Below are 55,795 nucleotides of genomic sequence, written 5' to 3'. Positions count from 1 at the left end.
GCGTTATCAATCCGATCCCCAGGTTCACCAGCATGATCATGCCGAACTGTACGGGATCGACGCCGATGCCAAGAATCACCGGCATCAGGATCGGCGTGAGGATCAGGATCAGCGGCGCCATGTCCATCACCGTGCCGAGCAACAGCAGCATGACGTTGATGCACATCAGGATCACGTAGCGGTTGTCCGACAGGGTCAGGAACAGCGTGGTGATCTTCGCCGGGATCTGCATCAGGGTCATGATGTAGCCGAAGCTCGCGGCGAAACCGATCAGGATCATCACGATCGAAATCGTCCGCACGGTGCGGTGCATCAGTTTCGGCAGTTCACGCCACTTGTAGTCGCGGTAGATGAACATGGTGACGAAGAACGCCCAGAGCACGGCGATCGCTGCCGACTCGGTCGCGGTGAAAATCCCCGAGAGGATGCCGCCGAGGATGATCACCATCGCCATCATGCCCCAGAGGGCTTCGCCGACGATTTTCAACGCCTGGCGCATCGGGATTACTTCACCCTTTGGGTAGTTGCGCTTTTTCGCGAAGATCAGGCACAGCACCATCAGGCAGGCGCTCATCATCAGGCCCGGGACGATGCCGGCCATGAACAGCGAGGCAATCGATACCGTGCCGCCGGCGGCCAGCGAGTAAAGCACCGAGTTGTGGCTTGGCGGGGTCAGCAGGGCTTGCACCGAACCGCTGACGGTCACGGCGGTGGAAAATTCCCGTGGATAGCCTTTGCGCTCCATTTCCGGAATCAGCACCGAACCCACCGACGCGGTGTCGGCCACCGACGAACCGGAGATCGCGCCGAAGAAGGTCGAGGCGACAATGTTGACCAGTGACAGGCCACCGCGCACAAACCCCACCAGCACCCCGGCACACGCCACCAAGCGGCGCGACATGCCACCCTCGGCCATGATCGCACCGGCCAGCACGAAGAACGGAATGGCCAGCAGCGAGAATTTGTTCACGCCCGAAGCGACCTGAATCATCACCGCCTGGAACGGAATGTCGATCCACCATGCCCCGATCAGGGCAGCAGCACCCAGCGCGTAGGCGACCGGCATGCCGACCAGGATCAATACGATAAAACTGCCCAGCAGAATCAGAGCGTCCATTAAGCGGTACCTTCACTTTCTTCAACCAGGTCGAACTGCACGACTCGACGTTTGCTCTGGTCACCGAGCAAGAGTTTTTCCACAACGAAAATCAGCGTGAGCAAGCCGCCCAGTGGAATCGGCAAATAGGTCACGCCAACCCGCAGATCGGGCAGGGCGGCCATGAACTGGTTCCAGGTGGACATGCACAGCTTGAAGCCCCAGATGGTCATGAACAGGCAGATCAGGCCCATGAGCAGTTGGGAAAAAATCGACGCCGCGGTTCTCAGTTGCGGCGGCATGCGGTCGGTGAGCATCGCCACGGCCATGTGCGCGCCAGCGCGATAACTGGCGGCAGCGCCGATAAAAGTGAACACCATCATCAGCAGAATCGCTGTGGGCTCGGGCCAGCTTGAGCCGGTGCCCAGCACGTAGCGGGCAAACACGCCCCAAGGAATCATCAGGGAAATCGCCAGGACGGAAAGACCGGCGACCCAGATGCACGTCATGTAAATCTTGTCGTTGATACGCAGCAGCAAATTCTTCATCGGGTTCCACCGTAACCGGACGCGCCTCGAACATCGGGCGCGTCGGGCCTTTTCATGAGTATGGAGCGGGAGGCGTTACTGAACGGCTTCGATCTTTTTGATCAGATCGGCATACGGCGCGCCGTATTTCTCCCGAACCGAGGCGGTGGCGTCGTAGAAGGGTTTCTTGTCAACGGTGATGAACTCGACGCCGGCAGCCTTGAGTTTTTCTTCGCTGGCAGCGGACTTCTTGTCCCACAGCACGCGTTCTTCAGCCTGGGCAGCCTTGGCGGCTGTTTTCACCAGCGCCTGTTGATCCGGGGTGAGTTTTTCCCAGGTGATTTTCGACATCACGATCGGCTCGGGCAGGATCAAGTGACCGGTCAGGCTGTAGAACTTGGCGTTCTGGAAGTGGTTGTGTTCGAGCAGGGTCGGCGGATTGTTTTCCGCGCCGTCGATCACGCCGGTCTGCAGGGCGCTGAAAATCTCGCCGGTGTCCATGGCGATGCCGTTACCGCCCATGGCGTTCATCATGTCGATGAACATCGGGTTGCCCTGGACACGGATTTTCATGCCCTTGAGGTCTTCGAGCTTGCGCACCGGTTTTTTGGTGTAGATATTGCGCGTGCCGCCGTCCATCCAGGCCAGGGCCACCAGGCCGAATTCGGAGTTGGTGATTTTGCCGAGGATTTCGTCGCCAACCGGGCCGTCGATGACGTCACGCATGTGTTGCTGGTCGCGGAAGATGAACGGCATGTTGAACACGTTCACGTCCGGCACCACTGGGCCGACGATACCCAGGCTGACGCGCGACAGCTGCACCGCGCCGACCTGCATCTGCTCGATGACTTCCTTTTCCGAACCGAGCACACCGCCCGGGAAGTACTTGAAGGTCAACTCACCGTTGGTTTCCTTGGTCAGGGTCTTGCCCATGCTTTCTTCGGCTACGACAGTCGGGTAACCGGCGGGGTGAATGTCAGCGAATTTGAGTTCCAGCGCCTGAGCGGCACCGGCAAAGGTGAACATCAGTGGAAGTGCAGCGGCGAGCAAGGTGCGTTTGAAGTCCATGGGGGTGTCTCCAGTCTTGTTATTGTTGTGTTCAAGGCGCAGCGGTGCAGCAGAGGGTTTAAAGCAAATCGTTGAACAAGGGTTCCGGAAGGCCTTTGACGCCTGGCTTCAAGGCGAACACGCCGCCGGCCAGAGATTGCGCATCGTGGTCGTCGCCCGGACGAATCGAGGCGACGAACAAGGTGTCCATCTGGCTGCCACCGAAGGCGCACATGGTCGGTTTCTTCACTGGCACTTCGAGCGAGAAATCAAGGCGCCCGTCCGGGGCAAAGCGGTGAATCAGGCCGGCGTCGTTGGCGCAGATCCAGTAGCAACCTTCGGCGTCCACGGCGGCGCCATCGGGGCGACCGGGGAAATGGTTCATGTCGACGAAAACGCGACGATTCGACGGCGTACCGGTGTCCGTGTCGTAATCGAACGCCCAGATCAGTTGCACGTCGGGATGCGAGTCGGACAGGTACATGGTCTTGCCGTCGGGGCTGAAACCGAGGCCGTTGGGAACGATGAAACCGTCGAGTTGCGCTTCGACCACCCCAGACTGTCCGGCGCCGTAGCGATAGAGCCGGCCTTCGGGCGCACTCAGGCCCATGTTCAGCACCATGCTGCCGGCCCAGAACCGACCCTGACGATCACAACGACCATCGTTGAGGCGCATGTCGTCACGCGGGTGCTCAACGCTGGCCAATCGTTCGCTGTCGAGACTGCCGTCGCTGTGCGGCTGCAGATGAAAAAAGCCGCTCTCCATGCCGGCGACCCAGCCGCCACCGCTGTGACGGGCGATGCAGGCGAGCATTTCCGGGGTTTTCCAGGCATGCACATGCCCAGTGTCGGCGCTCCAGCGTTGCAGGCCGCCGTTGGGAATATCCACCCAGTACAGCGCATTTTCCTCTGCCACCCAGACCGGGCTTTCGCCCACGGCGTTGCGGGCATCGACGATCAATTCGGCTTGCATACTCATTCCTTTGCGTCGTTGTCAGCGTGATCAGTCGCCGAATGGTCCGGCGGCGACAAACGCGCCGCCCTGATAGATCCGCGCCGGGTCATCGGCGGCCGGCATCGGTTGCGCTTCGACTTTTTCGCGGAACACTTCCGAGCTGTCCTTGGCCTCGAAGCCGAGGTGGCTGGCGAAGCGGTTGTCCCACCAGACATCCTTGTTGTCGGACATGCCGTAGACAATGGTGTGGCCGACGTTGGGCGTGTACAGCGAGTGTTCGAGCAATTGCGTGAGGTCGTCGAAGCTCAGCCAGGTGTGCATCATTCGGCGGTTTTGCGGCTCGGGGAACGAGGAGCCGATGCGGATGCTGACGGTCTCGATGCCGTAGCGATCAAAATAGAAACTGGCCATGTCTTCGCCGTAGGACTTCGACAATCCGTAGTAGCCATCGGGGCGTCGCGCGGAACTGGCGTCGAGCGGTTCGTCCTGTTTGTAGAAGCCGATGACGTGGTTGGAACTGGCGAAGATCACCCGCTTCACGCCATGCCGACGCGCCGCTTCGTAGATGTGGAAAACACCGCAGATGTTGGCGCCGAGAATCTCTTCGAATGGGCGCTCAACGGAGACGCCGCCGAAGTGCAGGATCGCATCCACGCCTTCGACCAATTGGTGCACGGCGTGTTTATCGGCAAGGTCGCAGACGACGATTTCTTCGCGATCATCGACCGCCGGGGCGAGGGCGGCGATGTCCGACAGGCGCAGGACATTGGCGTAAGGGCGCAGGCGTTCGCGCAGGACTTTGCCCAAGCCGCCGGCAGCGCCGGTCAGCAGCAGGCGATTGAATGGAGCACGGGGTGTGGAGGTAGACGTCATGGCAATCCCTGAACACATTGTTATTAGGTTTGTTGTAGGTTGTCGTATGACTGCGCTGAAGTATCGGTAGGGTTTCCGGAACTTGTCAACGCGACTTTTGGTGTAGATGACGGAAGGGGCTGATTCACTTTTCGATCACCACGATTCCTTGGCTGCAATGCAATCCCCTTGTGGGAGCGAGCTTGCTCGCGAAAGCGGTGCGTCATTGAAAGATGAATTGACTGACCCGACGCATTCGCGAGCAAGCTCGCTCCCACAGGGAATTCGGTGTGGCGACTGGCTTTACAGCAACGAAATCGGATAACTGATAAAGATCCGGTTTTCGTCAAACTCGTTGGTGCTGAAGTCCCGGCGAATCGTCGCGTTACGCCATTTCACGTTGAGATTTTTCAGTGGCCCGCTCTGCACCGTGTAAGCCAGTTCCGACTCGCGCCCCCATTCCTTGCCATCGGTGATGGTCCCGGTGTGCACGTTATCGCCACTGATGTAGCGGTTCATCAGGGTCAGGCCGGGAATGCCGAGGGCGACGAAGTTGTAGTCGTGGCGCAACTGCCAGGAGCGCTCTTTGGCGTTGTCATAACTCGCGTTGTAGCTGTCGTTGGCGAGGGTGCCGCCGCTGGTACCGTTGACCCGCATCCACGGGTCGTCGCCGTTGAGTTTTTGCAGGCCGACGTAGAAGGTGTTACCGCCGTATTTGGCCGAGAGCATGGCGAACGCGGTCTTGTTGTCGAGGTCGCCGGCCTGGGCGCTGCCGTCTTCCTTGCCGGTGAAGAAGCCGACGTTGGCGCCCAGCGTCCAGTCGCCCAACGGCTGGCTGTGGCTGAGGTTGAAATACTGCTGTTGGTAGATATCGCTGAGTTCGGCGTACCACACGCCGACCAGGGTGCGCTTGTCGTTGAAGGTGTATTCACCGCCGCCGAAGTTGAAGCGGTCCGAGGTGAACGCGCCGCGGCCGTTCATCGACATGTCTTCCATGCTTGCGTCGTTGCGCGGGCTGTTACCGCGGAACTGGCCGCCGTAGACGGTCAGGCCGTTGATCTCGGTGGAGGTGATCTGGCCGCCGCGGAAGGTTTGCGGCAGCGAGCGGCCATCGTCGGAACGCAGAATGGGCAGCACTGGCATCCATTCGCCGACCTTCAATTCGGTCTTCGACACCTTGGCCTTCAGCGCCACGCCGAGGCGGCCGAAGTTGTCGGCCGGGCGCCCGTCATCGTGGATCGGCAACAGCTGCGTGCCGCCGGTGCCTTTGCCGCCATCGAGCTTCTGCGAATACATCCCCAGCACATCGAGGCCGAAACCGACGGTGCCCTGAGTGAAGCCGGATTTGGCATCGAGAATGAAGTTCTGTGTCCACTCTTCAGCCTTGCCTTGCGGGTTGGCCGGGTTGACGAAGTTGCGGTTGAAGTAGGCGTTACGCAGGTTCAGCGTGGCTTTGCTGTCTTCGAGAAAGCCTTCGGCATCGGCGCTCATCGGTATGGCAAGGGCCAGGCTGCTGCAGCCGATCAGGCTCAGGGTGCAACGGTTGGAAAGGCGGGTTGGGCGGACGGAATTGCGGACACGTGTGCTCACTGTGACGCTCCCTGTTTCGATTGTTGTTTTTATTATTTGTCATACGTCGTCGTACAACATGGTTGCGGATATTTCCTAGGTTTCCCGGGAATGTCAACACTAAGTTATACGATGACCTTGTCGTGCCTGAATTCTCGATTTGCCGCTAAAACCTGTGGGAGCTGGCTTGCCAGCGATTGCGCAGTGTCATTCAACAAAGATGCTGGATATGCCGGCCTCATCGCTGGCAAGCCAGCTCCCACAGGGTTTGGTGGATGACAGGGGATGAGTGTGTTGCCGGTGAATTTGCGGCAAACTTCACCCACCTTCCGCCCAAGGCCTTTCCATGGATCAATACGCACCGCGCAACTGGCAGCCCCACGAAAAGCCCAGTCTGCCCGGTTCCCCCTCGACGCCGTTGCACTCCACCCCCAAGCGCCTGGCCTATGCGCTGGTCGGCGTGCTGGTGGCGGTGACCGGTGGCTTGGGCAACTCGCTGGTGGTCGCCAACCTGCCTTATCTGCAAGGCGCACTCGGCGCGACCACCGCGGAAATGGCCTGGCTGCCGGCGGCGTTTGTGATGACCAACGTGTCGATGAACCTGCTGCTGGTGAAGTTTCGTCAGCAGTTCGGTTTGCGCGCATTCACCGAAGTGTTTCTGGTGCTGTATGCGCTGGTGACCTTCGGCCATTTGTTCGTCAACGATCTGAATTCGGCGGTGGCGGTGCGGGCGGCCCACGGCATGGTCGGCGCGGCGCTGAGTTCGCTGGGCCTGTATTACATGGTTCAGGCATTCCCCGCGAAATGGCGGATGAAGGCGCTGGTGCTCGGCCTCGGCACCTCGCAACTGGCGCTGCCATTGGCGCGATTATTTTCTGAAGATTTACTGCAGATCGCCGAATGGCGCGGCTTGTACTTGTTCGAACTCGGCATGGCACTGCTCTCGCTCGGCTGCGTATTGCTGCTCAAGTTGCCGCCAGGCGACCGCTTCAAAACCTTCGAAAAACTCGACTTTCTGACCTTCGCCATTCTCGCGACGGGTGTGGCGTTGTTGTGCGCCGTATTATCGCTGGGGCGGATAGATTGGTGGCTGGAGGCGGACTGGATTGGCGTTGCTCTGGCATCGTCCATCGCGCTGATTATTGCCGGCCTGGCGATCGAACATAATCGCAGCAACCCGCTGCTGATGACCCGTTGGCTGGGCAGCGGAACGATGATCCGCCTGGCGCTGGCGGTGACCCTGATTCGCATGGTCACCTCGGAGCAGTCCACCGGTGCGGTGGGTTTCATGCAGAACCTGAACATGGGTTACGAGCAGTTGCACAGCCTCTACGTAGTCATGCTGATCGGCAGTGTCGCGGGGTTGTTGACCAGCGCACTGACGATTGATCCCAAGCACTTGCTGATGCCGCTGATCATCTCGCTGGGTCTGATGGCCACCGGGTCGGTGATGGACAGCTTTTCGAATAACCTGACGCGCCCGGAAAACCTGTATTTCAGTCAGTTCCTGCTGGCCTTCGGCAGCACGTTTTTCCTCGGCCCGACCATGGTCTTCGGCACCCGTAACGTGCTGACCAATCCGCGCAATCTGGTGAGCTTTTCGGTGTTGTTCGGGATCTGCAATAACCTCGGTGGCCTGCTGGGTGCGGCGCTTCTGGGCACCTTCCAGATCGTCCGGGAAAAATTTCACTCCAGTCACATCGTTGAGCACCTGACGCTGTCTGACCCTTTGGTGGCTGCGCGCGTGCAGAGCGGCGGCTCGGCGTACGGCTCGTTGCTGGCCGACCCGAGTCTGCGCAACCTTGCCGGTATTCGCAGCCTGGCCAACGCCGCGACCCGCGAGGCCAATGTGCTGGCCTACAACGATGTGTTCATGCTGATCGCCGTGATTGCGGTGTTGACCATGATCTGGCTGTCCATTCGTGCGCTGTGGCTGATGAGCACCACCAAAGCCGTCGCCCCTGCGCCTTCCGTACCTTCTAGCGGTGCTTCTACTTCATGACCGAACCGACCACCACAACCACCAATGCCATTGCCGCAACGCCTGAAGGTGTGGCGCCGCCATCATCACCGAACACCGAGCCGCGCTCGCTGCGGGTGCGGATCATCTCTTCAATGGGCTTCGCGGCGATTGCCATCGTCGGTGTGTTGATCGTGCTGTATGCCTGGCAATTGCCGCCATTCAGCAGTGCCGTCGAGACCACCGAAAATGCGCTGATTCGCGGGCAAGTGACGATCATCGGCCCGCAACTCGCCGGTTATGTCTATGAAGTGCCGGTGCAGGATTTCCAGTACGTGAAGGCCGGGGATTTGCTGGTGCGTCTGGACGACCGCATCTATCAGCAACGCCTGGACCAGGCGCTGGCGCAACTAGCAGTGCAGAAAGCGTCATTGGCCAATGTCGTGCAGCAACGCAACAGCGCCGAGGCGACGATTAAATTGCGTCAGGCCGTGCAGGCCGACAGCGAAGCGCAGTTGCGCAAAAGCGAGGCCGATCTGCGCCGCAACAAGGAATTGGTTAGCGACGGTTCGGTCTCCAAGCGGGAGATGGACGTGGCGCTGGCGGCCAATGCGCAGGGCGTTGCGGCGGTGGCGCAAGCCAAGGCCAATCTGGAAATTGCGCGTCAGGATCTGCAAACAGTGATCGTCAATCGTGGCTCGCTGGAGGCGGCCGTGGCCAGCGCCGAAGCGGCGGTGCAACTGGCGCGGATCGACCTGTCGAACACCCGCATCGTCGCTCCGCGCGACGGCCAGCTCGGGCAGATCGGCGTGCGCCTCGGCGCCTACGTCAACTCCGGTGCGCAGTTGATGGCGTTGGTGCCGAACCAGAAATGGGTGATCGCCAACATGAAGGAAACCCAGATGGACAATGTGCGCGTCGGGCAACCGGTGCGCTTCACTGTCGATGCGTTGAACCACCGCAAATTTACCGGACATGTGCAGCATATTTCGCCGGGGACCGGTTCTGAATTTGCCCTGTTGCAAGCAGATAACGCCACCGGCAACTTCGTGAAGATTGCCCAGCGGGTGCCGGTGCGGATCACCATTGATGCGGATCAGCAGGAAGATGAACGGTTGCGGCCGGGGATGTCGGTGGTGGTCAGCATCGATACCGCAGCGGGCGATACACAACCCCATTAAGATCCAAAGATCGCAGCCTTCGGCAGCTCCTACAGATTACCCATGTAGGAGCTGCCGAAGGCTGCGATCTTTTGATTTTCAGGTTGTGATCATCGGCGGCAGGGTACCGAGCAGCGAGACGGCCGCCACCGCACCAATGCCGAGCAACCACTCCAGCATCACACTGCGCCTGATTGCGCCCATCCGCTGTTCGCAATCTTCCATTCGCAAGCGATTGAACAGCGCCAGCCCAAGCATCCCCAGCACGATCAACGCCTTGATCAGCAGAATCAACGCAAACCCGCTGAGCAACGGTGTCGGCCACCATTGGCCGGTGAGCACGCGAACATTGATCAAACCGGTAATCAGCAACCCCGCGACCAGCGCATAACCGACCCCGCTGAAACGCCGCAAAATCGCCGGCATCGGCTCACTCGGCTGACGCAGAATCAACACCAGCAACAACAGCCCGCCCAGCCACGCCGCCACACAGGTCAGATGCACGATCTGGTTGAGAATCAGCAGTTGCCCGCTGACGCCATCGAGCATGGCGCCATGCCCGACCGGTGCCAGGGTCGCCAGCAACAACGCGCTCAAGCCCAACCGCAATGGCATGCTCGAACGCCAAGGTGTTAACAGCAACACCAACAGCGCGGCATTGATCAGCAGATGCCAACGCCACACCTGGCCAAAAAACGTATTACCCAGCACCAGCGCAACCGTATCCGGATCAAACGCCGCCGCTGCTGAGCCGGCCATGCTCGCCGTGATCAACAGCGCCCAGGCGATCCCGCTGAGCAGCGCCACAGCGCTCAGCCAGCGCGCCAGCCGCGCCAGGTGCCGATCCACTTGTGGCGCTTCATCCTTGAGCAGCAACGGCCTGAACAGCCAGGCCCCGAACAGCATCAACACCACGATGAAATGCACAAAGCGGCACAGCACCAGCGCTTCACTCATGAATTACTGGCCCACCTTGAACTGGTACGCACCTTCGCTTTTGTGCGTGTCGACCGACACCGCGTGCCATTCGACTTTGTATTCGCCGGCGGTCAGCGGAGCAGCAGGGGTGACGATCAGGGTTTTCTTGTCGCCTTCGGTGGTCAGCGGCTTGACCGCGACCGGTACGCCATCCTTGGTCACGGTGACTTTGGTAAAACTGGCTTCGACGCCTTCAGAAAAGGTCAGGCGCAAATCGGCGGGAGCAGCGACGGTGCTGTCGGCGGCGGGGGTCTGGCTTTTCAGGTGGGCGTGGGCGAATACAGAAGATGCGGCGAACAGCGAAGCGAGCAGGGCAGTGGTGGTCATGACGTTCTTGAACAGCATCGCGAATACCTCTGAGGCAGGAGTAAAGAAGCGTCAGTTTAGCCATCCGCTCGCCGCTGTACGAAGTTTTGTTTGCAGCGGTCGCCCGCGCACCAGAGCGGATGCTAGTCTTGGGCAACGCTGTTGTCAGGGAGCCCACATGGGCAATCACAAGATCGAGATTCGTCGCAGTAACGTCGAGAAAATCCTGCTGGCGGCGGAGAAAGTCTTCGCCGAAAAAGGCTTCGGCGGCACCGCCATGGCCGACATCGCGGCTGAAGTGCAACTGCCGCGTTCCAATCTGCATTACTACTTCAGCACCAAGAGCGAGCTGTACAGCGCGGTGCTGTTCGACCTGCTGGAAGTGTGGAAGCAGGACGCGCTGTGCTTCGAGATGTTCGACGACCCGCGCGTGGTGCTGAGCAGCTACATCCGCGCCAAGATGAACCACTCGCGCAGCCGGCCGTACGGCTCGAAAGTCTGGGCCAACGAAATCATCCACGGCGCGCCGACCTTGGGCGAGGCACTGGATGTCAGCCTGTATGACTGGGCGAAGATGAAGGAAGCGAAGATTCGCCAGTGGGTCGAGGACAAGCGGATTCTGCCGGTGGAACCGTCGAGTCTGCTGTACATGATCTGGGCGTCGACGCAGCATTACGCCGACTTTGATCATCAGGTGAATATTCTGAATGAGCATCAGCCGTTGTCGGACATGCAATTTGAGCGGGCGGTGCAGACGGTGACCAGTGTGATTTTGCGCGGGATCGGGCTGGAACCTTGAAGAGCAAGATCAAAGGCGACCCTCACCCCAGCCCTCTCCCGGAGGGAGAGGGGGCCGACCGAGCTGTCTCTCGAGGTACATCGACCTGAAAGATCGTATCGATTATGGATTCAGAACAGATCTTTCAAGTCGGTGCATCTCGCCAATATCCCCCAATCAGTCCCCTCTCCCTTTGGGAGAGGGTCAGGGTGAGGGGGCTGTTGGATCAGCCGCCGATCTAGACCGCAACGTGATACGGATTGCGCGGATCATGATTCCAGTCCAGAAACGGCTTGCCAGTCTCCATCGGCACCATCTCGATACAGTCCGCCACCGGACAAGTGATCTGACACAAATTACAACCCACACACTCCTCATCAATCACTTCATATTTATGCGTGCCGTCCGCCTGCTTGAGACTGCCAATCGCCTGATGTGACGTGTCCTCGCAAGCAATGTGGCAACGCCCGCAACCAATGCACGCCTCCTGATCAATCTTGGCGATCACTTGATAGTTGATGTCGAGGTACTTCCAGTCCGTGGTGTTGCCCACCGCACGCCCGGAAAACTCGGCAATGTTGGCGTAGCCCTGACTGTCCATCCACCGCGACAACCCATCCTTCATTTCTTCGACAATGCGAAAGCCATGCAGCATCGCCGCCGTGCACACCTGCACTGCGCCGCTGCCCAGTGCCATGAATTCCGCCGCGTCGCGCCAACTGCCGATGCCGCCGATGCCACAGATCGGCAGGCCCTGGGTCTGCGGATCGCGGGCAATTTCCGCAACCATGTTCAGCGCAATCGGCTTCACCGCCGAGCCGCAATAACCGCCATGGGTGCTTTTGCTGCCGACGGTGGGCAGGGCGACCATGTGCTCGAGATCGACGCTGGTGATCGAGTTGATCGTATTGATCAGCGACACCGCGTCCGCACCACCACGATGGGCCGCGCGGGCGGCGACGCGGATGTCGGTGATGTTCGGTGTCAGTTTGACGATCACCGGCAGCGAGCAATAGGTCTTGCACCAGCGCGTCACTTGCTCGACGTACTCCGGCACCTGACCGACCGCAGCGCCCATGCCGCGTTCAGGCATGCCATGCGGGCAACCGAAATTCAGCTCGATGCCGTCAGCACCGGTGGCCTCCACCAGCGGCAGAATGTGTTTCCACGATTCTTCGACGCACGGCACCATCAGCGAGACGATGATTGCGCGATCCGGCCAGTCCTTCTTCACCTGAGTGATTTCACGCAAGTTGATTTCCAGCGAACGGTCGGTGATCAGCTCGATGTTGTTGATGCCCAGCACCTCACGGTTATTGCCGTAATGCGCCGAGTAACGCGACGACACGTTGACCGCCGCCGGGTCCTCACCGAGGGTTTTCCAGACCACGCCACCCCAGCCCGCTTCAAAGGCACGGACCACGTTGTAAGCCTTGTCGGTCGGCGGCGCAGAGGCCAGCCAGAACGGATTTGGTGCTTTGATGCCAGCGAAGACTATCGACAGATCGGCCATTTACGCAGCCTCCACGTTAAGCATCAGTTGAGCGTTGATCGCCTCGGCGGCGCGTTTGCCGTGCTGCACGGCTTGCACGGTGAGGTCCTGGTCGAGGCTGGTGCAGTCGCCGCCGGCATACACGCCGGGGATGCTGGTGCGCAGATTTTCATCGACCTGAATGCGTTCGCCCTGGCGCTTGAGTTCACGGGCCAATGGGTCGGCGAGGGCGCTGCCGTCGAAGGCCTGACCGATGGCTTTGAAGATTGCATCCGCCGCCAGCTCGAAGGTTTCGCCGGTGGTTTGCAGGCGACCGTCGACCAGATCGGTACGAGCGAAACGCATGCCGCGGACATGGCCCTGAGCGTCGAGCAGCACTTCCTCCGGCTGTGCCCAAGTCAGCAGTCGCACCTGATTGGCTTTGGCGATGTCTTGTTCGTGACCGGTGGCGCCCATGTCGGCGGCGCCACGGCGATAGACCAGATTGACGTCGCGAGCACCGAGGCGGGCCATTTGCACGGCCATGTCGATCGCCGTATTGCCGGCGCCGAGGACGATGCAGCGTTCGGCCAGTGGCAGTTGCGTGAGGTCATCGGCCTGGCGCAGTTCGCGAATGTAATCGGTGGCGGCGAGCAGGCCCGGGGCATCTTCGTGGGGCAGGCCGAGTTGTTTGCTGGCATTGAGGCCGAGGCCGAGGAACACCGCGTCGAACTGCTGATGCAGTTCACTCAGCGTCAGATTCTCGCCAAGCTTCTGCCCATGACGAATCTCGATGCCGCCGATCTGCAGGAGGAAATCCAGTTCCTTCTGCGCGTAGTCGTCGACCAGTTTGTATTTGGCGATCCCGTATTCATTGAGGCCGCCAGCCTTCTCCCGCGCTTCGAAAATCACCACGTCATGGCCGTGCATGGCACTGCGATGGGCGCAGGACAAACCGGCCGGGCCGGCACCGACCACGGCGATACGTTTGCCGGTGGCGGCGGCGCGCTGGAACGGGTGTTCAGTGAAGTGCGCGTTGTCGACGGCGTAGCGTTGCAGCAGGCCGATCAGCACCGGCGCGCATTCCTGAGCGTTGTTGCGCACGCAGGCTTGCTGGCAGAGGATTTCTGTCGGGCAGACTCGGGCGCAACTGCCGCCGAGGATATTCGCTGAAAGGATTTTCTGCGCCGCACCGGGGATGTTGTCCTGATGAATGTTGCGGATGAACGAAGGAATATCGATCTCGCTCGGGCACGCATTCACGCACGGCGCGTCGTAGCAATACAGGCAGCGCGAGGCTTCCAGATGCGCCTGGCGGTCATTGAGCGGCGGCGCCAGATCGGTGAAATGCCCGGCGAGGGCGGCCGCGCTTTCGTGCGGGTGGGGGAGATGGTTCAGGGTCTCGATCACGGGTTTGTGCCTCACGGTTATTGAGGTTCTCTGCCTCTGATGGGCAGTGGTTTTTGTGGCGTTCGGGATGGCCTCATCGCTGGCAAGCCAGCTCCCACAAGGTTTTGTGAGCACCACAGATCCCTGTGGGAGCTGGCTTGCCAGCGATAGGCCGAAGGCCGCTTTCAGCGTTTCACAGCAGTCGGCTTGTGCAACTCAGCCCGCTTGCTCAGCAAATCAAACACCGCCGGATACGCCGGCCGTTCGATGTACCGCCCAGCCCCGCGCTCGGCGCGCAGGTCGCCATCGGCCCAGACCATGCGGCCCTGGCTGACGGTATGGCTGGGTACGCCGCGCACGGTCTTGCCTTCGAAGATGTTGAAATCCACCTGCTGATGGTGGGTCTTGGCGGAAATGGTGCGGGTGCCTTGCGGATCCCACAGCACCAGATCGGCATCGGCACCGACGCGAATCGCGCCTTTGCGCGGATAGAGATTGAATATCTTCGCGGTGTTGGTAGAGGTGAGGGCGACGAAATCCTGCATCGACAAACGCCCACTGTTGACGCCTTCGTCCCACAACACCGCCATGCGATCTTCGATACCAGCAGTGCCGTTGGGGATCTTGCTGAAGTCATCGCGCCCGGCGGCTTTCTGCTCGGCGCAGAAACAGCAATGGTCGGTCGCGGTGGTGTGCAGATTGCCATTTTGCAGCCCATGCCACAGCGCCTCTTGATGGCCGCGTGGACGGAACGGCGGGCTCATCACGTAACCCGCAGCGGTCTGCCAGTCCGGGTGTTGATAGACGCTGTCGTCGAGCAGCAGATGCCCGGCGAGGACTTCGCCGTAGACCGGTTGGCCCTTGCTGCGCGCATAGGTGATTTCGTCGAGGGCTTCCTTGGTCGAGACGTGCACCAGATACAGCGGCGTGCCGATGGTTTCGGCAATCCGAATCGCCCGACTGGCCGCTTCACCTTCAACCTGCGACGGCCGCGACAGCGGATGCGCTTCCGGCCCGGTGATGCCCTGGGCCATCAACTTGCGTTGCAGGTGATAGACCAGTTCGCCGTTTTCCGCGTGCACGGTCGGCACCGCGCCGAGTTCAAGGCAGCGCTCGAAACTCGCCACCAGCGTGTCGTCGGCGGCCATGATCGCGTTCTTGTAAGCCATGAAATGCTTGAAGCTGTTGATGCCGTGATGGCTGACCAGTTCGGCCATTTCCTCACGCACCTGCTCGCTCCACCAGGTGATCGCGACGTGAAAGCCATAGTCGGACGCCGATTTCTCGGCCCAGCCGCGCCACTGATGAAACGCTTCCATCAGCGACTGCTGCGGATTGGGAATCACAAAATCGATGATCGAGGTGGTGCCGCCGGCCAGACCCGCCGCCGTGCCGCTGTAGAAATCCTCACTGGCCACGGTGCCCATGAACGGTAGTTGCATGTGCGTGTGCGGATCGATGCCGCCGGGCATCAGGTATTGACCGCTGCCGTCGAGCACTTCGGCACCGACGGGAATATCAAGGTTTTCACCGATGGCTTTGATCACGCCGTCAGCGCAATAGACGTCGGCGCGGTAACTTTCATCATGGGTAACAACGGTGGCGCCACGGATCAACAGAGACATTCCGAGTTCCTCGCAGGCATTGACCGACTTGTGTCGGTTCTAGATGTTTTATTGATGTACAGCGTTGCAGGGCGTATTCCTGTCAGCGCTGTCAGGAATAGAAACTAGTCGCAGATTTGCAATAGATCAAGATTATTTTTTATAAGCTTATGACTGATTCAAGTGTATGAAAAATAACGATAAAAAATTAAAATCACCAAAATGGTGAGGCTGTTCACCATTTTGACGCACTTGACAGGATGGAAATATGAGCAAGATTTCCTATGTGAAATCAGCCGCTTGAAGTTGAGCTGCGGCTGCTCGCTCACAATGAAAATAAATGCAGTGCACCAGATTGAGTCCTGACAGTTCGGACAACTTGCCCGACGTTTAGCCTGAGCGTTCAGACAAGTTTCCGCGGACTCACCGGGTAAATAATTAAAACTGATGAATATCAGAAAGTTGCAAAGCGTTTGATACACCGCCCGATGCGCAAGCGGGGCCTCCGGCACGTTTATTGATGCCGCCGCTGACACCATGGCCGGTGCACGAAAGTTGTCAGTTCCTCCGGCCATCGTCCGGCTCGCACCCTCGTGTGCAAGCCGCCTGATGAGCAAAAAAATAATCAGAAGAACAGTGGAGCGGCCATGCAACAGAACAGATCGCAAGTGACCGAGCGCGACGGCTTGTTCGAACTCGAAGCCGGCAGCGACGTCCTCGACAGTCCCCGTTACAACCACGACATGGCACCGACCAAGGTGCGTGAACGAACCTGGAACAAATGGCACATCACCGCGTTGTGGGTCGGCATGTCGATCTGCGTGCCGACTTATACCCTCGGCGGCGTGCTCACGGCGTACTTCGGTTTGAGCGTTGGCGAAGCGCTGCTGGCGATTCTGTTCGCCAACGTCATCGTGCTGATTCCTCTCACGCTCAACGCATTCCCCGGCACCAAGTACGGCATTCCGTTTCCGGTATTGCTGCGCTCATCGTTCGGGATTCTCGGTTCCAACGTGCCGTGTCTGATCCGCGCGCTGGTGGCGTGTGGCTGGTTCGGCATTCAGACGATGTTTGGCGGGCTGGCGATTCACCTGTTTCTCGGCTCGGTGTTCGAGGGCTGGAAATCCCTTGGCGGCACGGGGGAGGTGATCGGCTTCATGGTGTTCTGGGCGCTGAACTTGTGGGTGGTGATTCGTGGCGCCGAGTCGATCAAGTGGCTGGAGACGTTATCCGCGCCGTTGCTGGTGGCGGTCGGCATCGGTCTGCTGGTGTGGGCGATGCCCAATGTGTCGATGACAGAGTTGATGGCGATCCCGGCCAAACGCCCAGAAGGCGCCAGCGTCTACGGTTACTTCGCCGCCGGGCTGACGGCGATGGTCGGTTTCTGGGCGACGTTGTCGTTGAACATTCCGGACTTCAGCCGCTATGCCAAGAGCCAGAAAGATCAGATTCTCGGGCAGATCATCGGCCTGCCGCTGACCATGTTTCTGTTCGCTGCGCTGGGCGTGGTGATGACCGCCGCGTCGGTGAAACTGGTCGGTGTGACTGTCTCTGATCCGGTCACGCTGATTGGTCACATTCAAAGTCCGGTGTGGGTCGCGGTGGCGATGGCACTGATCATCATCGCCACGCTATCGACCAACACCGCCGCCAACATCGTCTCGCCAACCAACGACTTTCAGAACATCGCCCCCAAGGTGATCAACCGCACCAAAGCGGTGTTGCTGACCGGGTTGGTCGGGCTGTTGCTGATGGGGCATGAGCTGCTGAAAAAACTCGGCTGGATCGTTTCCGAGGTCAGTCTGGAAAGTGTCTATTCCAACTGGCTGCTGGGTTATTCGAGCCTGCTCGGACCGATCGCCGGGATCATGGTGGTGGACTATTTCCTGATCAAGAAACAGCAACTGGACCTCGCCGGGTTGTACCGCGATGACGTGTATCCGGCGTGGAACCGGGCCGGGTTTCTCGCGTTCGGTGTGCCGGTGGTGCTGACCTTGTTGTCGCTTGGGAGCGATGCGTTCAGCTGGTTCTACAGCTATGGCTGGTTCACCGGCTCGGCGCTGGGCGGGATTATTTATTACGGGTTGTGCGTGATGCGTGCGCAGCCTTCTGCCGTGAAAACCGCGGTGTGAATGAGGGCCTCATCGCTGGCAAGCCAGCTCCCACAGGGATCGAGTCGTACACAAATTGTGTGTTCACTCAAAAACCTGTGGGAGCTGGCTTGCCAGCGATAGCGGTCTACCAGACACCACAGCGACATCCATAAGAAAAGCAGCCTGAGGAGATCCCCATGAACGCAGCCGTAGACGTTCTGCAATCAACCCATCAGCACATCAACCGCGATCGCCTGTGGGCGTCGCTCATGGAACTGGCCAAACTCGGCGCGACGGTCAAGGGCGGCGTCTGTCGCCTGGCCCTCACTGACCTCGACCGCCAGGCCCGCGACCTCTTTGTGCAGTGGTGCAAGGACGCCGGATGCAGCGTCACGGTCGATGCAGTCGGCAACATCTTCGCCCGCCGCCCGGGGCGCAATCCCGACCTGCCACCGGTGATGACCGGCAGCCACATCGATACCCAACCCACCGGCGGCAAGTTCGACGGCTGCTTTGGCGTACTCGCCGGCGTCGAAGTGCTGCGCACCCTCAACGACCTGAAAGTGGAAACCGAAGCACCGCTGGAAGTGGTGGTCTGGACCAACGAAGAGGGCTCACGGTTCGCCCCGTGCATGATGGGCTCCGGCGTGTTCGCCGAGAAATTCACCCTCGAAGAAACCCTCGCCAAAGTCGATGCCGACGGCGTCACCGTCGGTGAAGCGCTCAACGCCATCGGCTACGCCGGTCCGCGCGCAGTCAGCGGGCATAAAGTCGGTGCGTATTTCGAAGCACACATCGAGCAAGGCCCGATCCTCGAAGACGAGCAGAAAACCATAGGCGTGGTGCTCGGTGCGCTGGGGCAGAAGTGGTTCGACCTCAAGCTGCGCGGCGTCGAAGCTCACGCGGGCCCGACGCCGATGCACTTGCGCAAGGATGCGCTGGTCGGCGCCTCGGTGATCGTCGGCGCCGTCAACCGCGCCGCCCTCGGTCACCAGCCGCATGCCTGCGGCACCGTCGGCTGCCTGCAAGCCTATCCCGGCTCGCGCAACGTCATTCCCGGCGAAGTGCGCATGACCCTCGATTTCCGTCACCTGGAACCGGCGCGCCTCGATTCGATGATCGCCGAAGTGAAGCAAGTCATCGACGCCACCTGTGAAGAACACGGCCTGACCTATGAACTGACCCCGACTGCCGACTTCCCGCCGCTGTACTTCGAAAAAGGTTGCGTGGAAGCGGTGCGCGGCGCGGCGAAAGGCCTTGGCTTGTCGCACATGGACATCGTCAGCGGCGCCGGGCATGACGCGATTTTCCTCGCCGAACTCGGCCCGGCCGGGATGATTTTCGTGCCGTGCGAGGGCGGCATCAGCCACAACGAAATCGAGAACGCCGCGCCGGATGATCTGGCTGCCGGGTGCGCGGTGTTGTTGCGGGCGATGCTGGCGGCTTCGGCGATGGTGGCCGGAGGACAGCGGGCGGCTTGAAGATCAAAAGATCGCAGCCTTCGGCAACTCCTACAGGGAAACCATAAATCCTGTGCAGGAGCTGCCGGAGGCTGCGATCTTTTCGCTGTCACCACAACGTCATGAAAATGTGCGATTTTGCCGACCCATGAAAATCATCACCTCCGGCGCGTCCTATCTGGACATCGACGCCTATGCCTGCTGCATCGCCTACGCAGAATTACTCAACCTGCAAGGCATTCCCGCCCGCGCCGTCAGCAGCGCACAACCCAACGCCAGCGTGTCGCACACCGTGCTCGGCTGGGCTGCTGCTTTTGACGATTACCCGCCGACGCTGGACGATGAGTTTGTCCTGGTCGATGTCTCGGACTTTCACCATTTCGATCCGTTGGTGGTGCCAGAGCGAGTCGTAGAGATTATCGATCATCATCCCGGGTTCGAGCATTACTGGGCGCAGAAGCTTGGGTCTGCCGCCGATATCCGCCCGATCGGCGCTGCGGCAACCCAGATTTTTCAACGCTGGGAAGGCTCTGGTTTGCTATCCGCCATCAGCCCGCACAGTGCGGCATTGTTGGCCACCGCGATTCTCGACAACACGCTGAATTTCACCGGGCAAATGACCAACTCAGCGGACATCGAGGCCTACGCCGACCTCGCTTCACGGGCAAAACTGACCGTAGACTGGCCCCGGCAATATTTTCTCGAATGCCAGGCCAGCATCGAATCGGACCTCGCCGCAGCTTTGGCAGCCGACTCGAAACGGATGAAACCCGAAAGCAACCTGCCAAGCTTTTTTGCGCAAATGACCGTGTGGGATGCCGACGCTTTGCTGCAAAAACACCGGCCGATGATCAAGCGCTGGATGGCCGAGCAGGGCGATGACGGGCTGCTGAATGTGATCAGTATCCGCGACCGCAAAAGCTGCTTTCTGGCGCCAGCCGAGGTCAGCCAGCAAAAGCTCAATCGCTTGTTGCCACTCGACTGGCAGGCCGGATTGGCTGTGCGGGCGCCGTCAATGCTGCGCAAGGAACTTTTGAAATTGGCACTGGACGCGACCCGTCACTGCGCGCCAAACACCATCGTCCAGTAAACCCCTTCATCACTGCGTGCCTCACTGGCAAACCCGGCACCGACCTGGGTAAACATCGGGTTCATCAGATTGGCGCAGTGGCCGGGGCTGGCCAGCCATCCGGCCATGGCCTTGCCCGGTGAACGCTGCCCGGCGGCGATGTTTTCGCCGATTTGCCGGCCGCGATAACCCGCCGCGCGGGCGCGATCGGCAGGCAGGTCACCGTCCGGGTCCTGATGGGCGAAATAGTTGCCGTAGGCCATGGCTTTGCTGTGCCCCTGCGCGGCGGCGCCCAGTGCGGCGTTCCAGCTCAACGGGCGGGCGGCGGCGAAGCGCTGGCGGCCGCACATTCGTGGCCGGGCGCGCGCGGCATTGACCTCAGCGAGCAGCGCCTTGCCGACGCTGCGGTTATCGCCGACACGGCTGTCGAGCACCGGCTGCGCCAACACCACTTGCCATTCATTGCGTGAACGACTGACACCGATGTCGGCGTAGCTCGCATCCAGCAGCGCGGCGCAGTGGTCGTTCTGCAGCAGGTCGAAGGCTTCTTCGGCATCCTCGGCGCCGATTACGCGAATACTGCGCACCGCGACGGCGGAATAGCCGGACGACTTCAATGCTTCACGCATACCACCGGCGTAGCGATAACCGATCGGCAGAGCCAGGGTGGACTTCAGCGCCAACGGTGCCAGGCGCTGTGCCGGACGCCGATCGCAGCGCTGCGGATGGGCGCGATAGTCGTTGATGGCGGCCACCAGTTGGCGCTCCGCACCGGCGTGGGCGGTTTCAGCGAACAGTGGTGAAAGGATCAGCAGGCACAGCGAAACGAAGCGAGGCGAACGAACGGCGTGGCGCATGGGACAGGCAGCTCTGAAGAGGGACAGCGCGAAGGTTGAGTGAACCGCAGAAAGCGGCGCGGGTAGGACTGGGCTTTTTGGACTTGGTTCAAGGGGCGGGGAGGGGTTTTATTGTGGGGCGACGACTTGCTGCTTGTTTCAGGAAGATTAAGTGTGGTGGGACTGGCCTCATCGCTGGCAAGCCAGCTCCCACAGGGGACGGAGCCGTACACAAAAATGGTGTTCACCGCAAAAACTGTGGGAGCTGGCTTGCCAGCGATGGCGCCCGCCCAGCCAACACAAAAAGCACGGTTGAATCCCCATCAGCGATTCAACACATCCGCCATCCACTGCAAATACTGCGCATGGTCGGAGATCGAGTTATGCCCCGAATCCGGCACCACCCTGAGCACCGCCACGCCTTGCGGGAAGTTCTCCCGCAAACGCTGTGTGCTGGCGCGGGGGATCACCTCGTCGTCACTCGCCGCCAGCAGCAATGTCGGCACGCGGATATGCGCGGCGTATTTACCCGACTCGAAACGATCCTTGAGCAACCACGTCACCGGCACCCACGGGTATTGCCGCGCCGCGATTTCTTCGAGGCTGTTGTAAGGCGTCACCAGAATCAGCTGCTGCACCGGGCGCTGACTGGCCAGACGCACCGCCACGCCGGAACCGAGACTGCGCCCGACCACGGCAACCTGCGGGTGACTGGCGTAGACCTGATCGAACAGCGCCAGCGCATCCTCGGCAATCGCCGCCTCGGACGGTGAACCACTGCTGCCACCGAAACCGCGGTAGTTCAGCAGATACACCGCGTAATCGGGAAACGCCTCGGCAAACTCCGGCAGATTGCGCGACACGTCCTCGGCGTTGCCGCCGAAATAGATCAGCGCCCGGGGCCCGGCGCGCTCGCGGGTGACCACTGAAACCTGCGCGTCCGGCATCGACAAGGTCAGTTGTGAGTCGGCGCTTGTGACGGCATTGGGTTGCGGAAAATAGATCAGCGAGCGCTGAAAAAAGAACAGCGCCGCGCACAGCACCAGGTACACGGCAACGATCAATGCGACGAGTGACATCAGGGTTCGGGACATTCGGCTACTTTTAACGGTGTGTGAAGGTTGGCTGTCGCAGTGTAGTCCAGCCCTGCAACCGGGCCGCTCGCGGGCACAACCGGCAACAGATCCACGCAGCAGGGGAACCAGCATGAGCCACACTGAGGGTTACTCCCGTCGCCGATTGCTCACGCTGGCTGCCGGGGTTTCGGCGGTCTTCACCTTTGATCGGGCGTTGGCCAATGCCACGACGCCCGCGACCACCGGAGGCCACGCCATGCAGACCCGCGCCATCCCGTCCAGCTCCGAGTCGCTGCCCATCGTGGGGCTGGGCACCTATCGCGGCTTCGACGTCGCCCCCGGTGATCCGGCCTACCGGCAATTGCCGGCGGTGCTTGATGAACTGTTCACCAAGGGCGGTACGCTGATCGACAGTTCGCCGATGTATGGCCGGGCAGAGGAAACCACCGGTGAGCTGCTGTCGATCCACGAACCGCGTTCGCCGGCGTTTCTGGCGACCAAGGTGTGGACGCGCGGGCGCGAGGAAGGCATCGCGCAGATGGAGCAATCGTTCAGCCTGCTGCGTACCGAACGCATCGACCTGATGCAGATCCACAACCTGCTCGACTGGCAGACCCACCTGCCGACCCTGCGTGAATGGAAAACGCAGGGGCGCATCCGCTACATCGGCATCACCCATTACACGCCCTCGGCCTACGACGAAGTCGAGGCGGTGCTGAAGGCCGAGCCACTGGATTTTCTGCAAATCAACTACGCCCTCGATGACCGTGGCGTGGAAAAACGCCTCCTGCCGCTGTGTCGCGAGCGTGGCGTGGCGGTGATCTGTAATCGGCCATTCGGCGGCGGCGGTTTGCTCGCGCGGCTCAAAGGCAAACCGCTGCCGGGCTGGGTGTCGGATGTACAGGTCAACAGCTGGCCGCAACTGGCGTTGAAGTTTCTGCTCTCGCATTCGGCGGTGACTTGCGTGATCCCGGGCACGGGCAATCCGCGTTACATGGCCGAAAACGCCAAGGCCGGGTTCGGGCCGATGCTCACGGATGCGCAGCGCCATCAGTTGATTGCGTTGGTGGGCTGACGATGTCGCCAGCGACCGTCATTTAGAGTTGATTCCTCAGCACATTAATTTCCAAATGGTCTGAAGGACTGTCATATCTGACAGTTGGAAGGCTTTTGGTGGCGAGCAATCATGGAGACTCCAGTTTCCCGGAAGAAGAACAATCATGGACGTGCACAGCCGCAGATGTGCTTATTTCACTGGGGTGTGTCTCGTCTTGATTTTGTTCGCGGCCTACGCCTTTGAGGAACAGTACGTGTGCATGGGCATGCAACGCGGGCAGATTGCGACGGTATCTGCAAGCTCTGTGGAGGCGGCAGTCAAAATCGCCAAGGCGTGCTGGGGCGCTGCCGGTTGTTATAAAAAGTGACAAGCCATCAGCCGCGATAGCGCAACGCCTCCAGCAACAGGGCAAACGCCGGCGCAGCCTGACGTCGGCTCGGGTAATACAGGTGATACCCGGCAAACGTCGGGCACCAATCCTCCAGCACTTGCCGCAGACGGCCCTCGGCCAGATACGGCGCGACGATGTTCTCCGGAATGTAGCTCAGACCAAAACCATCCAGCGCGGCATCGAGCAACGGGTAGACGCCGTTCAGAGTGATTTGCCCGGACACCCGTACTTTCAGGCTTTCCCCATCCTTCTCGAATTCCCAACTGTACAGCCCGCCGTTGGTAGGCAGGCGCAGGTTGTTGCAGGCGTGATCGGTCAAATCCCTTGGCGTTTGCGGTGGGGTGCGTTTGGCGAAATAAGCGGGTGAACCCACCACCGCCATGCGCATGTCGGGGCCGATACGGGTGGCGATCATGCCTTGCGCGACATCTTCGCCAAGACGTACACCGGCGTCGAAACCCTGACCGGCAATGTCGACGAAACCATAGTCGCAGCTCACCTCGATGCTGATGTCCGGGTACTGCGGCAGAAAGTCCTTGAACACCGGACGCAGCAACCAGTCCAGCGAATGGTCGGTGGCGTTGAGACGGATCTTGCCCGCCGGGGTGTCGCGCAGGTTGCTCAGGGCGGCGAGTTCCACTTCTATTTCTTCGAAACGCGGGCCGATGGTTTGCAGCAGATGCTCGCCGGCTTCGGTGGGCGAGACGCTGCGCGTGGTGCGCGTCAGCAGGCGCAGGCCCAGACGGGCTTCGAGTGCGCGGATGGTATGGCTCAGTGCCGATTGCGAGACGCCCAGTTTGGCCGCGGCTTTGGTGAAACTGCGCTCTCGGGCTACGGCGAGAAAGGCGAGCAGGTCGGTGGCATTTTCACGCAGCATTGATGAGTTTCCTGCATAAGTTTTTTCGAATTCTAGTCGATTATCAGAAGAGTTGGCGTCGGTAAAGTGGTGGCATTGTTTATCTGGAGGAACCGCCATGAACCCGATTGCCGCTTCTGCATTGACCCTTTCCCTGTTGGCGGGTGAGGTGCAGGCCAATGAAACTCCACGAGTGACCGTCACGCCGAATGGTTCGCAACCTTCGGCCAAGGGCCCGGCAGATTGGTTCACTGGCACTGTGCGGGTGGATGCGCCGTTCAAAGGCACAGACGAGGCGCGGGTCAGTGGCGCGACGGTGACGTTTGAGCCGGGCGCGCGTACCGCGTGGCATACGCATCCGTTGGGGCAGACATTGATCGTTACGGCCGGTGCCGGTTTTGTGCAGGAGTGGGGGCAGGCGGTTCGTGAGATGCGTCCTGGGGATACGGTGTGGATTGCGCCGGGGGCCAAGCATTGGCACGGGGCGGCTGCGACCACGGCGATGACACATATCGCTATTGCTGAAGTACTGGATGGCAAGGTGGTTGAGTGGATGGAACAGGTGAGTGCCGAGGAGTATCCGCGAGCGGACTGAAAGCTGTCAGGTAGCGCACTAGCACCCCATGCTAGTGCGCCACCTGTTTTTCCCTCACCCCAGCCCTCTCCCAGAGGGAGAGGGGGCCGACCGAGGCGTCTTGCGTCATGCATCGACCTGAAATGGCTGTGTCGATTATGGATTCACAGCAGGACTTTCAGGTCGGTGAAACTCTCCAATATCCCCGGATCAGTCCCCTCTCCCTCAGGGAGAGGGCTAGGGTGAGGGGCTCTTTTCAGGCGTTTAGATCATCTCCGGCAGTGAAGAGAGGATTTTATCGAGGGTGATCGGATACTCCCGCACTCTCGCCCCCGTAGCGTTGTAAATCGCATTCGCCACCGCCGCGCTAACCCCGCAAATCCCCAACTCACCGACACCCTTGGCCTTCATCGGCGAAGACACCGGATCGGTCTCATCGAGGAAAATCACCTCCTGATGCGGAATGTCGGCATGCACCGGCACTTCATACCCCGCCAGATCATGATTGACGAAAAAGCCCAGCTTCTTGTCCACCGCCAACTCTTCCATCAGCGCCGCACCGACACCCATGGTCATCGCGCCGATCACCTGGCTGCGCGCCGCTTTCGGGTTGAGAATCCGCCCAGCCGCGCACACCGCCAACATGCGGCGGACTCGCACTTCACCAGTCGCCGCATCCACCGCAACCTCAACAAAATGCGCACCAAACGTCGACTGCTGATACTTCTCGGCCAGATCACCGAACTCGATGCTGTCCTCGCCGACCAGCGCGCCGCCTTCTGCCGCATTGCGCAACGGTACGCTCTTGCTGCCGAGCCGCACCTGACCGTCGACAAACTCCGCCTGATCCGCCGCCATGCCCAGTTTGCCCGCCACCGCTTCACGCAGCTTCATGCATGCGGCGTACACCCCGGCGGTCGAGCAATTGGCCCCAAATTGCCCGCCGGAACCTGCCGACACCGGAAAGCTCGAATCGCCCAGATGCACGCTCACATCCTTCAAACCAACGCCCATCATTTCGGCGGCGGTTTGCGCGATGATCGTGTAACTGCCGGTACCGATGTCGGTCATGTCGGTTTCCACCGTGACCTTGCCATCACGCTCCAGCCGCACCCGCGCGCCCGACTTGACCAGCAGGTTGTTGCGGATCGCCGCCGCGACACCCATGCCGATCAGCCAGCGACCCTCACGCCGCGAACCCGGTTGCGCATGGCGCTGACTCCAGCCGAATTTTTCCGCACCGGTTTGCAGGCATTCGACGAGACGTCGCTGCGAAAACGGCCGCTCGGTTTTCACCGGGTCGACCTGGGTGTCGTTAAGGATGCGGAACTGGACCGGATCAAGCTTGAGTTGCTCGGCCATTTCGTCCATGGCAATTTCCAGCACCATCAATCCCGGGGTTTCGCCGGGCGCGCGCATGGCGTTGCCTTCGGGCAGGTTCAGGGGGGCCAGACGCATGCTGACCTGGCGATTTTCAGCGGCGTACAGCAACTGACTCGGTTGCGCCGCGACCTCGACTTTGCCCTCCGCCAGATTGCCCGACCAGCCTTCATGGGCGATCGCGGTGAGTTTGCCGTCCGCCGTTGCGCCCATGCGAATGCGCTGAATCGTCGCCGGGCGGTGGGTGGTGTTGTTGGCGATCTGCGGGCGGGCGAGGGCGACTTTCACCGGTCTGCCGGCCATCCGTGCACCGAGGGCGGCGAGGATTGCATCGGCGCGAATGAACAACTTGCCGCCGAAACCGCCGCCAATGTAGGGCGAGATCAGCCGCACTTTTTCCTTGGGCAGGCCAAGCGTCGTGGCGATATCGCCGACGCTCCAGGCAATCATCTGATTCGATGTCCACAGGGTCAGTTGATCGCCTTTCCACGCGGCCAGCGTGGCGTGTGGCTCCATCATCGCGTGGGACTGATCCGGCGTGGTGTAGGTCTGGTCGAACTGCACCGGTGCGGCGGCGAAGGCCTTGGCGAAATCACCGTGGCTGACGTCGGGCAGTTCATCTTTCGGCTCGACGCCTTGGTCGCGCACGCTGGCCAGATCGAATTCGCCCTTGGCCGCGACGTAGTCGACTTTGACCATTTGCGCAGCCGCGCGGGCTTGCTCGAAGGTCTCGGCGACTACCAGTGCGACAGCCTGGTGGTAGTGCTGAATCTCCGGCCCGGCCAACAGATGCGCGGCGTTGTATTTGCCCTTGCCGAGCTTGCCGGCGTTGGCGGCGGTCACGATGGCCAGCACACCCGGAGCGGCTTTGGCTGCGTCAAGATCGATGTTGTTGATCTGCCCCTTGGCGATGGCCGAACCGACCATAAAACCATAAGCCTGATTGGCCACCGCTTCATGTTGTTCATAGGCGTACGGCGCCTGACCGCTGGTTTTCAATGGGCCTTCGATACGGTCGGTGGGTTGGCCGATGACTTTCAGTTGGTCGATCGGGTTGGTGGCGGCGGGCGTGTCGAATTTCATGCTTTTTCCCTCGCTTGCGCCAACACCGAGCCGAGTGTGCGCTCGACCAGGGTCAGTTTGAATTGGTTGTCGTGGGTCGGCGTGGCGCCGTCGAGCAGGCGTGCGCTGACGGCTTTGGCGCCTTTCGGCAGCAGCGCTTCGGCGGCCTCGACCCGCCATGGTTTCGGCGCGATACCGCCGACGGCGATGCGAGCGCTGCCGTCCTTTTGCAGGATCAGACCGACCGAGACCAGCGCGAACGCATAGGACGAGCGATCACGAACCTTGTGATAAACGTGGGTGCCGCCGAGCGGCGCGGGCAGTGTCACCGAGGTGATGAATTCGCCGGGGGTGAGGCTGGTTTCGATGTTCGGCGTGGTGCCGGGCAACTGATGAAAATCGGCCATGGCGATACTGCGGGTCGAGCCGTCGGGTTTCACCGTTTCAATCTGCGCATCGAGGGCACGCATGGCAATCGCCATATCACTCGGGTGCGTGGCGATGCACGCGTCGCTGACGCCGATAATCCCCAGTTGCCGACTGACCCCGGCAATGGCTGCACAACCACTGCCGGGTTGGCGTTTGTTGCAGGCCTGATGGGTGTCGTAGAAGTACGGGCAGCGCGTGCGTTGCAGCAGGTTGCCGGCGGTGCTCGCCATGTTGCGCAACTGCCCGGAAGCCCCGGCGAGCAGGGCGCGGGTGAGCAAGGCGTAATCTTTTCTGACGCGCGCGTCGGCCGCCAGATCGGTGTTGCGCACCAGCGCGCCAATGCGCAATCCGCCTTCGGGCGTGGCCTCGATCTGGTCCAGCCCGAGGTGATTGACGTCGATCAGGTGCAGCGGCGTTTCGATGTCGAGTTTCATCAAATCCAGCAGGTTGGTGCCGCCGGCGATGAAGCGTGCGCCTTCGACCTGTGCGGCTTGCGCAGCGGCAGCGGCGGGGGAGTCGGCGCGGCTGTAATTGAACGGTCTCATGCCGGCACCTCCGCGACTTCAGTGATCGCTTCAATGATGTTCGAGTAGGCGCCGCAGCGGCAGATATTGCCGCTCATGCGCTCCTGAAACTCACGGGCAATCAACTGCGGCGCCTCGGTGAGGCTCTCACTGACGTGGCTGGGGATGCCGTCGCGAATTTCTTTGATCACCGCCACCGCCGAGCAGATCTGCCCCGGCGTGCAATAGCCGCATTGATAACCGTCGTGTTTGATGAACGCGGCCTGCATCGGGTGCAGATTGTCCGGCATGCCGAGGCCTTCGATGGTGGTGATCTCGCTGCCTTCGTGCATCACCGCGAGGGTCAGGCAGGAATTGATCCGTCGGCCATCGGCGATCACCGTGCAGGCACCGCACTGGCCGTGGTCGCAGCCTTTTTTGCTGCCGGTCAGGTGCAGGTGTTCGCGCAGTGCATCGAGCAGGGTGGTGCGGGTGTCGACGTCCAAATCACGCGGCTTGCCGTTGACGTTGATGGTCACTCTACTCATGGCCGGTTTCTCCAGATTGGCGGCGTAGGCCTTGAGGCTGATAAACGGCGGCATTGCGAACGCCGTCGCAGTGACGGCGCCGAGGATCAGAAATCTGCGTCGGGAAATCGTCATGGTTCGATTCCTTTTCTCTCTTCATCAGGGCAGCAGGGTCATGGATGGCCCAAGCGGGCAGCCAGCGTCATCGCCGGTCTCGTTAAGGAGTGACTGCTGGAGAGAGGAAAAGGTTTTGTCGGATTTTCGCTATAGAGTTATGCGTGTGGCTCATTAATCTTTTATACGACACGGAACCCTGTAGGCCTTCGCCTGCTCGCGATGGCGTCTAGTCGGTCAACATGAGTGCTGAATGACAGGGCCTCATCGCTGGCAAGCCAGTTCCCACAGGTTTCCATGGTGTGAATGAAATCGCGTTTACAGCATGAGTCCCTGTGGGAGGCGGCTTGCCAGCGATGGGGCCAGACCATCCAGCCTCAATGCCCGCCCACCACCATCGAAGTAAACGGCGCCACATACGCCTGCAACGTCACCAGCCCGCCGACCAGGATCGCCAGCACGATCGAGTGGAAGAACACGTAGCGCAGAATCTCCCCCTCATGCCCATACCAACGTGTCGCGGTAGAGGCGACCACGATCGATTGCGCGTCGACCATTTTACCCATCACCCCGCCGGAACTGTTCGCCGCCGCCATCAAGACCGGGCTGATCCCGAGCTGTTCCGAGGTGACCCGCTGCAAGCCGCCAAACAGCACGTTCGACGCGGTATCCGAACCAGTCAACGCCACACCCAGCCAACCGAGCAAAGTGCCGAACATCGGATAGAAAATCCCCGTCGCCGCAAACGCCAGACCCATGGTCGCGTCGAGCCCTGAATAGCGCGTGAGAAACCCCAGCGCGAGCATCGCCGCAATGGTGATCAACGAAAACCGCACCACCCACAACGTACGCAGGTACTGCTTGATCAGTTGCGGGATCGAATAGCCCATCAGCAAACCACCGACGATCGCCGCCAGCAAAATCCCGCTGCCGGTGGCGGTGAACCAGGTGAATTTGTACACCGCTTCCTCGGCTTTCGGCGCGGCCACCACCGGCGGCACTTTTTCAATCTGCAGGTGCAGGGTGGTGAAGGTCACCGCAGGCGCAAAAATCGGATTGGCTTCATTCAGTGGTTTGCCCGTGGGGTCGAGCTTGGCCGAGTGCGTGACCGGATCCATCGCCGGGCGCACATCGAAGATGTTCTTGAAGCCCTGAGTGCCCCAGGCAAACACGAACACGGTGAGGATGATCCACGGCATCCATGCACGCATCACCGCCGGACGCGCCTGATCACTGAACGCGGCGCTGGCAGTGACTTTTTCTTCTTCGACCCTGGAGTTGTCGACCCGTCCTGAAAGCGCTGCCGAGGTGTGAATGGTCGCCGGTTTCCACACCTTCAGAAACAGCGTCAGAGAAGCCATGGAAATCAGCGCGGCGATGACGTCCACCAGCATCGGTCCGTGGTAGTTCGATACCAGGAACTGCGGCACGGCGAAACTCACCCCGGCCACCAGAATCGCCGGCCAGATCTCGAGCATCTTGCGCCACCCGGCGAAGGCCCAGATCAGCCAGAACGGCACCAGCACCGAGAAGAAGGGCAACTGCCGACCGACCATCATCGACAACTCCATTTCATCCAGCCCGGTGACTTTGGCCAGGGTGATGATCGGTGTGCCCAATGCGCCGAAAGCCACGGGCGCGGTGTTGGCGATCAGCGCCAGGCCTGACGCGGCCAGCGGCGAAAAACCTAGACCGATCAGAATTGCCCCGGTCACCGCCACCGGCGTACCGAACCCCGCCGCGCCTTCGAAAAACGCACCGAAGCAGAACGCGATCAGCAGCAACTGCAAGCGTCGGTCATCGGTGATACGCGCAAGGGAATCCTGCAGCACTTTGAACGAGCCGTTCTCGGTGGTCAGGCGATGCAGAAAGATGATGTTGAGGACGATCCAGCCGATCGGCAACAAGCCATTCGCCGCGCCGAACAACGCCGCAGAGCCAGCCATGCTCGCCGGCATGCCGAAGGCAAAAATCGAGATGAGCAGGGCGGAAGCCAGCGCCAGCAGCGCCGCCAGATGCGCCTTGACGTGGAAGAACGCCAGCGCCGCGAGCATCACCACCACCGGTACGGCGGCCATGAGCGTAGAGATCACCGGGTTGCCGAACGGGTCGTAGATTTGCTGCCAGACCATGGTCCACCTCTGCTTGTTGTTATTGAGGGCGCAGATCCATTGCGTCGGGCTTGATTGCAAGGAGTATAGGTGGCATTTCGCCGCCGTTCGGACGGCGCGGACAGGGCGACAAACGGTCGATAGTGGCCACTGAATCAACGGCGTTTTGCCCGGTCGTATCTGCGGCTGCGCGCACCGCGTCCTGAAGGCGTGGGCAGCGTCGCCGACTCCGTCGTCAAGACCTTGGTTTTAGGGAAGTGTTGAATGAAGCGCGCTACAACGATGCTGCTGACCGTGACCGCCGCCGTAATGCTCGGTGGCTGTGTGGCGGATTTTGATGATGACCACCGCCATGGCCGGCATTACGACCGCGACCATGGCCGCAATTACGACCATGATCGGCGCTGGGATGACCGCGATGATCGCCGCGATGGCCGTCGCTACTACCGTGATCGCGATGATGACTGATTGAACGCAAGAGGGCGTCCCGCGATGGGACGCCCTCTTTGTTTAGCGCTGTTGCCTAAGAAAAGTGAGCGCTCGCCCGGACGCTGGATCGCGCAGGCACGGAGGCCTCGATGTCCAGCAAATGGGTGGCGAGAATGTCGCTCAGAAAACGGAACTGATCGTTGATGCCGACCACTTCGTTGCTGAAGTGATTGGTGGCGGCGGGCATCAGCAGATCTTCGAAATCTTCGTTGAACACCAGTGCCTGAGCCTTGTGTGATACGACGTGCTGGTCGTAATAGTTGTTGCCGAACACCGGGAAACTTACGGAGAGTGTGACGTGGGTGTGAATCATGCTGTGAACTCCTCGTTGTGTTTCGGATGGCTTAATCGTGCCTTTGATGGGCGGTGGGCGGAAGGCAATCGTGGCGATGGTGAATATCGATGGCAGTGATGGTTGGGGTTTTTGTGGTGCTGCTGATGGCCTCATCGCTGGCAAGCCAGCTCCCACAGGTTATGAGGTGATCACAAAATCTGCGGCCGCTGGAAATCCTTCTGGGAGCTGGTTTGCCAGCGATGAGGCCGGTACATCCAACATCAGGCTCAATTGACCCACCTATACTCAAATCTGCTTCCGCCCATTTAAAGGAAATCTCAACCGTGAACCCGCGTGCGCTGCTCGTCGCCGCACTGTTGTTGCTGGCCGGCTGCGCCACTTCGGCGCGAGCGCCGGTGGCAGTGCCGCAAGCGGTGTTTGTCTCGCCGCAGACCTGGCAGCAGATCGACCGCGAAATCGTCAGCGCTTCGCAGCAGTCCACCGAGCAAGTAAAGGTATTCGCCCGTGGTTCGATGGAACATTGGCGTACTCGCGTCTATCAGCAAACTGAAGAAAATTTCATTCCGTGGTTCAGCAGCTACTGGACCCAGGAATGGCTGTCGATGAAGGTCAGTTGGTACACGATCAATGCTGGCGGTGAGCAAGACGCCTCGGCCAAGCGGTTGGCGGCGTATCTGCTTGAGCAATATCAGGAAAGGGTGTTGGCGCCGGTGGCGGTGGAGATCGATCCGGACGCGATTCTCGGCCAGGCCACGGCGTTCTATGCGCAGTTGATGGCGCAGCAAATGCCGCTCATCGCCCAGCGGCATAGTGTGCCCATTGGTCAGCTCAACGGGCGTTTGCAGAAAATCCCCGCCATCGCGCTCGGCCCGCCACCGGCGCGGGATGCTTCGCTGTTTAAGGTCATCAGTACCGAGCCGCTGAACACCTTGCCGGCCTACGCCGCGTTGATCGACAAGATCCATACCGAAGGCGGCGCCAAAGGCATAGCCTCGACCGATGCCGGCATGGCGCCGGTGGCCAAGCGCGCCAGTCAACGGATGGAAGCGGAAATGGCCCCGCGTGGCGCTGCCAGTGCGGTCGCCGCTGCTGCAGGGAAACTGGCCGGCGGATTGATTTCAGTGGGTGTGGCGGGCATTCGCGCGATCATTCAGGCCAATGACCGCCCCGACAGCGAAGCGCTGATCCGCAGCAGCCTGGGCAGCACCTTCGACAAGGCCTGGATGAAACTGGTGCAAAACCCGACCACCGGCGTCATGGCCGGCACGCTGCACATGGCCGGGCAGGTCGAGCGCAATCTGGGTGGGGGCAATGAGCCGTCGGTCGGCTTGGGCGTGAATCCTGTCGATTGGCAGCCTCCGCAATCGACTAACCAGCAGATCGAACCCAACGTGCAAGGAGAGTGATCATGGCTTACATCGATATTTTTGTGGCGCCGGTGCCGACTGCCAACCTTGAGCAGTACAAGAAACACTGCGCAATCGCGGCGAAACTGTTCAGGGAATACGGTGCGCAGGACGTGGTCCAGTGCTGGGGCGATGACGTACCGGATGGCAAGGTCACTTCATTCCCCATGGCGGTCAAACTCAAGGAAGACGAGACGGTGTCGTCCGGCTGGCTGATCTGGCCAGACAAAGCCACCCGCGATACGGGCATGGCCAAAATGATGGACGACCCGCGCATGCAGCCGGACGTCAACCCGATGGGGTTTGACGGCCAACGGATGATCTTTGGCGGCTTCAAGAACATCCTTGAGCCCTGAAGCCGCCGCAAATCCCTTATAGGCCTTCGCCTGCTCGCGATGGCTTAGGCAATTTCAACAACATTATTGACTGACCCACCGCCATCGCTGGCAAGCCAGCTCCCACAGGTATTTGTAGCGGGACACAGATACCGCAAGCACTCGAGAAACCTGTGGGAGCTGGCTTGCCAGCGATGGCGTCAACACATCCAACACTGCATCGGTTGATGCACCGCAATCGCTGGCAGGGCTAGCGCCCACAGGGTTTGTGCTTACTCGGTAGTTGGGGTGATGCGGCAGCTTTTACGCTCGCGAATCTGTTCGTCCGTGGGCCGTTCGCGGACAAATTCGAAGCGCGGCTCACCCTCGCTGTAATGCACCAGCCAGCCCCATTCCAGTTCCTTCTCATCCTGCCCGGGTTGCGGCGGTCGGGCCCACCAAGGTTCTTTGCTGAGGATCTCGCGCATGGCGGCCTCCAGTTGATGGCAATCCTTGAACTATAGCTTCCTGTCACCAGTCGTCTGATCAGGCTGTGTAGAATCCAGCGAATAACGATGGACAGGGGACCAGGGCCATGACCGATGAAGCGAAGCGACTGTTTTTCGCCCTCGATTGCCCGCCGGCGCAACGCAAGGCGATCGCTCAGTGGCGCGGGGAGTTGGGGTTGCGAACCGGTAAGCCGGTGCCGACGGACAATTTCCACCTGACGCTGTTGTTTCTTGGCGCTGTGCCATTGGCGCAGATCAATGAAGTCTGCGAGGCCGCCGGGCAAGTGCGTACGCCGGGTGAGCCATTGAAAATTTCGCTGGATCGCTTGCAGGTCTGGCATCGCGCCGGGGTGTTGTCACTGGCGCCGGACCAGGCTCCGCAGGCGTTGCTGCGATTGGTATACGCGCTGGAGCAGGCGATGTTGCCGTTCGGCTTTGAAGAGACACCCCGCGAGTTTCGCCCGCATCTGACGTTGGCCCGCGATTACCGGGCGCCGGAACCGGAATCCGCTGCGCCGCCGGAGTTTTACCTGCGCGCCGAACGCTTTGCCTTGTTCGAATCGCACAAGGGCCGCTATCGGGTTCTGCAAGATTGGTCGCTGATTTGAGCGCACAAAAAAAGGCGCCCGAGGGCGCCTGAGAATTCACCTGAGCCGAGGGAGCCAGGTGAGGCCGTTCATAGCAGGGTGCAGCGGTGGTAAGGCGCTGCGTGAACGGGAAATTTTTACACTGATCGTTCCCACGCTCTGCGTGGGAATGCCTCTTGTGACGCTCCGCGTCACGCTTTGGGACGCAGAGCGTCCCGGACTGCGTTCCCACGCGGAGCGTGGGAACGATCATCGGCTCACTTACCGAGTTTCACCCGGGTCCAGCCACGGGTCATGATCCGTTGGGTGGCAATCGGCTGATCCGGCACCGCATACAGCGTCGCCATCACCGCTTGCGAAGGATACGAGCCAGGATCGTTGCGGATCGCTTCATCCACCAGTGGCGTGGCCGCCGCGTTGGCATTGCTGTAGCCGTTGCTGTTGGTGATCTCGGCAATGATGTCCGGACGCATCAGAAAGTCCATGAACAGGTAGGCGTTATCGACGTTCGCCGCATCGCGCGGGATGGCGACCATGTCGTAGAAGCTGCCGGCGCCTTCCTTGGGAATGCTGTAGTCGATGACCACGTTGTTGCCTGATTCGACCGCGCGAGCCTTGGCCTGCAGCACGTCACCGGAGTAACCGACCGCCACGCAGATGTTGCCGTTGGCCAGATCCGAGATGTATTTCGAGGAATGGAAGTACGCCACGTTCGGGCGGATCTTCATGAACAGCGCCTCGGCTTCCTTGATGTGCGCGGTGTCCTTGTCGTTCACCGGATAGCCCAGATAGTGCAGGGCGGCCGGGATCATTTCGGTCGGCGAGTCGAGGAAACTGATACCGCAGGCTTTCAGCTTTTCAGCGTTCTCCGGCTTGAACAGCAAGTCCCAGGAATTGGTCGGGGCGTTGGCGCCGAGCACTTCCTTGACCTTCGCCGGGTTGAAGCCGATGCCGATCGAGCCCCACATGTACGGGAACGCGTGGGCATTGTCCGGATCACTGGCGGCGGCGTTTTTCAGCAGCACCGGGTTGAGGTTCTTCCAGTTCGGCAGCTTCGATTTGTCCAGCGTCTGATAGACGCCAGCCTTGATCTGCTTGGCCAGGAAACTGTTCGACGGCACGACCAGGTCGTAGCCGGATTTGCCCGCCAGCAAACGCGCCTCAAGGGTTTCGTTGCTGTCGAAAACGTCGTAGGTCACGCGGATGCCGGTCTCGTCTTCGAACTTCTTGACGGTGTCCGGCGCGATGTAATCGGACCAGTTGTAAACACGCAGCACCTTGTCGTTGGCCTGGGCGCCCATGACCATTGCGCCCATTAAGGACAGTGTCAGCAGAGTCCTGCCAAACATTTTCATCGGTACAACTCCATTCTTCTTATTCATATTACGCAAAGCCCCCTCACCCTGACCCTCTCCCGAGGGAGAGGGGACTGACCGAGGGGCTGACTACATTTGTGTAGGAGCTGTCGAGTGAAACGAGGCTGCGATCTTTTGCTCATTCACATCAAGATCAAAAGATCGCAGCGTGCAGCAGCTCCTACAGGGTTATGCGGTGGCGGCTTGTTGCGGCTGCTGCCATGACTCATTCGCGGTCTGATCCATCGCTTCCTGAATCGCACGTTTGCGGTTGGCTTCTGCCTTGCGGCCGAAGTACCAGACCAGGAAGGTCACCAGCGACACCGCCAGCAGAATCAGACTCGCCACGGCGTTGATCTCAGGCTTCACACCCAGACGCACCGCCGAGAACACTTCCATCGGCAGGGTCGTCGAACCCGGGCCGGACACGAAGCTGGCCAACACCAGGTCATCCAGCGACAGGGCGAACGACATCATGCCGCCCGCTGCCAGCGAAGGGGCGATCATCGGAATGGTGATCAGGAAAAACACCTTGAACGGCTTCGCCCCGAGATCCATCGCCGCTTCTTCGATCGACAGGTCCAGCTCGCGCAGGCGGGCGGAGACTACCACCGCCACATAGGCTGCACAAAACGTGGTGTGGGCGATCCAGATCGTGACGATGCCACGCTCCTGCGGCCAGCCGATCAACTGCGCCATCGCCACGAACAGCAGCAACAGCGACAGACCGGTGATCACCTCAGGCATCACCAACGGCGCAGTGACCAGACCGCCAAACAGCGTGCGCCCCTTGAAACGCGTCACTCGAGTCAGCACAAAAGCGGCGAGGGTGCCCAGCGCTACAGCGGCAATCGCGGTGTAGCAGGCGATTTCCAGCGAGCGCACCACCGAGCCCATCAGTTGCGTGTTGTCGAGCAGGCCGACGTACCACTTCACCGACCAGCCGCCCCACACCGTCACCAGTTTGGATGCGTTGAACGAGTAGATCACCAGAATCAGCATCGGCAGATAAATGAACATCAGACCGAAGATCAGCATGAACTTGGAAAAACCGAAGCGTTTCATCCCCGTGCCTCCATCTCTTTGGCCTGGCTGCGGTTGAACAGCAGAATCGGCACAATCAGGATCAACAGCATCACCACCGCCAGCGCAGACGCCACCGGCCAGTCGCGGTTATTGAAGAACTCTTGCCACAGCACGCGACCGATCATCAGCGTCTCCGGGCCACCCAGCAGTTCAGGAATCACGAACTCACCGACCACCGGAATGAACACCAGCATGCAGCCAGCGATAATGCCGTTCTTGGCCAGCGGCACGGTGATTTTCCAGAAGTTGTTGAAGTTGCTCGAACCCAGATCCTGCGCGGCCTCCAGCAGACTGCCGTCATGCTTGACGAGGTTGGCGTACAGCGGCAAGACCATGAACGGCAGGTAGGCGTAAACCACACCGATATACACAGCCGTGTTGGTGTTGAGGATCTCGATCGGGTGATCGGTCAGCCCCGTCCACATCAGAAACGCGTTGAGCAGACCGTTGTTGCTGAGGATGCCCATCCACGCATAAACGCGGATCAGGATCGCGGTCCAGGTCGGCATCATGATCAACAGCAGCAGGACGTTTTGCGTTTCCTTGCCGGTCTTGGTGATTGCGTAGGCCATCGGAAAACCGATCAGCAGACACATCAGCGTGCTCAGCGCCGCGACTTTCAGCGAACCGAGGTAGGCCGACAGATACAGCTCGTCTTCGCCGAGCAGGGTGTAGTTGCCGATGTTCAGCAGCAGCTGGAATTTCTGTTCGGCGTAGGTGTAGATCTCCGAGTACGGCGGGATCGCCAGCGCAGCTTCCGAGAAGCTGATTTTCATCACCAGGAAAAACGGCAGCATGAAGAACAGGAACAGCCAGATGAACGGAATGCCGATCACCAGTTTTCGTCCGCTGGGCACCAGGCGCAGGAATTGCTGATTGAAGGTTCTCATGAGCGCAGTACCACGCCGCTGTCGTCTTCCCACCACACGTAGACCTTGTCGTCCCAGGTCGGACGCGCGCCACGGCGTTCGGCGTTGGCCATGAACGACTGGACGATTTTGCCGCCGGGCAATTCGACGTAGAACACCGAGTGGCCGCCGAGGTAGGCGATGTCATGCACCTTGCCTTCGGACCAGTTGTAGCGGAATTCCGGCTTGGTCGTGCTGACAAGCATTTTTTCCGGACGGATCGCGTAGGTGACCGACTTGTCCTGCACCGAAGTGCTGACGCCGTGACCGACGTAAATCTTCTGTTCGAGGTCCGGGCTGTGGATGATCGCGTGACCTTCAAGGTCTTCCACCACGGTGCCGTCAAAGGCGTTCACGTTGCCGATGAATTCGCAAACCATGCGGCTGACCGGGGCTTCGTAGATGTCGACCGGGCTGCCGATCTGGGCGATCCAGCCCAGGTGCATGATCGCGATGCGCTCGGCCATGGTCATGGCTTCTTCCTGGTCGTGAGTCACCATCACGCAGGTCACGCCAACGCGTTCGATGATCTGTACCAGCTCCAGTTGCATCTGCGAACGCAGCTTTTTATCCAGCGCGCCCATCGGTTCGTCGAGCAGTAGCAGCTTCGGACGTTTGGCCAGCGAGCGGGCGAGGGCGACGCGCTGACGCTGGCCGCCGGACAACTGGTGCGGGCGGCGTTTGGCGTATTGGGTCATGTGCACCAGGCGCAGCATTTCATCGACACGGGCGTCGATTTCGCTGGCAGGCAAACGGTCTTGCTTGAGGCCGAAGGCGATGTTCTGCGCAACGGTCATGTGTGGGAACAGCGCGTAGGACTGGAACATCATGTTGATCGGCCGCTCGTACGGCGGCATGTCGGTGATGTCCACGCCGTCGAGCAGAATCCGCCCTTCGGTCGGGCGCTCGAAACCGGCGAGCATGCGCAGCAGGGTCGATTTGCCCGAACCGGAGCCACCGAGCAGGGCGAAGATTTCGCCCTGATGGATCTCCAGGGACACATCGTCCACTGCCACGGTTTCGTCGAACTTCTTGGTGACACGATCGACTTTCACCAGCACCTTTTTCGGTTGCTGATGACCTTCAAGTGCCTTCCTGTAAGTGCTGGAGGCGTTTGCCATGTGAAACTCCCAACAGGTTTCGTTCGCCTGGCCAATGTGGCCGGGCTTAAGTGGATTGCAAGCCTGTAAGCGCTGCCCCGGTCGAATCGCCGCAATATCCTGTGGGAGCTGGCTTGCCAGCGATGGCGGTGGGGCAGTCACCCTTGATGTTGAAGGTGACGGCCTCATCGCTGGCAAGCCAGCTCCCACAGGGTTTTGCATTGTTCTGACAGGTATTGCACTTACCGATCCGGCTTGGTCGGCGCCGCCATCCTGGCTGCCTGGGTCGTACTTGTTGTTATTACGGGTGTTGTTCACGAAGGGCGGATGTGCGCAGGCACACCCGACCTCCGAGGGGGCAGTAAATCGTTATGGATTCTTATAGTGAGTCAGCGTTTATTGCGCCGCGCCGCCCGCTGCCGGCAAGCCGCACCGAATGCCTGGAAAATCTTCAGGTAATTCGGGTTGTCGAGCACTTGCCATTCCGGGTGCCATTGCACGCCGAGGGCGAAGGTCGGGCTGTGCTCGACCGAGATCGCCTCGATCAAACCGTCCGGCGCCACGGCTTCAGCACGCAGGCCGGGGGCGAGGCGGTCGATGCCCTGGCTGTGAATCGAGTTGACCTGGAACTCGCCCGGCAGCTCCAGCGCTTCGAACACGCCGCCAGCGAGCACGGTCACCGCATGGGCCGGTGCGTATTGCACGGCCACGTCCGGGCTGTCGGCTTCGCGGTGATCGAGCATGCCCGGCAACTCATGCACCTTCTGGTGCAGGCTGCCGCCGAACGCCACGTTCATTTCCTGGAAGCCACGGCAAATGCCGAGGACCGGAACGCCCGCCGCGATGGCTGCACGCAATAAAGGAAGGGTAGTGGCGTCCCGCGCCGGATCGTGATCCGTGCCGGGTTCGCTGGCCGGACCTTGATAGTGGAAGGGTTCCACGTTCGAGGGTGAGCCGGTCAGCAACAGACCGTCGAGTTGACCGAGCAGGTCTTCGATTTCGGTCAGGTTGCCAAGAGAAGGAATGACCACTGGCAACCCGTTAGCGCCAACGCTGACAGCACGTAAGTACTTGTCGCCGCTGATGTGATAGGGGTGCAGGCCAATCTGTTTGACGCACGCTGTAACGCCGATCAATGGCTTGAATGCCATTTTTATTCACCTCGAAGTTTGACACTTGAACGAGCTTTTCCGGAGCTTAGCCTCGTTGATTTTAATTAACAACTGCCATGTAAAAAATTCTAAACGCCGTTCATCCTATCTTCATGGTTCTCGGGGCTTTGGCGCCTGTATTGGCACGCGAGTGTTAAAAAAAGCCCGAAAAATAAACCTTTGGCGGTCATCTGTTCGCTATTGACTTCACTTTGCCGTTCGGGTTGACTGGCTCGGCGAAACAGCAGTGAACATAATAATTAACAGCTAAATAGGTGCATCATGTCGGTCCCTCTGCGTACCGTTCAACTCAACGAAGCAAACGCATTCCTTAAGAAATATCCTGAGGTTTTGTACGTCGACCTTCTGATTGCGGATATGAACGGTGTGGTGCGCGGCAAGCGCATCGAACGCACCAGTCTTCATAAGGTTTACGAGAAAGGCATCAACCTGCCGGCCTCGCTTTTCGCCCTCGACATCAATGGCTCCACGGTGGAAAGCACCGGCCTGGGTCTGGACATCGGCGACGCTGACCGCATTTGCTACCCGATCCCCGGCACCCTGAGCATCGAGCCGTGGCAGAAACGCCCAACTGCACAACTCTTGATGACCATGCACGAGATCGAAGGCCAGCCATTCTTCGCTGACCCGCGTGAAGTGCTGGCCAACGTCGTGCGCAAATTCGACGACCTCGGGCTGACCATCTGCGCGGCGTTCGAACTCGAGTTCTATCTGATCGATCAGGACAACGTGAACGGTCGTCCGCAATCGCCACGTTCGCCGGTGTCCGGCAAGCGACCGGTATCGACTCAGGTGTACCTGATCGACGACCTCGACGAATACGTCGACTGCCTGCAAGACATCCTCGAAGGCGCGAAAGAGCAGGGCATCCCGGCTGACGCGATCGTCAAGGAAAGCGCCCCGGCGCAGTTCGAAGTCAACCTGCATCACGTCTCCGACCCGATCAAGGCGTGCGACTACGCCGTCCTGCTCAAGCGTCTGGTGAAGAACATCGCCTATGACCACGAGATGGACACCACCTTCATGGCCAAGCCGTACCCGGGCCAGGCGGGCAACGGTTTGCACGTGCACATTTCGATCCTGGACAAAGAAGGCAACAACATCTTCGCCAGCGAGGATCCCGAGCAGAACGCCGCACTGCGTCACGCGATCGGCGGTGTGCTGGAGACCCTGCCTGCGCAAATGGCGTTCCTCTGCCCGAACGTCAACTCGTACCGCCGCTTCGGCGCGCAGTTCTACGTACCGAACTCGCCGAGCTGGGGCATCGACAACCGCACCGTTGCGGTCCGCGTGCCAACCGGTTCGGCCGATGCTGTGCGTATCGAGCATCGCGTGGCTGGCGCTGACGCCAACCCGTACCTGCTGATGGCTTCGGTGCTGGCCGGTATTCACCACGGTCTGACCAATCAAATCGAGCCGGGCGCCCCGGTGGAAGGCAACAGCTACGAGCAGAACGAACAGAGCCTGCCGAACAACCTGCGCGACGCACTGCGCGAGCTGGACGACAGCGAAGTCATGGCTCGCTACATCGACCCGATGTACATCGACGTGTTTGTCGCGTGCAAGGAAAGCGAGCTGGCCGAGTTCGAGAACTCGATTTCTGACCTTGAGTACAACTGGTATCTGCATACGGTGTGATTGGCTGAGGCCCCCAAAAGCCAAAAGCCCCTCACCCTAACCCTCTCCCAAAGGGAGAGGGGACTGATCCGGGGATGCTCGGGCAATCCGCCGACCTGAACGTTTTTTGCCGAATCCAAATTCGACTCGGTCATTCAGGTCGGTGCATCTCCCGAGACACTTCGGTCGGTCCCCTCTCCCCCCGGGAGAGGGCTAGGGTGAGGGCAGCCATCCCAAGCCAGACATCGCAGCCAGACAACACCCCCAATCCCCCCTTGTCGAGCCACAACAATGACAACGACCCGCAACGACTGGGAACAACGCTTCCAGTCCCTGACCATCGAAGCCCGCGCGTTCATCAACGGTGAATACCGCCCGGCCATCAGTGGCGACACCTTCGAATGCCTGAGCCCCGTCGACGGCCGTTTCCTCGCCTCCGTGGCCAGTACCGATGAAGCCGACGCCAACCTCGCCGTTGAAGCCGCGCGCCAGTCTTTCGAATCCGGCATCTGGGCGAAAAAAGCCCCGGCCGAGCGCAAGCGCATTCTGATCCGCTTCGCCGATCTGATCCTGCAGAACCAGGAAGAACTGGCGCTGCTGGAAACCCTCGACATGGGTAAACCGATCAGCGACTCGATGAGCATCGACATCCCGGCGACCGCCAACGCGATCCGCTGGAGCGCCGAAGCCATCGACAAGATCTACGACGAAGTCGCCGCCACCCCGCACGATCAACTCGGTCTCGTCACTCGCGAGCCGTCGGGCGTCGTTGCGGCCATCGTGCCGTGGAATTTTCCGCTGATCATGGCCAGCTGGAAATTCGCCCCAGCACTGGCAGCGGGCAACTCGTTCATTCTCAAACCTTCGGAAAAATCGCCGCTGACCGCGATCCGCATCGCCCAACTGGCGCTGGATGCCGGCATTCCGAAAGGCGTGTTCAACGTGCTGCCAGGCTTCGGTCACACCGTCGGCAAGGCGCTGGCGTTGCACATGGACGTTGACGTGCTGGCCTTCACCGGCTCCACGGCGATTGCCAAGCAACTGATGATTTATGCAGGCCTTAGCAACATGAAACGCGTCTGGCTCGAAGCAGGGGGCAAGAGCCCGAACGTGGTGTTTGCCGACGCACCGGACTTGCGCGCGGCAGCACAAGCAGCGGCCGGCGCCATTGCCTTCAACCAGGGCGAAGTGTGCACCGCCGGTTCGCGTTTGCTGGTCGAGCGTTCGATCCGTGAACAATTCATTCCGCTGCTGGTGGAAGCGCTGCAAGCGTGGAAACCGGGTCATTCACTCGATCCAGCCACCACCGTCGGCGCCGTGGTCGATCAGCGTCAACTCGACAACGTGCTGCGCTACATCAGCATCGGTCGCGAGCAGGGCGCCGAGCTGATTGCCGGCGGCCAACGCACCCTCGAAGAAACCGGTGGCCTGTATGTGCAACCGGCGCTGTTCGACGGCGTGACCAACGCAATGACCATCGCCCAGGAAGAAATTTTTGGCCCAGTGCTGTCGCTGATCACCTTCGACACTGCGGAAGAAGCCCTGCAGATCGCCAACGACAGCATCTTCGGCCTCGCCGCCGGCGTCTGGACCAGCAACCTGAGCAAGGCGCACACCTTCGCCCGTGGTCTGCGTGCCGGCAGCGTCTGGGTCAACCAGTACGACGGCGGCGACATGACCGCACCGTTCGGTGGCTTCAAACAGTCGGGCAACGGTCGCGACAAATCGCTGCACGCGTTCGACAAGTACACCGAGCTGAAAGCGACCTGGATCAAGCTCTGACTCTATTACAGCGGTGGTCGCCCTCTATTGGCGGCCCTCGGAGAAACGTATGAAACAGCAACACGTAAACAGCTACTACGCCGCCACTCGCAATGAAGTCATCGACTTTCCGGTTCTGGAAGAGTCGGTCGAGTGCGATGTCTGCATTATCGGCGCCGGTTACACCGGCCTGTCCTCGGCGCTGTTCCTCACCGAAGCCGGCTACAAAGTGACGGTGCTGGAAGCGGCGAAAGTTGGCTACGGCGCCAGCGGTCGCAATGGCGGTCAACTGGTCAACTCCTACAGCCGTGACGTCGACGTGATCGAAGAGCGCTATGGCGACAAGACTGCAGAAATTCTCGGCAGCATGATCTTCGAAGGCGCCGACATCATCCGGTCGCGCATCAAGGAATACGACATCCAATGCGACTACCGCCCGGGCGGTATCTTCGCAGCGATGAACAAAAAGCAACTCAACGGCCTGGCTGAGCAGAAGCGCGGCTGGGAACGTTATGGCAACCGCAATCTGAAGATGCTCGACGCGGCTGACATTCGTCGCGAAGTCGGTTCCGATGCTTACGTCGGCGGTCTGCTGGACATGCAGGGTGGTCACGTTCACCCTCTGAACCTGGCCCTCGGCGAAGCAGCGGCGATTACGCGTTTGGGTGGCAAAATCTACGAGCAGTCGGCTGCCGTGGAAATCAAATACGGCGAGCCCAACGTCGTGCGCACCGCCAAAGGCCAGGTCCGCGCCAAGTACCTTCTGATCGCCGGCAACGCCTACCTGCCGCAAGGTCTGGATAATCGCGTAACTGCGAAAAGCATGCCGTGCGGCTCGCAGATCGTCGTCACCGAACCTTTGACCGAGAAACAGGCGCGCAGCCTGATCACCAACAACTACTGCGTCGAAGACTGCAACTACCTGCTGGATTACTACCGCCTGACGGCCGACAACCGTCTGCTGTACGGCGGTGGTGTGGTCTACGGCGCACGCGAACCGGACGACATCGAACAACTGATCCGCCCGAAGATCCTCAAGACCTTCCCGCAGCTCAAGGACGTCAAGATCGACTACCGCTGGACCGGCAACTTCCTGCTGACCATGTCCCGCATGCCGCAATTCGGTCGCATCGAAAAGAACGCCTACTACATGCAAGGCTACAGCGGCCACGGCGTCACCTGCTCGCACCTGGCCGGCAAACTGATCTCGGAAATGATCCGTGGCGACGCTGAACGTTTCGATGCGTTCGCCTCGTTGCCGCACATGCCGATGATCGGCGGCCGCACGTTCTCGGCGCCACTCACCGCCCTGGGAGCCGTCTACTACTCACTGCGCGACCGCTTCGGCCTCTAAGTTACCTCCCCGGCGGCGGTCCCCAAGACCCCGCCGGTTTTTATTCTCCTAACACCACAAAACCTGTGGGAGCTGGCTTGCCAGCGATAGCGGTCTTTCAGCAAAAGGGATGTTGAATGTGCCACCCAATCGCTGGCAAGCCAGCTCCCACAGGTTTTGTATTCAGCCCAGAATTACCACCGGCAGGTTCATTTCACCCACCGTCCATCGAACCTGCTGAGCAACACCGGCAAACGTGATTTAATAGCCGCCTTTCACGGTTCCGGGACACGGGAGCAACGTGATCCGCGCCCCTCGCGCGGCACCCGCCACCCACCCCCATTACCCGTGGGTCTGCGCGAGAACCGCCGAGCGGCGATCAGGCAAGGCAAAAACAGGCGAGGAAGCGGAGTGTAGGGCCCTACATGAGCATTCCGAGCCTGTTTTTAACGCAGCATGATCGTCGCGCAGGCAGTTTTCGCGCAGAGCCTAAGTACTTCTCACATAAGGCAGTCATGGATACGGGTTCTCGACTCAAACTAGTACGCGAAAGCTACAAACTCTCCCAGCGCGAGCTGGCCCGGCGTAGCGGCGTGACCAATGCCACCATCTCCCTGATCGAACAGAATCGCGTCAGCCCCTCCGTCAGCTCCCTGAAAAAGCTGCTCGAAGGCATCCCGATGTCCTTGGCCGACTTCTTCACCTTCGACCAACCCCCGCGCGAACACCAATACGTCTTCCGCGCCAACGAACAACCCGACCTCGGCCGCCACGGCCTGCGCCTGCTTCTGATCGGCGCCTCCGTGCCCAGTCGCCAGATGCGTCTGCTGCGCGAGCAGTACGCACCGGGCGCGAGTTCCGGGGAAGAGCCGATTGTGCATGCGGAAGGTGAGGAGTGTGGGCTCGTCACCCGTGGCACGGTGGAGTTGACCGTGGATGGGTCGGTGAGCGTGTTGAATGCGGGGGATGGGTATTACTTTCCGACGACGCTGCCGCATAAGTTCCGCAATATCGGGGCGGATGAGGCTGAGATTATTAGTGCGAATACGCCGGCTAACTTCTGATCGCTGTATAAATTAGGCGCACGCTGCGAATAAATCCGACACCTTTTATTGGGTTTCGGATTTTTTTTGCGTGGATGAAATTTTTGTAGGGTGCAGGGTTTTTATTTGTAGGAAGGTTCTGAATGAGTGCGCGATCATGCGAGGTTAAGGATGTTATGGCTCTTCTGGCATGTTTACATTGCGTGGTGGTTGATCGGAGGTCGTTTTTGATTGTCCGTAGAGCTTGATTTTTTAGGCGATAGCTATGTGAGGGGGCGGACTGTGCAATTAAAGGATCTTCGGTGTTTTTTTCGTGTTTATTGTCTAATTCTTGCTTCCTCCTTTTTCTGGAGTGTAATGGTCTTAAACTGTATTGGTCAGTTTATTGAGCTTGAGGGGGACCTGGTCTGGGTAGTGTTTTTTGTTGTTTTTGTTCTATTTGCTTTGCATGGTTTTATTTTTTCTGTTCCATCGCTTCGCCATATGCTCGATGGGGAAATGATCGAAAAAAAGCACTATAATTTACGATGGGTGTTAATCGAACTGATCTTTTTGTCTATGGTATTGGCCATTGCTTTTGTTCCTTTTATGATGGGGTTTGATTTTTTTAATGGTGTTTCGTACTGGGTGATAGCGTTTCTTCTGTTCGTGTTATTTTTTGGGTTGTTTTGCTATTTAAGCTTTTTTCAGCGTTCGTTTCGCTCTCGCCGTTAGTGGACTGGTTGTGTGATTACTTTTCAAGGCTTGATTCTTTAATTGAGTTTAGTGTGAAGCTGTCGGTTAAAGCTTCGAATGCTAAGGTTGGTATTCCAATTTGCTTGTGGGCCCGTTCGTAGTTTATAGGGTCTCTATTGAAAAGTTGCACTGAGTCTGGCTTCCGGACGAGATGTATCATGCCTCGAATAGACAGATAAAGATCTACTGTGTAATAGGTAAAATTACCGTTTCTGATGCCGAAAACTTTCTGATAACCCATCCTGATAGGACCCACGACACTTGGTTTGTCAGGGCCGTTGTAGATGTTTCCCACACCCTCATAAATGTTGTTGACGCCGTGCCCGATTAAGGCAATGCCCGTAACGCCAGCTTTACCTCGGGTGGCTCCAATCGCTAAGGCGCCAGCCTGAATTTGTAGGGTTCCTGAAGCAATGCTCACCCCATTCTGAAAATAAAACATGGATTTGGCAGAAAGCTCTGCATACTCCTCCCTCAGTTCCTGCAACCCTTGCTTCGCACTAATAACCCCTTCATCCACCGCCCGGATAATCTCATTCGCATAAGACGACACAATCTCGCCAAACTTGAGCTGGCTGAAACTGTCGTACAACTGCGTGGCGCCGATCTGGCAGCCGAAAGCGACCAAGTCTGACGCGGTGCGGGTAACGTCGTTAATGTCGCATGAGTCCTCATTCATCATTATTCCCCCACGTGCTGTAGCCGCACGTACCCGCTTGAATATGTGTCCAACTGATTTCGCGATAAGTGAATGACACCAGTTCCTGTGGCTGTGCGTCATTCAAATGAATGGCGTGAGGGACCTGGAGACTGATGTGGGCGACTTTTGCACCATTGATTTGAATTTTAAAGTATTTGTCCTGAGTACCGGCCGGTGAAGTTCGGTAGAAGAAGATAGTGCATTCCAGCACTTCGCGTTCGTGGAGTGCGGCGGACAAGAGAGGGGAGGATTTGTCGATGTTCTTGGTGATCATGATTGGCAGGTGTTGGCCCCGGTCGGCGCCCACGCTGCCGTTATTGCCAGCAGTCATGTTGTGTGAGTAGGCCAGGACCATGATTTCATCCAGGTGGCCCAACTGGCATTTGTTGCCGATTGAGCTAGTGTCGGAACATCCGCCGGAGATCAGTCCTTGTCGGTTTCCGGTGATAGTCATGTAACTGTGATTGGCCATGGCTGCTCTGCTTTATTAAAAGATTGGTCTTGCCTGCAGAGTAACTGTCAAATAAACCCAAGACGGAGAGGGAAAAGTTCAGAGGTTTTCAAACTCAGACGCGTCTTACAGGAACAGCGGAAGTCAGGAAGTGAATGTTCTGAAGTGGTAATAAAGTTATGTCCGATTTTAAGGCCGCTTTGTATCCCGGCGGGAGCAAGCTCTCTCGCCACATGGGGTGTTTTCCTGCGCAGTTTTCAGATATCGAAATTCGGCGAATCTACCGAGCGATAACCATTCGTCCGACACACCGCACCTTCGCCGCCCACCGTCTTCCAATGCTGTAACTCACCCAGCAAAGGAAGAGCCACCATGCTGAACCATAAAATCGCGGTGTTTACCCTCGCGGCGTTTCTGTCCGGTAGTTCGCTGTACGCGATCGCGGCCGGCGAAACGTCCACACCGACAGCGAACGACGGCACCAGCCAGACTCGTGAGCCGGCGTCCCCAGCCACCAATGCCGATCCAGATGCCGACTCGCTCCCCAAGGGCGGTGATGGTGGCAAGACCGACAATGGGCCGGTGCCTTCTGCCTCCAAACCCAGCCCTGCGGGCCAACCGTCCGGTAGCAGCAGTGGTGGTAATGGCGGTGGTTAATGGATATCGCGCACTAAAAGAGCCCGGTCTTTTGAGCCGGGCTTTTCTTTTGCCTATCGCATACACAGATATCCAACGATTACTTCGCCTTCCAATGCCCGCCACCATTCTCACAATCAATCCGCGCCTGCGCCAAATGCTCCACGTCGTAGTAATACGTGGTCACTTGGGCGTTGTTGGGGATGTTTAGCGCCTTGGCATTCTTGTCTTTGCTGGTGGAGTGCGGGTTGGCCAGGGATTCCTGAGTGATCGTGGCGATACATGTCGCCTGATAGTGGTCTGCGCAGTGTTCAACCTTGTTCTTGGTGCTGTTGAGCATGTCTTTGCTTTCGTTACTGCATGACCAGTCGATTGAGTTCACCGGCATGCCTTCGTATTCATAGCAGCTGTGGGTTTCCACCGCTGGCACTGAGGCGCTGGAGGATTGGGTCTGGACGTCGCAGCCTTCGGCCATGACGCAGGTGGGGATGACGGCGAAGGTGGCGAGCAGAAGCAGGAATCGAATGTTCATCGGGGTTTCCTCTTCAAAGGCGCCGTGTCTGATCGAGGATTTGGCGCTGATACAGTTTCGAGATTGTGCGGAGGAGGGAGGTTCCATCGGGTTTTTGATTTGCTCCCGTGGCGTACACTGCGAAACAATCGGAAACATTCAGCGCCCAAGGATTGGAACATTGCCCATGATTGAAATCGGCAGCCGCAATAACGCGCCCCCCTCGCAGCATCCATTCCACGACATCTACCTGTTTCACATTGACCCCGCAAAGCCAGAAACACCGTTCTGTTTCGAGCAGTCAATGTCCGGCGGGCATATGGAGCATGGCGGTGCGCGGTGGTTGGCGCTGGATGAGCTGGACGCCTGGCCGGGAGAGTGGCGTGAGCATTTGAAAAAGGCCGATTGCGCGTGGGTTGCCGAGTTGATCGATGCCCATCCAAAAGCCGATCAGGCCTCACTGGTGTCGCTGATTCTTCAGCGTCATTGCGGGCCAGCGAAGCCAGTCAGTCGCCTGAAGGCGATCGGCAACTGGCTCAAGCGCAATATCCATGTCGGCGGCCGCTACGGTGTTTAAACCTCGGAGATTTTCATGACCCAGACCCTCGAACGCGCTATCGCCATCGCCGCCACGGCCCATGCCGGGCAGGTCGACAAGGGCGGTGCGCCGTACATTCTGCATCCGCTGAAAGTCATGTTACGCATGAGCACCCTGGAAGAACGCATCGTCGCCGTGCTGCACGATGTGGTTGAGGATTGCGGTGTCAGCCTTGATGACTTGCGCAAGGAAGGCTTCAGCGAGGAGGTTTTGAGCGCTATCGAATCCGTGACCAAAGTGCCGGGCGAATCCTATGAAGACTTCGTTGACCGCGCCGCGCAGAACCCGATTGGGCGGGTGGTAAAACTGGCGGATCTGGAAGAGAACAGCGACTTGTCGCGGATTGCTTCGCCGAGTTGGGAGGATCTGGAGCGGATCGAGAAGTATCGGCGGGCGATTGGACGGTTGCGTATGTAATAGAAACGACCTCTTTGTGGGAGCGAGCCTGCTCGCGAAGGCGTCAGGTCAGTTACATATCTGCGACTGGCATGACGCTTTCGCGAGCAGGCTCGCTCCCACAGTGACAGGTGATAATTCGACGATGTCGGGTCAGTTTATTTGCCAGGAAGGCGACTATGAAATCCATTCTGTGTTTGTTGATTGCTGCCGGTTTCGGCGCGCTGTTGCAGTTCGAAGGCGTGCCCCATGGCCTGCTGCTGGGTTCGATCATCGTTACCGCATTGTTTGCCAGCAAAACTGGTATCGCGCCGGCAACTCCTTATGGACTGGGCTACATCCAGGTCACGCTGGGCATCGCCACCGGGCTGATGTTCGAAGCGTGGGACAGTGAGACGGCCTCGACGATGTTGCCGAGCCTCGGTGTGTTGCTGATTTGCCTGGCAGTGCAGATCGCATTGGCCGGATGGTGGCTGACGCGCGGTGCAGGCTGGAATCGCACTGATGCGCTGTTGGCGGTTTATCCCGGTGCGCTGGCGGCGGTGTTCGATTTACTCGAGTCGGAAAAGGCATCGAGCAAGGTCATCATCGTGCATCTAATGCGCTTGCTGCTGATCACGGTGCTGGTGAGTTTCCTGATTCCCGGTCAAGCCGCTGCGGTGGCGGTTGCCGATGGTGATCCACTGACCACAGGCATGGCGTTGACCGCGCTTTCGGTGATCGCGTTGAGCGTGCTGCTCGGGCGCTTGCTGCTGGTGATTGGCGTGCCGGCGCCGTTCATGCTCACGGCGATCATTATCACTGCCGTGTTCGTGAAATCGGGATGGCTGCACGGTTTTCATATGCCGGACTGGAGTTTGAATCTGGCGGCGCTGATTCTCGGTGTGCGGATCGGTTCAAGGTTTCAGGGGCTGGGTGTTGCGGAGCTGGGGCGTCATGGGCGCACCGCGTTGGTCTCGGTCGGGTTGATGATCGTGGTTGCAGCGGTATTTGCTGAAGTGGCGGCGCGGTGGCTTGGCAGTGATCCGCTGTCACTGTGGCTGGCGTATATGCCGGGGGCGATAGAGACGATTGCGATTGTCGCGTTTGGTGGTGGGCTGAATGTGGTGTTTATTCTGACTCATCATTTGAGCCGGATGGTGTTGCTGCACTTTGCGCCGGCGTTGTTGGTGCAGGTGCGGCGGGCGCGTGAAGAGGCCTGACTGGAGCCTCGGATGCCAGCATGTTGCGGTGTGTCAGTTAGATCCATCCCCCTCACCCCAGCCCTCTCCCCCAGGGGGGCGAGGGGGAAAGGGAGCCGATCTTCATGTCATTCAAAACCTGAGTTCGACTCGGGTATCTCACGTCACGGGGAAGCTTTCAAAACCTGAGTTCGACTCGGTGTTTCAGGTCGGCGTACCTCTTCCAAACACCTCGGTCAGTCCCCTCTCCCTCTGGGAGAGGGTTAGGGTGAGGGGCTTTTGCTCTACGTGGTTGATGCGGCACTAGCGGATGTGTGCGTCGAAGCCTTCGCTATCTGGCGCGATATCGCTCTTCAACGTCAAAGCGGGGATTTCGTATTCGCCGGCATTCTGCTGCCGAAACCCAATCGGCCGCGCACTCCACAACTCATCCAACCGCCGCCCCAACTCATCGCAAGTCTCGGCATACCGCGCCGCATCCATCCGACTGGTCCGATACACCACAAACGGTGGCACCACTTCAAAACCGGGGTAGTACAAAATCCCGTGCTGAATCGGAAACAGCAAATCATCCATCGGCCCGTTAATCCCGCGCGGCGCATAGTGCGATTCCCAGCCACCGGTGGTGACCATCAACATCGCCCGTTTGCCTTTCATTTTTCCTTCGCCATAACGCTCGCCCCAACGGCTGTCGGAATGCTCGCCGACGCCGTAGGCAAAACCGTAGGCGTACACCCGATCAACCCAGCCTTTGAGAATCGCCGGCAGGGTGAACCACCACAGCGGAAACTGCAGGATCAGCGCATCCGCCCACAACAGTTTTTCCTGCTCGCGAGCGATGTCGGCGGCTTGAGTGCCTTCGGCGTATGCGGTTTTCGAGTCGAGGGAGGCGTGGAACGGTTTGCTCGCATCGCGCTGCGGGGCGTCGTCGGCGTCGAGGGTGGCTTTCCAGTTCATTGCGTAGAGGTCGGAGACCTGCACGGTGTGACCGGCGGCTTGCAGACGCTGGACGCTGAAGTCGCGCAGCGAGCCGTTGAGGGAAGTCGGTTCCGGGTGTGCGTAGACGAGTAAGACGTTCATGTTGAAGCTCCGTTAGCTGAGTGACTGCAGGATCGGCGTTCAACCGGTATATTGGAAATGAATGTCTGATATGTCTGGTATAGCCATGAATAATTTGAGACGGCTGGATATCAATCTGCTGCTGACCCTCGATGTGTTGCTGTCGGAGCACAACGTCACCCGCGCGGCGCAGCGGCTGAACCTGTCACAGCCTTCGGTGAGTGTGCATTTGGCCAAGTTGCGCGACATCTTTGGCGATCCGCTGCTGTTGCCCGGGCCACGCGGCATGCGCCCGACGGCGCGCGCCGATGAACTGCGTGAGCCGTTGCGCGAAGCGCTGGAGGCGTTGGAGAGGGCGGTGGCGCCGGCCAGTGCGTTCGACCCGGCGCTGGCGACCCACACCTGGAAAATCGCCGCGACCGATTACGGCGAGTCGACGGTGGTGTTGCCGGCGCTGAGCAGTTTGCGCGAACAGGCGCCGGGCACGCGGCTGGCGGTGGTCGATCTGACACCGGCGCATTTGGTCAAACAGGCCGAGCAGGGCGTGTTCGATCTGGCGCTGCACATTAGCGAAGACGCGCCGCCGGAGCTGCATCGACGTCCGCTGTTCACCGAGCGTTATGTGCTGGCGGGTCGAGTCGGCCATCCGGGATTGCAGTCTGCACCCACGCGCAAACAATTCTGCGCATTGGAGCACGTGATAGTGTCGCGCGAGGGCGGGGGCTTTTTCGGGGTGACTGATCGGGCGCTGGCCGATGTCGGGCTGATGCGCAAAGTGGTGTTGTCGGTGCCGCACTTTTTGATGGCGATGTCGGTGTTGGCCAGCACCGATCTGGTGGCGATGCTGCCGTCACGCCTGGTGCGTGGCAACCCGGCCTTGCAAGTGGTCGACGCGCCGCTGGAAGTGCCCGGTTACGAGATGGCGATGTTCTGGGGCGAGCGTTCGCATCGCGATCCGGCGCACAAATGGCTGCGTGAGCATCTGTTGGTGTCGGTCTGAGCCTTAGGCGTGGCCCAGGGCAATCGCAAACGACACGACGATCATGCACGCAAACGCAAAATTGAGATTCATGAGGTGTTCATCCTGAGCCTTTTAGAAGTGGGGCCATTCTGAACAGGTTGAAAGCAAAGAAAAAATTCGCCTTGTCGATTCCAATGATCGAAACGATTGATACCCCGCCGGTTTGTGTTTGCTCCTGGCTTTCGCTAACCTCGCAAAAACCTGCAACTACAAGCATAAACAGGCATAACCATGCACGATCACTCCGCGGCTGAACTGCCCTCCCTGCGCCGGCAGAAAATCCTCTTGCTCCTCGAACGTGACGGCAAGGTCATGGCCTCCGAGTTGAGCCAGCACTTCGCAGTCTCCGAAGACACCATCCGCCGCGATCTCGCTGAGCTGGACAATGCCGGGCTGGTGCAGCGCGTGCACGGCGGGGCGCTGCCGCGTCCGAAGGACTCCGGCAAGGACTACTTCACGCGGCTGGACGAGACGGATGAGGTGAAGATTCGTCTGGCGCAACGGGCGGCGCAGGAGATTGAAGACGGGCAGATTGTGCTGTTCGATTCCGGCTCGACCACGTTGCAGGTCGCGCGTTCGTTGCGGGCAGATATCAGCATCACGGCCGTGACCGCTTCACCGATGACGGCGATTGCCTTGTCCGAGTTCAAGGGCGTGAAAGTGATTCTCGCTGGCGGCCAGTTGAACCCGCGAACGATGGCGGCGGGTGGGCATGAGGCGCTGCGTTTGCTGGCCGGGATCCGGGCGGATCTGGCGATTACCGGCGTGTGTGCGATACATCCGGAGGTAGGGATTACCTCTTTGCATTTCGATGAAGTGCCGGTGAAGCAAGCGATGCTGGACGGCGCCGCGCGGGTGATTGCAGTGACCACGGCGGACAAACTCGGGGCGGTGGAGCCGTTTGTGGTGGCGCCGTGCACTCGCCTGCATACGCTGATTACCGAGCGGCATGTGGCGTCGGGGAGTGTCGAGGATTATCGGCGGTTGGGGATTGTGGTCGAGCAGTTGGCGGATTGAAGTTTTGTAGTGGGGCTGATGGCCTCATCGCTGGCAAGCCAGCTCCCACAGGTTTTTGCGGTGTACATGAAATTTGGGTACGCCACGGACACTGTGGGAGCTGGCTTGCCAGCGATGGGGTCAGCAGGATCAACACAGGCTTAGCGAAGTCGCTCAAGCATCTGGTAGTACCACATCCCGGCAGCCAGCAACGGATTGCCGAGCAAATCCCCCATCGGCACACGAATGTGCTGGCATTGAGCAAACGTATCAAACTGCTCCATCTGCCCGGTGATCGCGCGGCTCATGATTTCGCCCATGATGTGCGTGGTCGCGATGCCGTGCCCCGAATAGCCCTGGCAATACCAGACGTTGTCCGAGAGCTTGCCCAGTTGCGGGATGCGGTTGATGACGATGCCCATCGCGCAGCTCCACTGGTAATCGATCTGCACGCCTTTGAGCGCCGGGAAGGTTTGCTCGATGCACGGGCGCAGCTCGGCGGCGATGTCGCGTGAGTCCTTGCCGCTGTAATTGGCGCCACCACCGAACAACAAACGGCCATCGGCGGTGAGGCGGTAGTAGTCGAGGACGAAGCGGCAGTCGTAGACAGCCAGATCTTCCGGGTTGATCTGCTTGGCCAGATCGCCAAGCGGTGCAGTGGTGACGATGCCGCCCATGGCCGGAAAAATCTTGCCCTTGAGCTGCCCCGGTTCGAGCTTGTGGTAGACGTCGCCGGCGAGCATTACTTGATTCGCGTCGATCTGGCCGTGAGCCGTGCGCACGCCCGGCGTGGCGCCGTGAATGATCTCCAGTACTTCGCTGTTTTCGAAGATCAGTGCGCCCAGGCTTTCCGCCGCTCGCGCCTCGCCGATGCACAGGTTGAGCGGATGCAGATGCATGTTGCGGGTATTCTTGATTGCGCCGTGGTAGAGGTCGCTTTGCAGCAGATCACGCACCTGACTGCGGTCGAGCAGACTGACCTCATCGCCCAATCCGCGCCGCACGGCTTCTTCATAATCCTTGCGCAAGTCGGTCATGTGGCTGGGCTTGTACGCCGCGTGCAAATGGCCGTGTTTGAGGTCGCATTGAATGCCGTACTTCTCGACGCGTTGCTGGATGATTTCATGCCCGCGCCAGCGCAGGTGCCAGATGAAATCATCGACATCATCGCCAAGTTTCGCGCGCATCTGTTTGCGCATCGCGCCGTCGCCGGAGAGGCTGCCGGTGACTTGTCCGCCGTTACGCCCGGTGGCGCCCCAGCCGATCTTGTGGCTTTCGACGATGGCGACTTTCAGGCCTTTTTCAG

General features: G+C 59.7%; 55 protein-coding genes (2 of these 55 cut by a window edge). 25 read left to right on the top strand and 30 right to left on the bottom strand.

Annotated features, from left to right (window positions below; translation table 11 throughout):
- The 6 genes from ACIF4X_RS05485 to ACIF4X_RS05460 all read right to left on the bottom strand — a co-directional run.
- Positions 1–1,117, bottom strand: partial view of a TRAP transporter large permease gene (locus ACIF4X_RS05485; protein WP_397481281.1) — the 5' portion only. Its footprint begins 164 nt before the window's first position; the window shows 1,117 of its 1,281 coding nt (coding positions 1–1,117); it begins with the start codon at positions 1,115–1,117; its stop codon lies off the left edge, out of view.
- Positions 1,117–1,644, bottom strand: coding sequence for a TRAP transporter small permease (locus ACIF4X_RS05480; RefSeq protein WP_397481280.1), 528 nt, complete (start codon positions 1,642–1,644; stop codon positions 1,117–1,119). Before ACIF4X_RS05480 ends, ACIF4X_RS05485 begins: the two co-directional genes overlap by 1 nt.
- Before the next feature lie 75 nt (positions 1,645–1,719).
- Positions 1,720–2,691: a TRAP transporter substrate-binding protein gene (locus ACIF4X_RS05475; protein WP_397481279.1), complete on the bottom strand. Its 972-nt coding sequence runs from the start codon at positions 2,689–2,691 to the stop codon at positions 1,720–1,722.
- 58 nt (positions 2,692–2,749) lie between these two features.
- A complete protein-coding gene (locus ACIF4X_RS05470; RefSeq protein ID WP_397481278.1) occupies positions 2,750–3,643 on the bottom strand; it encodes an SMP-30/gluconolactonase/LRE family protein in 894 nt (297 codons plus the stop codon).
- Between the two features lie 30 nt (positions 3,644–3,673).
- Positions 3,674–4,498, bottom strand: a complete 825-nt coding sequence (locus ACIF4X_RS05465; protein ID WP_397481277.1) for an NAD-dependent epimerase/dehydratase family protein — start codon at positions 4,496–4,498, stop codon at positions 3,674–3,676.
- A gap of 282 nt (positions 4,499–4,780) precedes the next feature.
- Positions 4,781–6,067: an OprD family porin gene (locus ACIF4X_RS05460; protein ID WP_397481276.1), complete on the bottom strand. Its 1,287-nt coding sequence runs from the start codon at positions 6,065–6,067 to the stop codon at positions 4,781–4,783.
- A gap of 325 nt (positions 6,068–6,392) precedes the next feature.
- On the opposite strand from ACIF4X_RS05460, the gene ACIF4X_RS05455 reads away from it, so the two are divergent.
- Positions 6,393–8,048, top strand: a complete 1,656-nt coding sequence (locus ACIF4X_RS05455; RefSeq protein WP_397481275.1) for an MFS transporter — start codon at positions 6,393–6,395, stop codon at positions 8,046–8,048.
- On the top strand, positions 8,045–9,187 hold the full coding sequence (locus tag ACIF4X_RS05450) for an HlyD family secretion protein (protein WP_397481274.1): 1,143 nt from the start codon (positions 8,045–8,047) through the stop codon (positions 9,185–9,187). Before ACIF4X_RS05455 ends, ACIF4X_RS05450 begins: the two co-directional genes overlap by 4 nt.
- A gap of 78 nt (positions 9,188–9,265) precedes the next feature.
- Here the strand turns inward: ACIF4X_RS05450 and copD are convergent, their stop codons facing one another.
- Positions 9,266–10,123 carry a copper homeostasis membrane protein CopD gene (gene copD, locus ACIF4X_RS05445; RefSeq protein WP_397481273.1) on the bottom strand — a complete coding sequence of 286 codons (858 nt, stop codon included), beginning with the start codon at positions 10,121–10,123 and terminating at the stop codon, positions 9,266–9,268.
- A 3-nt stretch (positions 10,124–10,126) separates the two neighbouring features.
- Positions 10,127–10,489, bottom strand: a complete 363-nt coding sequence (gene copC / locus ACIF4X_RS05440) for a copper homeostasis periplasmic binding protein CopC (protein ID WP_397481272.1) — start codon at positions 10,487–10,489, stop codon at positions 10,127–10,129.
- A gap of 139 nt (positions 10,490–10,628) precedes the next feature.
- Here copC and ACIF4X_RS05435 point away from each other — a divergent pair, with 139 nt between their 5' ends.
- Positions 10,629–11,249, top strand: coding sequence for a TetR/AcrR family transcriptional regulator (locus ACIF4X_RS05435; protein WP_038365564.1), 621 nt, complete (start codon positions 10,629–10,631; stop codon positions 11,247–11,249).
- Positions 11,250–11,466: 217 nt separating this feature from the next.
- Here ACIF4X_RS05435 and preA read toward each other — a convergent pair whose 3' ends face one another.
- From preA to hydA, 3 genes are all read right to left on the bottom strand, one after another.
- Positions 11,467–12,741: an NAD-dependent dihydropyrimidine dehydrogenase subunit PreA gene (gene preA, locus ACIF4X_RS05430; protein WP_397481271.1), complete on the bottom strand. Its 1,275-nt coding sequence runs from the start codon at positions 12,739–12,741 to the stop codon at positions 11,467–11,469.
- Positions 12,742–14,109: an NAD(P)-dependent oxidoreductase gene (locus ACIF4X_RS05425; protein ID WP_397481270.1), complete on the bottom strand. Its 1,368-nt coding sequence runs from the start codon at positions 14,107–14,109 to the stop codon at positions 12,742–12,744.
- A gap of 164 nt (positions 14,110–14,273) precedes the next feature.
- A complete protein-coding gene (hydA, locus tag ACIF4X_RS05420; RefSeq protein WP_397481269.1) occupies positions 14,274–15,713 on the bottom strand; it encodes a dihydropyrimidinase in 1,440 nt (479 codons plus the stop codon).
- Positions 15,714–16,339: 626 nt separating this feature from the next.
- On the opposite strand from hydA, the gene ACIF4X_RS05415 reads away from it, so the two are divergent.
- The 3 genes from ACIF4X_RS05415 (at position 16,340) to ACIF4X_RS05405 (ending at position 20,335) form a co-directional block, all read left to right on the top strand.
- Positions 16,340–17,824 carry an NCS1 family nucleobase:cation symporter-1 gene (locus ACIF4X_RS05415; protein WP_397481268.1) on the top strand — a complete coding sequence of 495 codons (1,485 nt, stop codon included), beginning with the start codon at positions 16,340–16,342 and terminating at the stop codon, positions 17,822–17,824.
- Positions 17,825–17,982: 158 nt separating this feature from the next.
- On the top strand, positions 17,983–19,266 hold the full coding sequence (locus tag ACIF4X_RS05410; protein ID WP_397481267.1) for a Zn-dependent hydrolase: 1,284 nt from the start codon (positions 17,983–17,985) through the stop codon (positions 19,264–19,266).
- Between the two features lie 127 nt (positions 19,267–19,393).
- Positions 19,394–20,335, top strand: coding sequence for a bifunctional oligoribonuclease/PAP phosphatase NrnA (locus tag ACIF4X_RS05405; protein ID WP_397481266.1), 942 nt, complete (start codon positions 19,394–19,396; stop codon positions 20,333–20,335).
- Here the strand turns inward: ACIF4X_RS05405 and ACIF4X_RS05400 are convergent.
- The gene (locus ACIF4X_RS05400; RefSeq protein WP_397481265.1) at positions 20,305–21,171 is read right to left on the bottom strand and encodes a CAP domain-containing protein; all 867 of its coding nucleotides are present in this window, start codon (positions 21,169–21,171) and stop codon (positions 20,305–20,307) included. The two genes, ACIF4X_RS05405 and ACIF4X_RS05400, sit on opposite strands and share 31 nt — an antisense overlap.
- A 302-nt stretch (positions 21,172–21,473) precedes the next feature.
- The gene (locus ACIF4X_RS05395; RefSeq protein WP_397481264.1) at positions 21,474–22,244 is read right to left on the bottom strand and encodes an alpha/beta hydrolase; all 771 of its coding nucleotides are present in this window, start codon (positions 22,242–22,244) and stop codon (positions 21,474–21,476) included.
- A gap of 238 nt (positions 22,245–22,482) precedes the next feature.
- Here ACIF4X_RS05395 and ACIF4X_RS05390 point away from each other — a divergent pair, with 238 nt between their 5' ends.
- The gene (locus tag ACIF4X_RS05390) at positions 22,483–23,301 is read left to right on the top strand and encodes an aldo/keto reductase (protein ID WP_397481380.1); all 819 of its coding nucleotides are present in this window, start codon (positions 22,483–22,485) and stop codon (positions 23,299–23,301) included.
- Positions 23,302–23,446: 145 nt separating this feature from the next.
- Positions 23,447–23,650, top strand: coding sequence for a hypothetical protein (locus ACIF4X_RS05385; protein WP_397481263.1), 204 nt, complete (start codon positions 23,447–23,449; stop codon positions 23,648–23,650).
- 7 nt (positions 23,651–23,657) lie between these two features.
- On the opposite strand, the gene ACIF4X_RS05380 is transcribed toward ACIF4X_RS05385, so the two are convergent.
- Complete coding sequence (locus ACIF4X_RS05380) at positions 23,658–24,551, bottom strand: LysR family transcriptional regulator (protein WP_397481262.1); 894 nt, start codon at positions 24,549–24,551, stop codon at positions 23,658–23,660.
- 97 nt (positions 24,552–24,648) lie between these two features.
- Between ACIF4X_RS05380 and ACIF4X_RS05375 the strand changes: the two genes are divergently transcribed.
- Positions 24,649–25,125 carry a cupin domain-containing protein gene (locus ACIF4X_RS05375; RefSeq protein WP_397481261.1) on the top strand — a complete coding sequence of 159 codons (477 nt, stop codon included), beginning with the start codon at positions 24,649–24,651 and terminating at the stop codon, positions 25,123–25,125.
- A gap of 243 nt (positions 25,126–25,368) precedes the next feature.
- Here the strand turns inward: ACIF4X_RS05375 and paoC are convergent, their stop codons facing one another.
- The 4 genes from paoC to ACIF4X_RS05355 all read right to left on the bottom strand — a co-directional run bounded on the left by paoC (position 25,369) and on the right by ACIF4X_RS05355 (position 31,251).
- The gene (gene paoC / locus ACIF4X_RS05370; RefSeq protein ID WP_397481260.1) at positions 25,369–27,567 is read right to left on the bottom strand and encodes an aldehyde oxidoreductase molybdenum-binding subunit PaoC; all 2,199 of its coding nucleotides are present in this window, start codon (positions 27,565–27,567) and stop codon (positions 25,369–25,371) included.
- Entirely contained in the window at positions 27,564–28,520 is a 957-nt protein-coding gene (locus tag ACIF4X_RS05365) for an FAD binding domain-containing protein (RefSeq protein WP_397481259.1), read from the bottom strand. The genes paoC and ACIF4X_RS05365 overlap by 4 nt, the downstream gene beginning before the upstream one ends.
- Positions 28,517–29,140: an aldehyde dehydrogenase iron-sulfur subunit PaoA gene (paoA, locus tag ACIF4X_RS05360; RefSeq protein ID WP_397481258.1), complete on the bottom strand. Its 624-nt coding sequence runs from the start codon at positions 29,138–29,140 to the stop codon at positions 28,517–28,519. The genes ACIF4X_RS05365 and paoA overlap by 4 nt, the downstream gene beginning before the upstream one ends.
- Positions 29,141–29,496: 356 nt before the next feature.
- The gene (locus ACIF4X_RS05355) at positions 29,497–31,251 is read right to left on the bottom strand and encodes an L-lactate permease (RefSeq protein ID WP_397481257.1); all 1,755 of its coding nucleotides are present in this window, start codon (positions 31,249–31,251) and stop codon (positions 29,497–29,499) included.
- A 243-nt stretch (positions 31,252–31,494) separates the two neighbouring features.
- On the opposite strand from ACIF4X_RS05355, the gene ACIF4X_RS05350 reads away from it, so the two are divergent.
- Positions 31,495–31,698, top strand: a complete 204-nt coding sequence (locus tag ACIF4X_RS05350; RefSeq protein ID WP_064120858.1) for a hypothetical protein — start codon at positions 31,495–31,497, stop codon at positions 31,696–31,698.
- Positions 31,699–31,753: 55 nt separating this feature from the next.
- On the opposite strand, the gene ACIF4X_RS05345 is transcribed toward ACIF4X_RS05350, so the two are convergent.
- On the bottom strand, positions 31,754–32,032 hold the full coding sequence (locus tag ACIF4X_RS05345) for a hypothetical protein (protein ID WP_397481256.1): 279 nt from the start codon (positions 32,030–32,032) through the stop codon (positions 31,754–31,756).
- A 70-nt stretch (positions 32,033–32,102) separates the two neighbouring features.
- Between ACIF4X_RS05345 and ACIF4X_RS05340 the strand changes: the two genes are divergently transcribed.
- The 3 genes from ACIF4X_RS05340 to ACIF4X_RS05330 are packed head-to-tail and all read left to right on the top strand — an operon-like array spanning position 32,103 to position 33,776.
- Positions 32,103–32,288, top strand: a complete 186-nt coding sequence (locus ACIF4X_RS05340) for a hypothetical protein (RefSeq protein WP_397481255.1) — start codon at positions 32,103–32,105, stop codon at positions 32,286–32,288.
- 49 nt (positions 32,289–32,337) lie between these two features.
- Positions 32,338–33,420 carry a hypothetical protein gene (locus ACIF4X_RS05335; RefSeq protein ID WP_397481254.1) on the top strand — a complete coding sequence of 361 codons (1,083 nt, stop codon included), beginning with the start codon at positions 32,338–32,340 and terminating at the stop codon, positions 33,418–33,420.
- A gap of 2 nt (positions 33,421–33,422) precedes the next feature.
- Positions 33,423–33,776, top strand: coding sequence for a DUF1428 domain-containing protein (locus tag ACIF4X_RS05330; protein ID WP_397481253.1), 354 nt, complete (start codon positions 33,423–33,425; stop codon positions 33,774–33,776).
- Between the two features lie 251 nt (positions 33,777–34,027).
- Here the strand turns inward: ACIF4X_RS05330 and ACIF4X_RS05325 are convergent, their stop codons facing one another.
- Entirely contained in the window at positions 34,028–34,222 is a 195-nt protein-coding gene (locus tag ACIF4X_RS05325) for a hypothetical protein (protein ID WP_397481252.1), read from the bottom strand.
- A gap of 107 nt (positions 34,223–34,329) precedes the next feature.
- Between ACIF4X_RS05325 and thpR the strand changes: the two genes are divergently transcribed.
- On the top strand, positions 34,330–34,851 hold the full coding sequence (thpR, locus tag ACIF4X_RS05320) for an RNA 2',3'-cyclic phosphodiesterase (protein WP_397481251.1): 522 nt from the start codon (positions 34,330–34,332) through the stop codon (positions 34,849–34,851).
- A 236-nt stretch (positions 34,852–35,087) separates the two neighbouring features.
- Here the strand turns inward: thpR and ACIF4X_RS05315 are convergent, their stop codons facing one another.
- The 5 genes from ACIF4X_RS05315 to ACIF4X_RS05295 all read right to left on the bottom strand — a co-directional run bounded on the left by ACIF4X_RS05315 (position 35,088) and on the right by ACIF4X_RS05295 (position 40,430).
- Positions 35,088–36,185, bottom strand: coding sequence for a polyamine ABC transporter substrate-binding protein (locus tag ACIF4X_RS05315; protein ID WP_007919260.1), 1,098 nt, complete (start codon positions 36,183–36,185; stop codon positions 35,088–35,090).
- A gap of 189 nt (positions 36,186–36,374) precedes the next feature.
- The gene (locus ACIF4X_RS05310) at positions 36,375–37,250 is read right to left on the bottom strand and encodes an ABC transporter permease subunit (protein WP_034155531.1); all 876 of its coding nucleotides are present in this window, start codon (positions 37,248–37,250) and stop codon (positions 36,375–36,377) included.
- Complete coding sequence (locus ACIF4X_RS05305) at positions 37,247–38,128, bottom strand: ABC transporter permease subunit (protein WP_397481379.1); 882 nt, start codon at positions 38,126–38,128, stop codon at positions 37,247–37,249. The genes ACIF4X_RS05310 and ACIF4X_RS05305 overlap by 4 nt, the downstream gene beginning before the upstream one ends.
- 29 nt (positions 38,129–38,157) lie before the next feature.
- Positions 38,158–39,300 (bottom strand): ABC transporter ATP-binding protein, encoded by a 1,143-nt coding sequence (locus ACIF4X_RS05300; protein ID WP_064120849.1) that lies wholly within the window; start codon positions 39,298–39,300, stop codon positions 38,158–38,160.
- Positions 39,301–39,668: 368 nt separating this feature from the next.
- Positions 39,669–40,430 carry a gamma-glutamyl-gamma-aminobutyrate hydrolase family protein gene (locus ACIF4X_RS05295; protein ID WP_397481250.1) on the bottom strand — a complete coding sequence of 254 codons (762 nt, stop codon included), beginning with the start codon at positions 40,428–40,430 and terminating at the stop codon, positions 39,669–39,671.
- A 282-nt stretch (positions 40,431–40,712) separates the two neighbouring features.
- On the opposite strand from ACIF4X_RS05295, the gene ACIF4X_RS05290 reads away from it, so the two are divergent.
- The 5 genes from ACIF4X_RS05290 to ACIF4X_RS05270 all read left to right on the top strand — a co-directional run bounded on the left by ACIF4X_RS05290 (position 40,713) and on the right by ACIF4X_RS05270 (position 46,919).
- Positions 40,713–42,089 (top strand): glutamine synthetase family protein, encoded by a 1,377-nt coding sequence (locus ACIF4X_RS05290; protein WP_007918694.1) that lies wholly within the window; start codon positions 40,713–40,715, stop codon positions 42,087–42,089.
- Between the two features lie 270 nt (positions 42,090–42,359).
- The gene (locus ACIF4X_RS05285) at positions 42,360–43,850 is read left to right on the top strand and encodes an aldehyde dehydrogenase (RefSeq protein ID WP_397481249.1); all 1,491 of its coding nucleotides are present in this window, start codon (positions 42,360–42,362) and stop codon (positions 43,848–43,850) included.
- A gap of 49 nt (positions 43,851–43,899) precedes the next feature.
- Positions 43,900–45,183 (top strand): NAD(P)/FAD-dependent oxidoreductase, encoded by a 1,284-nt coding sequence (locus ACIF4X_RS05280; RefSeq protein ID WP_397481248.1) that lies wholly within the window; start codon positions 43,900–43,902, stop codon positions 45,181–45,183.
- A 494-nt stretch (positions 45,184–45,677) separates the two neighbouring features.
- Complete coding sequence (locus ACIF4X_RS05275; protein WP_007950154.1) at positions 45,678–46,226, top strand: cupin domain-containing protein; 549 nt, start codon at positions 45,678–45,680, stop codon at positions 46,224–46,226.
- A 210-nt stretch (positions 46,227–46,436) separates the two neighbouring features.
- Positions 46,437–46,919 carry a hypothetical protein gene (locus tag ACIF4X_RS05270; protein ID WP_397481247.1) on the top strand — a complete coding sequence of 161 codons (483 nt, stop codon included), beginning with the start codon at positions 46,437–46,439 and terminating at the stop codon, positions 46,917–46,919.
- 16 nt (positions 46,920–46,935) lie between these two features.
- Here ACIF4X_RS05270 and ACIF4X_RS05265 read toward each other — a convergent pair whose 3' ends face one another.
- On the bottom strand, positions 46,936–47,619 hold the full coding sequence (locus ACIF4X_RS05265; RefSeq protein WP_397481246.1) for a DUF4225 domain-containing protein: 684 nt from the start codon (positions 47,617–47,619) through the stop codon (positions 46,936–46,938).
- A complete protein-coding gene (locus ACIF4X_RS05260) occupies positions 47,612–48,112 on the bottom strand; it encodes an Hcp family type VI secretion system effector (RefSeq protein ID WP_397481245.1) in 501 nt (166 codons plus the stop codon). The genes ACIF4X_RS05265 and ACIF4X_RS05260 overlap by 8 nt, the downstream gene beginning before the upstream one ends.
- Before the next feature lie 351 nt (positions 48,113–48,463).
- On the opposite strand from ACIF4X_RS05260, the gene ACIF4X_RS05255 reads away from it, so the two are divergent.
- Positions 48,464–48,748 (top strand): hypothetical protein, encoded by a 285-nt coding sequence (locus ACIF4X_RS05255; protein ID WP_397481244.1) that lies wholly within the window; start codon positions 48,464–48,466, stop codon positions 48,746–48,748.
- 79 nt (positions 48,749–48,827) lie between these two features.
- Here the strand turns inward: ACIF4X_RS05255 and ACIF4X_RS05250 are convergent, their stop codons facing one another.
- Complete coding sequence (locus ACIF4X_RS05250) at positions 48,828–49,259, bottom strand: hypothetical protein (protein ID WP_397481243.1); 432 nt, start codon at positions 49,257–49,259, stop codon at positions 48,828–48,830.
- Between the two features lie 166 nt (positions 49,260–49,425).
- Between ACIF4X_RS05250 and ACIF4X_RS05245 the strand changes: the two genes are divergently transcribed.
- The 3 genes from ACIF4X_RS05245 (at position 49,426) to ACIF4X_RS05235 (ending at position 51,434) form a co-directional block, all read left to right on the top strand.
- Positions 49,426–49,815, top strand: a complete 390-nt coding sequence (locus ACIF4X_RS05245; RefSeq protein WP_397481242.1) for a hypothetical protein — start codon at positions 49,426–49,428, stop codon at positions 49,813–49,815.
- Between the two features lie 15 nt (positions 49,816–49,830).
- Positions 49,831–50,253 carry an HD domain-containing protein gene (locus ACIF4X_RS05240; RefSeq protein ID WP_397481241.1) on the top strand — a complete coding sequence of 141 codons (423 nt, stop codon included), beginning with the start codon at positions 49,831–49,833 and terminating at the stop codon, positions 50,251–50,253.
- Positions 50,254–50,411: 158 nt separating this feature from the next.
- The gene (locus ACIF4X_RS05235; RefSeq protein ID WP_397481240.1) at positions 50,412–51,434 is read left to right on the top strand and encodes an AbrB family transcriptional regulator; all 1,023 of its coding nucleotides are present in this window, start codon (positions 50,412–50,414) and stop codon (positions 51,432–51,434) included.
- 282 nt (positions 51,435–51,716) lie between these two features.
- Here the strand turns inward: ACIF4X_RS05235 and ACIF4X_RS05230 are convergent, their stop codons facing one another.
- Positions 51,717–52,493 carry an NAD(P)H-dependent oxidoreductase gene (locus tag ACIF4X_RS05230; protein ID WP_397481239.1) on the bottom strand — a complete coding sequence of 259 codons (777 nt, stop codon included), beginning with the start codon at positions 52,491–52,493 and terminating at the stop codon, positions 51,717–51,719.
- 85 nt (positions 52,494–52,578) lie between these two features.
- Between ACIF4X_RS05230 and ACIF4X_RS05225 the strand changes: the two genes are divergently transcribed.
- Together ACIF4X_RS05225 and ACIF4X_RS05220 are read left to right on the top strand one after the other, a co-directional pair.
- Positions 52,579–53,472 carry a LysR family transcriptional regulator gene (locus ACIF4X_RS05225; RefSeq protein ID WP_397481238.1) on the top strand — a complete coding sequence of 298 codons (894 nt, stop codon included), beginning with the start codon at positions 52,579–52,581 and terminating at the stop codon, positions 53,470–53,472.
- 252 nt (positions 53,473–53,724) lie between these two features.
- The gene (locus ACIF4X_RS05220) at positions 53,725–54,510 is read left to right on the top strand and encodes a DeoR/GlpR family DNA-binding transcription regulator (RefSeq protein WP_397481237.1); all 786 of its coding nucleotides are present in this window, start codon (positions 53,725–53,727) and stop codon (positions 54,508–54,510) included.
- A 140-nt stretch (positions 54,511–54,650) separates the two neighbouring features.
- Here ACIF4X_RS05220 and ACIF4X_RS05215 read toward each other — a convergent pair whose 3' ends face one another.
- On the bottom strand, positions 54,651–55,795 hold the 3' portion of the coding sequence (locus ACIF4X_RS05215; protein ID WP_397481236.1) for an NAD(P)/FAD-dependent oxidoreductase. 139 nt of this gene lie beyond the right edge of the window; the window shows 1,145 of its 1,284 coding nt (coding positions 140–1,284); the start codon falls outside the window, past its right edge — the gene reads right to left on this strand; it ends in the stop codon at positions 54,651–54,653.

The sequence above is a fragment of the Pseudomonas sp. NPDC085632 genome (assembly GCF_044541255.1).
Lineage (GTDB): Bacteria > Pseudomonadota > Gammaproteobacteria > Pseudomonadales > Pseudomonadaceae > Aquipseudomonas.
This window is presented reverse-complemented; position numbering and strand designations above follow the sequence as displayed.

Coding starts and splice junctions, on each gene's coding strand:
- ACIF4X_RS05480 (WP_397481280.1), bottom strand. CDS start 1,644: ATGAAGAATTTGCTGCTGCGTATCAACGACAAGATTTACATGACGTGC.
- ACIF4X_RS05475 (WP_397481279.1), bottom strand. CDS start 2,691: ATGGACTTCAAACGCACCTTGCTCGCCGCTGCACTTCCACTGATGTTC.
- ACIF4X_RS05470 (WP_397481278.1), bottom strand. CDS start 3,643: ATGCAAGCCGAATTGATCGTCGATGCCCGCAACGCCGTGGGCGAAAGC.
- ACIF4X_RS05465 (WP_397481277.1), bottom strand. CDS start 4,498: ATGACGTCTACCTCCACACCCCGTGCTCCATTCAATCGCCTGCTGCTG.
- ACIF4X_RS05455 (WP_397481275.1), top strand. CDS start 6,393: ATGGATCAATACGCACCGCGCAACTGGCAGCCCCACGAAAAGCCCAGT.
- ACIF4X_RS05450 (WP_397481274.1), top strand. CDS start 8,045: ATGACCGAACCGACCACCACAACCACCAATGCCATTGCCGCAACGCCT.
- copD (WP_397481273.1), bottom strand. CDS start 10,123: ATGAGTGAAGCGCTGGTGCTGTGCCGCTTTGTGCATTTCATCGTGGTG.
- copC (WP_397481272.1), bottom strand. CDS start 10,489: ATGCTGTTCAAGAACGTCATGACCACCACTGCCCTGCTCGCTTCGCTG.
- ACIF4X_RS05435 (WP_038365564.1), top strand. CDS start 10,629: ATGGGCAATCACAAGATCGAGATTCGTCGCAGTAACGTCGAGAAAATC.
- preA (WP_397481271.1), bottom strand. CDS start 12,741: ATGGCCGATCTGTCGATAGTCTTCGCTGGCATCAAAGCACCAAATCCG.
- hydA (WP_397481269.1), bottom strand. CDS start 15,713: ATGTCTCTGTTGATCCGTGGCGCCACCGTTGTTACCCATGATGAAAGT.
- ACIF4X_RS05415 (WP_397481268.1), top strand. CDS start 16,340: ATGCAACAGAACAGATCGCAAGTGACCGAGCGCGACGGCTTGTTCGAA.
- ACIF4X_RS05410 (WP_397481267.1), top strand. CDS start 17,983: ATGAACGCAGCCGTAGACGTTCTGCAATCAACCCATCAGCACATCAAC.
- ACIF4X_RS05405 (WP_397481266.1), top strand. CDS start 19,394: ATGAAAATCATCACCTCCGGCGCGTCCTATCTGGACATCGACGCCTAT.
- ACIF4X_RS05400 (WP_397481265.1), bottom strand. CDS start 21,171: ATGCGCCACGCCGTTCGTTCGCCTCGCTTCGTTTCGCTGTGCCTGCTG.
- ACIF4X_RS05395 (WP_397481264.1), bottom strand. CDS start 22,244: ATGTCCCGAACCCTGATGTCACTCGTCGCATTGATCGTTGCCGTGTAC.
- ACIF4X_RS05390 (WP_397481380.1), top strand. CDS start 22,483: ATGCAGACCCGCGCCATCCCGTCCAGCTCCGAGTCGCTGCCCATCGTG.
- ACIF4X_RS05385 (WP_397481263.1), top strand. CDS start 23,447: ATGGACGTGCACAGCCGCAGATGTGCTTATTTCACTGGGGTGTGTCTC.
- ACIF4X_RS05380 (WP_397481262.1), bottom strand. CDS start 24,551: ATGCTGCGTGAAAATGCCACCGACCTGCTCGCCTTTCTCGCCGTAGCC.
- ACIF4X_RS05375 (WP_397481261.1), top strand. CDS start 24,649: ATGAACCCGATTGCCGCTTCTGCATTGACCCTTTCCCTGTTGGCGGGT.
- paoC (WP_397481260.1), bottom strand. CDS start 27,567: ATGAAATTCGACACGCCCGCCGCCACCAACCCGATCGACCAACTGAAA.
- ACIF4X_RS05365 (WP_397481259.1), bottom strand. CDS start 28,520: ATGAGACCGTTCAATTACAGCCGCGCCGACTCCCCCGCCGCTGCCGCT.
- paoA (WP_397481258.1), bottom strand. CDS start 29,140: ATGACGATTTCCCGACGCAGATTTCTGATCCTCGGCGCCGTCACTGCG.
- ACIF4X_RS05355 (WP_397481257.1), bottom strand. CDS start 31,251: ATGGTCTGGCAGCAAATCTACGACCCGTTCGGCAACCCGGTGATCTCT.
- ACIF4X_RS05350 (WP_064120858.1), top strand. CDS start 31,495: ATGAAGCGCGCTACAACGATGCTGCTGACCGTGACCGCCGCCGTAATG.
- ACIF4X_RS05345 (WP_397481256.1), bottom strand. CDS start 32,032: ATGATTCACACCCACGTCACACTCTCCGTAAGTTTCCCGGTGTTCGGC.
- ACIF4X_RS05330 (WP_397481253.1), top strand. CDS start 33,423: ATGGCTTACATCGATATTTTTGTGGCGCCGGTGCCGACTGCCAACCTT.
- ACIF4X_RS05325 (WP_397481252.1), bottom strand. CDS start 34,222: ATGCGCGAGATCCTCAGCAAAGAACCTTGGTGGGCCCGACCGCCGCAA.
- thpR (WP_397481251.1), top strand. CDS start 34,330: ATGACCGATGAAGCGAAGCGACTGTTTTTCGCCCTCGATTGCCCGCCG.
- ACIF4X_RS05315 (WP_007919260.1), bottom strand. CDS start 36,185: ATGAAAATGTTTGGCAGGACTCTGCTGACACTGTCCTTAATGGGCGCA.
- ACIF4X_RS05310 (WP_034155531.1), bottom strand. CDS start 37,250: ATGAAACGCTTCGGTTTTTCCAAGTTCATGCTGATCTTCGGTCTGATG.
- ACIF4X_RS05300 (WP_064120849.1), bottom strand. CDS start 39,300: ATGGCAAACGCCTCCAGCACTTACAGGAAGGCACTTGAAGGTCATCAG.
- ACIF4X_RS05295 (WP_397481250.1), bottom strand. CDS start 40,430: ATGGCATTCAAGCCATTGATCGGCGTTACAGCGTGCGTCAAACAGATT.
- ACIF4X_RS05290 (WP_007918694.1), top strand. CDS start 40,713: ATGTCGGTCCCTCTGCGTACCGTTCAACTCAACGAAGCAAACGCATTC.
- ACIF4X_RS05285 (WP_397481249.1), top strand. CDS start 42,360: ATGACAACGACCCGCAACGACTGGGAACAACGCTTCCAGTCCCTGACC.
- ACIF4X_RS05280 (WP_397481248.1), top strand. CDS start 43,900: ATGAAACAGCAACACGTAAACAGCTACTACGCCGCCACTCGCAATGAA.
- ACIF4X_RS05275 (WP_007950154.1), top strand. CDS start 45,678: ATGGATACGGGTTCTCGACTCAAACTAGTACGCGAAAGCTACAAACTC.
- ACIF4X_RS05265 (WP_397481246.1), bottom strand. CDS start 47,619: ATGAATGAGGACTCATGCGACATTAACGACGTTACCCGCACCGCGTCA.
- ACIF4X_RS05260 (WP_397481245.1), bottom strand. CDS start 48,112: ATGGCCAATCACAGTTACATGACTATCACCGGAAACCGACAAGGACTG.
- ACIF4X_RS05255 (WP_397481244.1), top strand. CDS start 48,464: ATGCTGAACCATAAAATCGCGGTGTTTACCCTCGCGGCGTTTCTGTCC.
- ACIF4X_RS05250 (WP_397481243.1), bottom strand. CDS start 49,259: ATGAACATTCGATTCCTGCTTCTGCTCGCCACCTTCGCCGTCATCCCC.
- ACIF4X_RS05245 (WP_397481242.1), top strand. CDS start 49,426: ATGATTGAAATCGGCAGCCGCAATAACGCGCCCCCCTCGCAGCATCCA.
- ACIF4X_RS05240 (WP_397481241.1), top strand. CDS start 49,831: ATGACCCAGACCCTCGAACGCGCTATCGCCATCGCCGCCACGGCCCAT.
- ACIF4X_RS05235 (WP_397481240.1), top strand. CDS start 50,412: ATGAAATCCATTCTGTGTTTGTTGATTGCTGCCGGTTTCGGCGCGCTG.
- ACIF4X_RS05230 (WP_397481239.1), bottom strand. CDS start 52,493: ATGAACGTCTTACTCGTCTACGCACACCCGGAACCGACTTCCCTCAAC.
- ACIF4X_RS05225 (WP_397481238.1), top strand. CDS start 52,579: ATGAATAATTTGAGACGGCTGGATATCAATCTGCTGCTGACCCTCGAT.
- ACIF4X_RS05220 (WP_397481237.1), top strand. CDS start 53,725: ATGCACGATCACTCCGCGGCTGAACTGCCCTCCCTGCGCCGGCAGAAA.